The following is a 57,671-nucleotide window of genomic DNA, read 5'->3' as shown; positions in this document are numbered from 1 at the left end:
AAGTAGAGCCATCTCCTGGCGGCTAATTCCCGATTCAGGACGAAAAGCACCGTCTTCATAACCTTTGACCAGCCCAGCTGAATAGGCTGCGCTGAGATATCCGCCGTACCATGAACCCTTGACTACATCCCTAAAGGCTGGAGTCGCCCGTTCTTTAAGCCCAAGTGCATGAACAAGCATAGCGGCAAATTCGGCGCGGGTAACAGGCCTGGATGGCTCGAATATTCCTTTTATCGAACCGACAACAATTCCTTTTGCGGCAAGCAGCTCTATGTCGGCTTTGCCCCAGTACCCAGCTGGTAAATCACCGAAGGTTGGGCTGCTGTTGACAACGGTATATACACCATTGGAATTATGCTTTATTTCAACGGAGGCTCCATCATCCCCAGCCCGAAAAATGCTCGGTACAAAGATAAGTTTCCTTCTGGCTTCGTCGTAGCAAACTGCGGTGGAACGATTTGGGTCCATCGCTGATGAAAGCGGAAGTGTCCGGCTCACATAGGTATCACCGAAATCAAGAGCGGTTGTTGTACTGCCTGTTACTGCTTCAGCCTTGAAGTCTATAGGAGTCGTTTCCACGGTTGCGCCCGCTTTTACAGCCGCTCCTTGAATAGCCGCATTTTGCTGCATTGTTGCCTTGGATAACGTAATTCGCAGCCCTGGCACGCTATTGGAAGGTGAGATATTTCTATTCACCCTGCTGGCTGGAAGGGTGTACGTCCCCAGTTCTGTAATTAACTGAAGATCCAGAGTTCGATGCTCGCTCCAAAGCTTATTGGCCATGCTGGTCAGCTCAACGATAACCACGTCAGCCCCAGCAGCTTTCACATGCAAAGTTAGTGCAGAACCTTTTCTTACCGGCAAAGCTTTAAGCAAAGTAAGATCATCCACGACCACTGCGGCTTCTTTCCTGCCATCAGCCTTTTGTGTAATACCCGGAGCATACTCCAGTATTCCTGAAGTGGCGGAAGCCGGAATAGATGCCTTGACTGGCAGCTTTACCGCCTGGCTGTCGCTACCCTTGTTGTTCTGAGAATTGCCACCGGAATGGCCGGAATTGGAACTTGATATTATTCGAACACTATTAAAGAATGCTGTTGTATCCCTTACATTTAACCCAAAGTATCCTCGTGTGTAACTTTGGTCTTTGGTATCAATCACCAGTTGTCCGTCCAAATAAGCCTTTATGGTATCCCCGACAGCTACAATTTTGAGGTGATAATCCTGATTTGTCCGTAGTTTCAGCTTCGCGTCATTATTGTAGATGGCAAGATCACTACCGGTCCCTTTAACAAATTTCATCAACTTAACTACATTATTCTTTACATCCAGATTAATTGCATACGCATTTTTTGCCGTAGGGTCTGAACGAAAGACCAAGGCACCTGCGCCGATGGGGTTTTCTATGTTATCTTTTTCAGGATCATCGGGATGCGAATCTGTATCCGGCACTTTAATGTCCGCTTCATATATAAAGTTCTCACCGAAATTACTTGCCAGAATAAACGCATCCCCTACGCCCTGCCCCTGTTTTCCATTAATAGTATCCGCCCATTTGCCGCTGATCGTCGTCCAATCTGACAGTACGGAGACACTAGATGGGGGCGTTTTCCAGACACTTTTTAACGGAAATATTTTTAAAGACTTTAATTCCACATCCCCGCCCTTACTGTAGATTTGCATTCCTTTACTCGAAGGATGAGGGAATATTTGGTCAGTTATCACTGTTTCTCCATTATTCCCGAACACCTCCAGCGCTGACCGGTCAACAAAAATATGCATTTTCACCGTACCGTTTAAAGCCTTCAGCGGGCCCTCATGTTTATTTGTGATATCAGGTCCGAAATCATAATTCCCGGAATTCGTACGGTCAACGAACAGCTTTTCATTGTAGACATCATACCCGACCGTTGTATATTCCTCAGTTCCTTTACGAACCTTAAAACCAAACTCAGTTGCTTCGGTGTTGGAAAGATCAAACTCTGCAATCATTTCAAATGTATCGTCAGAAAAGTTGGATAGGAGGTCGCTTTCTCCCTTAATCTTTTCATTTATATATGAAATTCCCTTTGTTTCAGCACGAATGCCGGCCAGAGAAATTGGTGTTTGTTTTAAGCGTAACCCTTCCTCTGTCTGGGTCAGTTCCATCATTCGCGGCAGTGACATGGAACTTCTCCATGTTGAAGTAGGTGTATCTTGAGCATAAGTCCAGTTACTCATCCAGCCAAGCCAGTATTTCTCGCCCTTCTCCCCTTCAATTCCGCTCCACTCCACACCGGCATAATAATCAGCTCCATAATCGGACCATAATATTTGGTCGGAAGAATTCTCATTGGTGAAGGTTTTCCCATCAAAGCTTCCTACAAAATATTGCATTCCGGATCCGCCTGCAGGTCCTCCCGGATTTATACTTACCTGCAGAACCCATTTCTTTTTTGAAGGGTCGCCATCAATAGGCAATTCAATTAATGCAGGACATTCCCATACGCCGCCTATACTTCCGTTTGTAGAAGGTATCCACGAACCTGAGACGGCAGACCAATCCGTTATGAGGCCACTTTGTGGCAAATTGCCTTTTTCCGGCTCTTGTGCAACCTGGTCAACGTCTTCCGGAATTGGTTTGTCATTATAAACATTGATATCATCCAGGTTGATATGCCCCCAACGTCCCGTTGCATTGTCTATAGCTTTGATATATAGCACTTCACCAATATAATTGGAAGCATCCCATACGTATCTGCTATACGTTTCCTTTTCGGATTTCGTATTTGTTTGACGAAGCAATTCCTGATCGTCAGAAGCTCTGACTAACGATAAATAACGGTTGCTGACGTCTTTGCCTCCGCCCATCATCAGGTTAATCTCTCCGGAGCCACCCAGTTTGAAATAGGATGAATGCAGTTCTCCAGTAGCATCATCCCCCTTGTGACTATCGGAAAACCCCCATAGATGATACTTGCCTTGCTGGTCGAAAGTTCCACCCCACCAATCCTTTCGATCTGTTACATGGTCATTAGTAAATGCTTCCCCTTGTACACCGGTCCACCCAGTCAGATCCCCTGTTTCAAAATCATGGTTAAGTATTTCATTCTCCTCTGTGATGATATTTTTGCCCAACTGAACATTCTGGAAGAGCACAGAGGAATTCGCCAAATGCAAGCCGAAAACGCCGGAGGAAAAGGTAGAATCATTTACATCCTGAGTAAGTTTACCATCTAAATATACTTTTATATTCTCTCCATAGGTCCTCACCTCTAAAGGGTAATCCGTATACGTAGCGAGAGATACAGTGGCCTCGGCTAGGACTGATTGCTTCCCGTCCTCAAGCTTCATCAATTTTATTTTATCGTTGTGAGCGTCGAGGCTCGCCATATATCCATTTCTCACCTCGGCATCTGCCCGAAAAACAAGTGAGCCGATTTCATCTCCGCCATCCGATAATTCAATGTTCGCCTGATATCGAAAGTTTTCCCCGGCTTGCCCGCTCATTATATATGAATTCGCCGCGGAAGTCCCGGTCATTCCTTTCACGGTGTCTTCCCAGGAACCGCTTACAACAGTCCATTTTGACAAATTGGTCACAAAGTTTGATGTATTATTGAATTTCACATTTCGAAAAGAGGCTGTTGAATTCCATGCGGTTAACCCATAGTAGCCGTATACAAATTCATCATCCGTTTGTTCGATAACCGATTGGTTGTTTACAAAAACCTGAATGTGATGTCTATCCGTTACAATTTGTAAATGATAGGTAGATGAAGTATCCAAGCGCAAAGAACTGGCCCCAAGTTCAATGCTTTCTCCATTCCTATTTTTGGTTAAAGTTACGCGATCATTTTTGGCATCTAGATTGACTACATAGCCGTTGGCCGCACGCTTATCAGAACGAAAAACCAGTCCTCCTGATCCTTCCCGGCCATTTTTTGCATTAAGGGTAATGTCGCCCTCATAGTTGAATGATCCACCTTCTTGTGAGGAAATCGCGTAAGAAGTGGAATCCAGACTATTGGCCTGTATTCCACCATCTGGACCAAATTCACTGGCATAAGTCCAATTTTTTAAATTGGGAGAAGTATAGAACATCACCTTATTGTTAGCGACTAACGACATCACCCACTGATTGGATTGTTCATGCCAAAATACTTTGGGATCGCGCCAATCGGCGGCGGGAGGTTCAGGCATTACCGGATTCCCTTCATATTTTTTCCATGTTCTCCCTTTATCCAAGCTGTAAGCAATGCTTTGAACCTGACCCTTATCACCTGAATGGGTAAAGATGGCTACCATTGCTTCCTTTCCAAAGCCGGCTGTATTTCCCCAGTCGATTACAGTGCTACCGGAAAAAATCTGTCCGTGGATATCAGGAGAAAGTGCAACAGGTAGATGTTCCCAATGAACAAGGTCTCTACTCACTGCATGCCCCCAATGCATCGGTCCCCATGTCGTCCCATATGGATAATTTTGGTAAAACAAATGATATTCACCCTTGTAATAAACCATTCCATTGGGATCGTTCAACCAGTTGGCCTCGGGAGAAAAATGAAATTGATTGCGGTACGTTTCCTGATAATATCCTGGATCTGATGCAAACGCTTTCGTGAATGAAGTTAAAGATAATAATAAGATGATACTAAGTGCTAAAGAACAAATCCGATTCATATTTTTACTCCTCATCTTGTTCACTCCCTTTATAACTAATTTTATAAATCAGTTCAAAACGCCTCATAATGAAAGCCTATCCCCGGTGATGGATAACTCCTTGACCAAATAGTTTTAAGAATTATTCAAGCCAAGACACCGAGAGCGTATCCAATAATACCAATTGCGAATAGCGCAAAAATGAGAGCCATGGCGTTCACTTTCTTTTTAAGCAGTCTCATGCAAAGGAAGGTCAGTAAGAACGGTAGTAACCTTACTGTACAGCCGCTTAATCGTCGGAATTAAGGAACCAAGAACGTACAAATATTTTGTTTAAGTCGTTTTTGGTCATCTTCTTTTCTTCCATATGTACTCCCCTTCTTTCATAAAATATTTTCTTATAGCTCTTCAATTTCCGCCGTATTTCGAACTGAGCTGGATGTATAGCAGAGCCAGCACAGTTCCTACGATCCCAAAACCAACTAGATTGATGTTCGTGAAAGCGGCAATGACAAATCCCAGGAAGAAGAAGGGATGTTATAGCCCACTGCAAATAAGCAGCATACTTAACTTCCTCTTCACCATCTTTCATATCCTCTTTTAATATTTTGAACTCCAAGTAATGTTCTTGACAAAGCGTTTATATTTAACTCTATAGCTCAATATCTTATATTTACGCTGCTTTGGTCACAAAAATCCGACAAAGTCCGGCCAAGGATGACTCCCTGACCGCACGTTTTAAGCCAAAACACCAAATGCGTACCCAATAATGCCTACTGCGAATAAAGCAAAAATCAGAGCGATTGCGTTCACTTTCTTTTTCAGTAGCCTCATACATAAAAAGGTCAATAATAGTGGTAAAAGTCCAGGCATCAATTGATCCAAAATCATCTGAATGGTCGTAATAACCTCTTTTCCATCCGTTCCCACATATCTTGATACCACCAGCGGCACATTCAGGGTAGTCCATTTAGAAACAAGTGCGCCCATAACGAAAAGCCCCAGTATGGAGGCTGACTCCGTGAGTTTTTGCAACCGGTTTCCCGACATATCGGAGACAATCTCCGTACCTTTGTGATAACCGTATTTCAGACCGTACCATTTCGTTGCCAAGCGTGCAGTGTTAAAGAGAAGGAAGAAAAGAACCGGTCCGACAAGGCTTCCGGATAAGGCGATTGAGGCTCCGAGAGCAGCCAGAACCGGGCGTAAAGTCCCCCAGTAAATGGGGTCACCCACTCCCGCCAGAGGTCCCATTAAACCGACTTTGACTCCACTTATGGTGGCATTGTCAATCGGCTGGCCGCTCGCTTTCTGCTCTTCCATCGCAGCCGTTACACCCATAATAGGCGCCGAGATAAACGGTTGAGTGTTGAAAAATTCCAGATGTCTTTTCAATGCCTCTTTTTGATCTTCTTTCTTGCTGTACAGCCGCTTAATCGCAGGGATCAAGGTGACACAGAAACCGATCGACTGCATTCGCTCAAAATTGAACGAGCCTAACAGGAAGCATGAACGGACAAACATCTTATTTAAATCACTTTTAGTCAGCTTCTTTTCTTTCATAGTGCTCTCCTCTCCCTTCAGGTAGTTACTATAACTCTTCGATTTCTTCCATCTTCTCATTACGCTGGTTGTATTTTGGGCTCAACTGGATGTAAAGCAGAGCCAGAACCGCGCCAATGACCCCAAAACCAACCAGATTAATGCTGGTAAAAGCTGCAATGACAAAGCCCAGAAAGAAGAATGGCATCAGGTATTTGGCTGCCATCATATTAATGACCATCGCATACCCTACGACGACGATAAAGCCGCCCGCAATTTGTAGTCCTCTGGTGATAACCTCCGGAATTGCGTTAAGCATAGCAGTCACCAGGCCCGTTTCTGCGGCAACTGCCACCAAAACAGCGGGCAAAGCAACGCGCAGACCTTGCAAAAGTAAGGCAATAAAGTGACATAGCTCAATTCCTTTGAAATTTGCAGATTCCGCATACTTATCGGCTAAATGCTGGAAGAAGACAGTAATTGTCCTGACAAAAATGGTAAGCACTTGTCCGGCGGCTGCAATTGGAATCGCAACGGCAATTCCGGCGCCGATCGATTGATGGCCGACGATGACCAAAATGGTTGAAACCACGCTGGCTAGAGCAGCGTCTGGTGCCATGGATGCTCCTACATTCATCCATCCCAAAGCCATTAATTCCAGAGTACCGCCAAGTATAATGCCAGTTTTGAGATCGCCAAGGACAAGGCCAATCAACGTACACGCAATCAGAGGACGATGGGTTTGCCCTTCATCTAGAACGCTACCCATGCCACATATGGCCGCTACCAGTGTTACCATCACAATTTGAAAAACAGTCATTTCTATAACTCCTCTCTAGTTGCCGCCTGGTATTTACGATCACATATCCTGCAGTTTGGTAATCAAGTTGATTTTCGGATCACTGGCTACTTTTCTGATTTCCAGCTCAATGCCTTTTTCATGCAGCTTACGAAATGCATCTACATCCTGTTGGTTTACGGATACCGCCCCGGTAATCTGCGTCTTTCCTTCCTTAAAACACATTCCTCCAACATTCACCGAGCGGATGGGTACTCCCCCTTCCACAACCCGCAGTACATCCGTAGGGTTGGTAAAGAGAAACAATGTTTTAAAATCACTGTATTTGGGGTTATTATAAGCCTCTATCGCTTTGTTAATCGTTACGACATACGCCTTAATTCCAGGCGGCGACACCTGAAGCAATAAGGTTTTGCGTAATGTATCCGCTGCGACATCATCGCTAACGGCGATAATCTTATTGCACTTCGCTTCTTTCACCCAAACGGTCGCCACCTGACCGTGAATCAGACGGTCATCAATACGAACTAATGCAATTTCCATTCTATAATTCCTCCTCTAATTGACTGTTTCGAATGGCACGAAAAGACATCATGGAATCGTGCCCTGCATGGATCGCTAAATTTACCAAATTCTCCACTTGTTCAATTCCTCTGTTTGCAAGAAGGTCAACGATCATTGGCAGGTTTACTCCTGTCACAATATCCATTTTTTCATGGTTAACTGCAATTCGGCTGGCAGCATTATAAGGACTGCCGCCGAATAGATCAACAAGGAAGATAACACCGTCCGTCCAATCCAGCGATGCCAACGCAGCCTTATATTTCTCTACAAGTCCGCTGACACTTTCACCTGGTTCAAACGTAACACCTGCCACATTATCCAAATGGCCGAAAACCATTTCTGTTGACCTCAGTATTTCTTCAGAAAATTTCCCGTGTGTCCCAACAATTACACCGATCATCTGTCTCACCCCCTTTTTTTCTCTCCACATATCTATGATGCAAGTTCTGTGCCAAACTTCTGTATAGATCAGAAGAAATTTTGTAAACAACAAAAAAACCCCCGTTGCGTCGGAGGTTTTTTTCCAGTCTGAACAGATCACTATTTATCAATCTCCACTGCTTTCATACACATATGAAAGCGTTTTATACTCTTTGGCCATTACTGTGGAATAAAGTTATATACTTCGCTCAACATTTCGCAAATATAATATTTTTCGTCTTCAGAAAGTATAAGATTCATACCAGAAACAAATATGCTGCATGAACGGTTTACCACCTCGAATATGTGCTGGTCGAGCTGTTTCACTTCCCCCTGATAAACAAGTCCATCGCGAATAACCATACGTTCCAGCGCATAAGCTGTGTGAGTAGAAATTTGGACTTTTGTTGCATAATCAAATTTGACTTCTAATCCAAGTTCCAGCTCTTGCACAAATCTCATCACCATTCCCAGAATTTTGTGGGGATTCAAATACGTCATAAATTCTTTCAGACTTTCCTCGCATAACTCCCTGACGACTACACTTTGATCCACAGCAGGGATCTGCTTGTTATTCAGCAGTAGCTCTCTCAATGTCTGCTCACCGCTCGCTTCAATCAGCTTTTCCAAGGGAATAAACGGGATTTCCGGCTCGCTTGGCCGTTTTACTCCAATCACGGCAAGAATGGTTCGCTTAGACCGCATATCCTGGACCACTTTATCCAACTCTCTTACGTTTGCCGGAACAACCAGTATCTCCTCATCCGTCAAATCGCAGACAACTTTCTCTACAAACTCTTTCAATTTGACCGCTGCACCTTTGCCGGAGGAGCAAACCGTCACAATTGCCTTATGAACTACTTTCACTGCGGCGCTGCTATTGTTATATCCCCTGAAATCCTTTAGCGATTGGTATATCTCCTCTATCCCCATGTCAAAAACACTGGCCTTTCGGACAGCCTCCAGCGTGAGCGGAGTTGAAACCATATCAATGGTCTTTACATTAATTCCAACACGTTCCATAATAGTTTCTTCAAGATTGAGCAAAGAGCCCATATCAACCAGCAGCAACACGCCTCTACCACGGTCAATGCTCTTTACTTTATCGATAATAAGCTCCAAAATTTCCCTAGGACTGACATCGAGGGGCATATCAACAGCGCAAAGATTAGAACTGCCCAGCAAGCTGTCTACGACGCCGACGATGCTGCTCGCTGTACTGGTACCGTGTGCTGCCACAATAATTCCCACACTACCCTGTCGTTCTTCCTCAACAGATTTCAGAAGAATCGCCATATAAGTTATTTCGGCCTCCGGTACATGTACACCAAACTTAGACTCGATCAAACTTTTGATAGTCTGGGCCAGTCTGTACTCTTCATCATGTTCATTCATCGGTTCATAGATTCGTGCACCACCGTATTTTTTCTCTCTGGTGCGCTTGAAAAAGGCGCTTAAATGAAGACTGAAAGCATACACGAATCTCTCACTGTAAATTCGGTTTAGTTCCTTTTTGGCCATTTCCTTAATCTGCTCGGAGAATTCAAGGATGTCTTTGTCCACAATTTTCAGAATTCGTTCCCTGCTCCCCTTGGTGTTATAAAAACGGTTATAAAAGCTTTTAATATGGATATTGACATCCGTAGCAATAAATCTGTGGATGTAGGCGTCGTCGAGCCCTTCTTCCTTCAGCATGCCAATCTTGTCTTCAATTAGTTTGTAAAGGTTAAACGGCAGCTCGGAAACAACCTCTTCATCCAAAGCTTTTCTTCCTTCTGGAGTAATGTATAGGCACGAGGAAATACATCCGATTTCCTTCATCTTATATTGCGTTTTATCAATATTAAACAAACCATCTCGGATATTTCCCGGCAGGTTTTTAAAATCAAGTCCTATTTCTTCTTTGTTTTCATGTATGCTGTTTAAAAAACCTTTAGCGCATACCAGCTGGATGTTCGACTTTAACTGGCCGATATTGCCGTAGGTGACGCTGCCGATCAGTGCTCTTACTACCTCTGGTTCAATCCTAATCGGCTTGTTTACCCTATTGGCCTCGTTAGCAAACAAATGCTTCAAAATCAGCATTTGCTCCTCAATAGCACGTTCCTGAAGGGAAGGGATATTGATTGTGATGGGTATGCGCCTAATGAAGGTTTTCAGCATGGATGATCCGGGATCCTCCGTCGTAGCTCCAATCAATAACACACTCGCGTCTCTTTTTCGATCCGTTTCGCCCAATTTGTTATAGGTGTGAGTATCCATGAAATAGAAAATCATTTCCTGACCTTCCGGGGGTAAACGGTGAATCTCATCCAAAAACAGGATGCCTCCGTCAGCTTTCTCCACCAGCCCTGCTTTTTCATGATCAGCGCCTGTAAACGCCCCTTTAACGTGACCAAAGATGTGGGAAAGTAGCAAGTGGGGGTTATTGAAATAATCAGCGCAGTTAAAAACGATAAATGGCGCATGCTCTGAAAACCGCTTCATATATTTTCCATAATGGTACATCAACCTGGCAAACATAGTTTTTCCAACACCCGTCTGCCCGACTATCAGGGTATGCAGACCTCTAGGAGGATACAGAATCGCTGCCTTCCCCTGCTCAACCTGGTTACGCATGCTGCCCCTGAAACCGATCAAAGCATGGAACGGATCGATCTGTTCGTCAGGCAGCAATACCTCTTTGATGCTTTTGACCTCAATTTGTTTCTCTTTCAGCCGAACCCGAAAGGTGTCCTCGATAATCTGCTTGTGCAGAAATCTGACCGGTCTTCCTTTGATTTTAAGGATTAGATCGTCACGCAGCAGATTATTCAACTCTTTGCTCACATTGTTTCTCAACATCTTTTGATCATCAGCAATTTCCGCAGCCGTAATCCCTTCCCCCGCAAATAAAGCCTCTTTGGAAATTTTCTTGGTGCTTTCGGCAATATACTCTAAAATCTTATCTATTCTTTTCACCTGTATTCCTCCAGCCTGAATCAGTCATTGGAAATTTATTCCAACCCGCTTATTTAGGGAACAGAATATGGTTTTTCAGCGCATGAGCTACTCCATCCTCGTCATTCGAGAGAGTAACGGTGTTGGCAGCAGCTTTGACCTCAAGGGGAGCATTTTCCATGGCAATGCCAAGTCCCGCAAAGGCCAGCATGTCGATATCATTGTAGTTGTCACCCATAGCCAGACAATCGCTTTGTTTCAGTTGGTACTCTTTTAGCAGAATTTGAATGGCTGCCGTTTTGGAAGCCTTTTTTGACATGATTTCCAGATAAGTAGGCTTGGATAAGTAGAGATTTACTTCTTCGCCGTATACGGGTCGCAATACTTGAAGGACGCGTCTGATCTCTTCGGGATCACCCATGCACAAAATTTTACTGGTTCCATCAGTCTCTTCCCTCCAACCATTGGTAAGCTTAGAAAAACTATAAATGCGAGGCTCGATATTGGTGATGTCACGTTCTTGAAGCGCCCATGCATCCAATTGCTCAATATACCACTCATCATCCTTATACAGGCTTACGTGAAGATCATAGGCAGCCAGGCTGTCAAGCAAACGCTGTGTCATTTTCTTATCTATATAACGGGTGTTCAGCTTATTCCCGTGTTTATCTATAACAAGTGCCCCACTGTAGCATATGAGAGGCTCAGAAATACCAAGATGCTTCTGCAAGGGAATAATTGCTTTTGGCATTCGCGCAGAGACAAGAACCACTGGAATCTGCTTATCATTTATAACCTGGAGAATGGTTTCTTTGGTTGCTTCCGTGATTTGATGCGCCGAGTTAAGTAGCGTCCCGTCAATATCAATGCAGACAATTTTATAAGTTTCCATAAATGATTCCTCCAGCTCCAGTGTATTTTGTTATTCAATGAATGAGTATACAAGAAAGATAGCGTATATAACCAAAAATACAACACACATAATAACTGTTACTTATTACGACAAGCTTTGGCTTGTTTATGAATCGTTTCTATCAGATAAAATTACTCGGTAACGTTAACATCTAGGCAGGAGAATTGCATAGGCTTAGAGAAGTAGATCTTTTATAAATGACTGACTGTGAATTTGTACCGGAAATGTATGGAAAAGGAGTTTGAATAAGTCAATGATACGATATGGATTACAACAGGAACAAGGATTCAAGCTGGTTATGACGCCCGAATTGCGACAAGCAATCACGATCTTGCAATATTCTTCGGCTGATTTAATATCCTTTCTGCATGAACAGGCGAACAATAATCCAGTCATTGATTTGCCGGAGTTTAATATGTCCATAGGCAGTATCAAAGAAGAAGCAGAGCGGTTTTCACAGAAAGATCAAGGAGATCTGCTTGAACATTATCGTGGCGGAGAAAAATATCCATCGGTCCAGCGAGCAAACCCCGTTACATTTCTGGATTTTGTCCCCAATCCGAATGATACCCTGTTTGAACATCTGAACAGGCAGCTTGGACTGGTATGTGGGCTTACAAATTCACAGCGTATGGTGGCACGGTACCTCATTGGCAATTTGAACGAAATGGGATATTTAGAACTTGATGTTCCAACGGTCGCCTCACTATTGGACGTTCCCATAGCCGAAATTGAGGATATGCTCTTGGTGATACAGAGTTTTGATCCACCGGGGATCGCCTCTTACAGCTTGGAAGAATGTCTTCTTCTCCAGCTCCAGCTTGCTGGCATGCATGATGAATGCATAGTCAGAATGGTAAGCAACCATCTGGCCGATCTGGCGAACAATCGGATACAAAAAATTGCAAATACTCTTGAAATCGGTAGACAAGAGGTTATACAGATGGCCGATCGAATTCGCAAGCTAAATCCATGCCCGGGCGCAGCATTTGCTCATAAAGAGCAGCAATACATCATAGCAGATATCACGGTCGAAAAAGCCAACGGGGAATATCTTGTCCTGATTAATGACATTAGTGCGCCGCGGGTTGAGATCAACCCTTTTTACCGGCAAATGATGCAGGATCTACCGAATAGTGAAACCAAACGTTTTATCCATGAGAAGATGAATACGGCAAAATGGCTGATCAATAGCCTGAAGCAACGTCGGCTGACCCTTCTACGGGTTGCCAAGGCCATTGTGGAAAAGCAGCAGGATTTTTTTGAGCATGGCGTGTATTTCCTCAAACCAATCACCCAAAAAGAGATTGCCGAAAAGACCGGCTTACACGAATCCACGGTCAGCAGGGCGGTCAGTAATAAATTTATACAGACGCCTCGCGGATTGTTCGAGCTCAAATTTTTCTTTACTTCCTCCTTGACGTCAGCGGACGGAGATGCTGCTTCATCGGAGAGCGCAAAAAAGCGTATCAAAAATTTGATAGATGATGAGGACAAGCAAAAACCGTTATCGGATCAGGCTATTACTACCCTGCTGGGAAAGGAAGGTTTGCATCTATCACGCAGAACCGTGGCGAAATATCGGGAAGAACTGAGATATCTTTCTTCTGCCAAAAGAAAAAAGTTTGAAGTTTGAATGTTTAAGGAATAGTCGCGTTTGATCCGGTTCCATATTTTTCGATTTGGCTTGATCCTGAATGATCCGACTCGCTAGTTCTTGAATTCACCATTACACCTCCTTTCTTGAACTAGGATGTTTTCACTTTTGAAACGCTTCCAATTTGCTGTGAGAAAAACATCAGTTAGTAGATCCATACTATGAATCGACCGAATGAGCTAATATTTTTACAATAAAATCATGTAGTTTCGCCTTGCTTGAAGACAACGGGGAGACGATACACTTGCTGATCTAAAGTTTCACCTTCGATTTTCTTATAAAGCAGTCTGATTGTCATACGTGCCATCTCCTCCACTGGCTGCCTGATTGTAGACAATATCGGATGAAAATAAGGATGGTCCTGAATCCCGTCGTAGCCGATAACCTTTACATCCTCTGGAACGCGAATGCCCTCCCTGCGTGCTCTTTCTATATAGTTGGCGGCTAACATATCGGTAATAGCAAAAATGCCGTCCACATCGCGATGCTCATTTAGGAACTCGTTAAAATAGGCATCGTCGTCCACTATAGGGTCGGGCTTCTCGTAGATTACATAATCGACTCCCAATGTTTGCGCCTCATGAATGAAACCTTTTCTCCGATTCATGGTTTCACTGAAAATGGAAGTGACGCTTCCCATAAAAGCCGGTTTCTGGGCCCCCACTTTAACAAGCTCCCTCAAAGCCAGACGCCCTCCCTCATAATTATCGGAGGTCACACAAGTAATTTTTTTGTTGAAGTGCCTATCAATACTTACAATCGGAATGTCATTGCTTACGCTATTTTCTATATCATTGTAAGTAATGCCGACAATACCAGCCACTTTGTTTTGCCGTAGCATATCCAGATAATACAGTTCTTTTTCGGGCTTGCCGCCGCTATTACACAACATGAGCTTAAAGCCTTCCCGATCCAACTCATCCTCAATGTAATAAGCCAGTTCAGAAAAAAAAGGATGCCAGATACTTGGAAGCAGCAAGGCTACCATCTTGGATTTCCTCATCTTGAAATTTCGAGCGACTTCATTAGGAAAATAATTCAGTTCTTGTATAGCTTCCTCCACTTTTCTGCGTGTATCTGGTTTTACAGAGCCCGAGTTGTTAATAACTCGGGATACAGTTCCTACAGCTACGCCAGCTAAGCTAGCTACATCTTTAATACTTGGCATCGGCATCTCCCTCCCCCTATCTCTCTTTATGAAAATTATAATAACACTAAGATGGAAACGTTTCAATTTTGTTGATGCTCTTTTTTCGCTGAAGCTCTTTATCTTCCTTACCGGGCTGAAACACCAGCGCGGATTCCATTAGGTATACGTCCTTGTCCTCTACATCTGTTCATATTCATCTCTATCCTTCTTGTTTTAGTATGGCCACTTTTTGAAGTCCTTCTTTTACAATCACTTCTGCACGATCCTTGTACTGAAATGTCCTTCCATAATAACATCGGTAGTTTGAATAATTCTTCATAAATCAGATCGTGGATGCTTGTAGTGCATAATAGACTGCAAGTTTCTTTTCACTATAGAGATCATAGGGTCAAGTTCTAAAAAGCAATAAAATAAACATTCTCTGTCGGCTGTAATTAGTTTTGTCATTAATACAGCCTATAAACGCCACTTTCTGTACTATGAAAATGACACTTTCTGTATTATCATTTGTCACTTCTTATATAGACTGTATTGTAAAATGTCATTTATCTGTTGCACCTTAATTGGAAACTTACACGTCTAAAATTGAGGGGAAATGCTTATCTCAATTCTCCGTCTCCATGCCCAATACTAGTTAGCGATCACTACACTAAAAACAAATAATATCATTCGTAGGAGTTCCATTCGAAAATGAACCTACTCATAAGTCTTTACAGATCTTTTGCAATTTAGGATACACGACTCATTATCCTATCCAATATAAAAAAGTGTCAAATTGAAAAACCAATTTGACACTTTTTTTATAGATCATGAATTTCCCTTATTATTTGCTCATTATCAAAGTAATCCTTATGATTTAGTAAACAATATTTCTCATTTGAAAGTTCAATTACATTGTCTACTACGAAATCCGTATAATTTCCTTGGTTAAATCCTAATGTTGATAGTATCAATTGCGAATTTTCAGGTCTATTATTAAATATAAATTCAAATAAAGCCTCTTCTTTGCTGTCGTCAGACTCAACATTGTTAGGACTATCAAGAATGAGGGGAAATCTCAAAACATTTTCATTGAGTTCACTTTTTATTTTCAATAAGTTTAAATACCATATTATTGTTGAGATTGCTTTATTACTCCCACGGGCCTCATAATTCAACCGAATATTCTTTAATTTTTCCTCGTTGATTTCTTCTAGTCCGTATTTCTGTTTAGACTCAGTCATATATTGCTCATATAATAAATTAGCCTTTTTCTTCTTGTCATTATAACAGTACATAGTCCTTCACTAGAGGTTTCATCAGAAAGAATTTCAAACTTAGCTGCCGGATGCTCTTCTTCCCAAACTTTCTCCACCCTGCCCATCCGAAACCTTGGGTTGCCGGATGTCTGCTTTGGCTACGGCACTTTAAAGGGTAAAGTTACCCGGTGGATTTGAACCACCTAATGATGCGACTGTGAGGTGCACCCAAAAAAGAGGCTCCCTATACTGGGGGCCTCTTGATATTATAGTAGCGTTGATGGCTTTAAACGAAACCTAAAAGAGAAATGTATATTCATTTATACCATTTTCCACTCATGAAGTTCCAAGCGAAGCGCTTTTTCCGACACATACGGGTCTTTTTCAACCATCGCCTGTGCCTCTTCCAATGAATCTGCAACGTAAATGACTAGACCGCCGGCCCCATCAACAAAAGGTCCCATGGCATAAATTTTCCCCTGTTCCTTCATTTTGTTCAAAAATTCCAGGTGCTTAGGATGTAACTCTTGTCTTTTTCCCGGGTCAACTATGTGCAAGATTGCTGCGTAATGTGCCATTGTACCACTCCTTAAGTGAATGAAAAATAGATTACCAAGTCTATGAAGCCTTTATATTCTTAATAGCACGAATCTTTTGAATTAGTACACAATTTCGTGATCTTCACGTTTTTCATACAGTGAGGCCACTGGCTCGATAGTCCGTGATGCGCTCCGTCCATTACTGCTGGTGTCGTTCTGCTTTGGTCATCTGGCAAATCTCCTTGAGTTAAGATATGCCTATGATCTCATAACTGGTGTTGGGTTTACAGGTGTACTGGGTTTGACGCTTACGTTTTAACTGTGGAGTGTATACTTCGAAGTCACTTTAACGTTTCTTTCAATGGTGTTTCTCACAGGTGATATTTCTATGGCTTTTGCAATCAACTTTTCAACCTGCGCTTCATCTGCGTCACTGTCCACATTGAAACGAACGTTTATTTCATCAAAGCCAGAATTCCCCTCTTTTAAGCCAAAGAAAACGTTCAGATCTATTTCGCCAGTAACATCAACGTCCAACGAATTTACTTTAATCCCCATACCACTAGCTGTTGCAATGAATCCAACACCTACACAAGCGCCAAGTGCACTTAACAAAAGCTCAACGGGATTAGGCCCTTTTCCAGTTCCGGATAGCCACTCTGGTTCATCAATGGGTACCGGCTTATAGTCCCCAACCTCGGCCTCCGAGTAAAACCCATCATTCCATTTTACTGTAGAAGCAAAACTTGTAATCGCATCCTCGGGATTTTCCTTATAATTTTCTGCCAAGCTTCCGAGCATATTCACATCTACACCGTTCATTTTACTCATATTTAGGACTCCTCTATTTTATATTTTTCATAGACCAATTTAATTGGATCCTGGCTTGTCCTTTATGACTTTTTAGGCGGGATCGCACACCCTTCATCAGTACATAGTCCTTCACTAGAGGTTTCATCAGAAAGAATTTCAAACTTAGCTACCGGATGCTCTTCTTCCCAAACTTTCTCCAACACTTGAGAAAAAGATTCTGTCGGCTGTGCCCCTGAAACTGCATATTTTTGGTTGAATATAAAGAACGGTACCCCGCTAATCCCAACTCTACGAGCTTCATCTTGATCTTTTCGTACTTGATCTTTATAAAGATCCTTATTTTTTAATACTCCGAGGGCTTCTTTTCTGTTTAATCCAACTGCTTCTGCAATATCGGCCAGTGTATCATAATCTCCTACATCCCTTGATTCAGTGAAATGTGCAATAAGTAATTTTTCATTCAACATTGTTTCTTTGCCATTCGTTTTTGCCCATTTTAATAAACGATGAGCATCCAGTGTATTGGTGGGTTTAAGACTATCTAATTGAAAGGATAATCCTACGTTCTTGGCTTGTTGAGTTAAGTGGCTAAGAAATTCTTTTGCTTGTTCTCTTCCTCCAAATTTAGGGGTTAATTTTTCTACAAAACTTGTTCCATCATACGAAGAAGCTCCCGGATCAAGCTCAAAGCTTTTGTATTCAATACTTATTTCATCTTTATGCGGTAATCCATCTAAGGCTCGCTCCAGATTTTGTTTACCAATATAGCAGAATGGACATGCAATGTCAGACCAGATTTCAATTTTCATGTTTCTACCCCTTCTCAGTTTTAGTTATTCGTCAAATGCAACCAGTGCATTTACTCCATGAGCAAGAGCGGAACCAGCTTTTAAAGCAGTAGCTACCATAATCGACTCAGCCAGTTCTTCTTTGGTTGCTCCGGCTTTTTTGGCTGCTTTCGTATGAATATCAATGCAATATGGACACCCAGTGGTATGGGCAACCGCAACCGCAATCAATTCTTTTTCCTTGGTACTGAGTATGCTGGCTTTCAACGCTTGCTGATCAAAAGAAGCAAAGGATTTGAACGAATCACTTAATTGGGTAAACTCCCGTAGTCTATTAATATAAGATGCACGGTATAACTCGTCGTCATCGGTACCATCATACGCATTTAAAGCATTAACGCCATGAGCCATCGCCGAACCTGCCTTGAGCGCGGTGGCAACCATTATAGCTTCTGCCATTTCCTCTTTTGAAACACCATGTTTCTTAGCTTGTTTTACATGAACCTCAATGCAATAAGGGCATCCCGTGGTGTGGGCTATAGCAATTGCAATTAGTTCCTTGTATTTTGCTGTAAGTTTACCCTCAGCCAATGCTAACTTTTCAAAGGCTACAAACGCCTTGAAAATCTCTGGAGAAACCGAGTTAAATTCTCCAATACGTTTAAAATTCGATTTTTTAAATAAACTGTCTTGATGACTCATAGAAAACCCCTCTATTCATTAGAAATTTTAGTGTACTCTGAGCTTTAATTCATCACGCTCAGAATTTTTTCCTTACTTACGTTTTTCATAGATCCTACGATTGAATCAAAAAGTTTCTCTCTTTAAATGCCTCCTTTTAGTCGTAGCAAGAAAACATTATTCAATTGATTAATTGAATTATAGAATGTGTAGGCATTTAAGTCAAGTACTTTTTATGTGAAGAGTGGAACACCTTGGAAACCATGAATAACCAGATATTTATGAATCTTTTATATAAATTCAGCCTTCTAAAATAGGGATGAAAATAGCCCATAAAAAAATGAACCCTTAGAATACATTGGTTAAACCCAGGGTTTATCTAATGTATTCTAGTGGGTGCATTTCAAATCGATATAGGTTCTTCGTTATTTTTCAAACTCCGTTTAATATAATGTGTTTAGTGCCTCACGCGTAAACGGAAGTAATTCTTCTGTTCGTCCATCGCGGATTTTGTTTACCCAGTCAGGGTCAGCCAATAATGCGCGCCCGACTGCGATCAAATCGAATTCTCCACGTTCTAATCTCTCGATTAGCCCCTCTATTTGGGTTGTTTTTCCATTCGCATTTTCTCCGTTATCAAAGAAATCCAAAAAATCAGCGTCAAGACCGACAGATCCAACTGTAATTGTTGGTTTCCCTGTCAGTTTTTTTATCCATCCTGAAAGATTCAAGTCAGATCCTTCAAAAGCCGGTTCCCAAAAACGACGAATAGAAGCATGAAAGATGTCAACGCCTGCATCAACTAATGGTGTTAAGAAGTGTTCTAGTTGTTCTGGAGTTTCTACTAATTTTGCTGTATACGCATCATATTTCCACTGTGAGATTCGCAACACAATTGGAAATTCTGGTCCAACAGCAACTCGGCAAGCTGCGATAACCTCACTAGCAAAGCGCGTACGATTGACAATATCACCACCGTATTCATCGTTACGCGAGTTTGTTTTTTCCCAAAAGAATTGATCAATTAAAAATCCATGTGCCGCCATAATCTCGATGCCATCAAACCCAACTTTTTTAGCATTGACTGCTGCCTGCACGAAGGCTTCAACTAATTCCGAAATTTCTTGTTTAGAGTAATCATTGACGTTACCACGTGCACCCATGTGCCATATTTGCGAGAAAATTTTGCCACCGACTTCGTGGATACCATTAACTACTTCTGACCATCCATTTAGCGCCTCTTCTCCGTATAAGTGTGGTACGTCCTCCTGCCATGCTGGCACCTCGGATGCAACATCAGGATGGTTGATAAATGTACCCTCTGTTAGAATAAGTCCAACACCATTTTCAGCTCTACGACGATAATACGCAGCGACATCCCTCCCTGGCACTCCATTTGGAGAAAAATTTCGAGTCATAGGTGCCATTATAATACGATTAGATAGTTTGAGATTTCCCATTTCGAATGGTTTAAAAAGAGCATCAACAGATTGAAAATTATTCACAAAAAAACCTCCAAGTTTTATTATTGTCATTTTATAACGTAGACGTTCGTATATTAGCAACAATTAAATCAACTTATCTAATCCCTAACAATGCATATAAAAAGACTCTCATTCTAACGTTTATAAAATGAACTGAGAACCAAGTTATGGCTGCACCACCACAGAAGCCTGTTAAATAGGGCAGCTTTCCTCCATTAAAGCAGATATCCAAATTGGCTCCATCTTCGGCTTAGGGCTTGTTTTACCTAAGACATTGATTTTCATGTAATTTGGGAAAACACTCTTCCATCAATGAAATTACTTGAAACCAAATCCTTGCTGCTCCAACATTCTTCTCACTTCAAGATAATAAATGTGGTTATAGAAGGAGGATATTTCTTGACTCCAACCTCTTGTTTCTTTTCCATTTGTACGTTTATCCATGTAGTTAGAGATCGTTTGATCATATTCTTTAATGAGGCCTTCTAAGTTGGTGTCGTACCGTTCTTTATGCCAAATTGCTTTTTGAGGTAAACGTGGCTTCTTCGAGTAGTTTCTATATTGATACGAAATAGCGAAAAATCCCTTATAAACGTTTGTTATATACCTCAACAGCACTTTGCAGAAAATCCTCTATCTCTTCGCGTGATTTACGAAGCTTGTTGACATATCGAGTAAGCTCTTTACCGTCGACATAGGCAACAAAGCTTGGAATACCCATAATATTTTGTTCTTCACTTACAGTACCTACATGATCTACATCCACCTCGATGAGATCCAGATCATTCGCAAATTTTTCTTCAACTTCAGGCATGAATGGATCAATAAATTTGCAGTCCGGGCACCAGTCTGCTTTAAAAACAGCAACTGTAATTTTGGGGGAACGGATAGCTGTATCAAATTCTGATTTAAAGGTAATTTTTTTCATTTTAAGATCTCCTTTTTTAATGGAGTTACCATTCCAATTGATGTTGTTCAATATAGTTACTTGTCAGATCATCTCCAGCATCAATCGATACCTTACCTTCGGTACCTACCGGCACACCTGCTTTGACAAGCAGCTGACCAATGTGGCATTTTTCTTCTGCTTGTAAGAATAATGCTTCGACCACAGTGATATCTTCCTTTGATGCACTCGAGGATAAAACAACATGCGGACGATGTGTAATGCTCAGTTGGTCCCCTCTAGCTATGTCCCCTTCTGTGTCCATAAAGAACCCGACAACGGGTACTTTCTTGCGATCGAGCATGTACGCTAGTGTCAGAGCATAACAAGCAATGGCAGAGGACATCAGGAGTTGTTGTGGATTAGCACCTTCTCCACTTCCGCCTTTCATAACAGGGATAGCAATTTGGGTTTGTAAATTGTCGCCTTTCATACGACCAAAACCTTTCGCGTCTTTGAACCAAACCGTATTCATATTCACTTTTTGATTCGGCATTTTAAAATGCTCCTTTCCATATTTTCAATACTTGTACTTGTCACTAAAATCCTTAGATTCCGAGAAGCTTCAAAACGTTCTATTCGGTTACGACGTTTTAATTATTTTCCAAAGAATCGATAAACTTTTCGCTATCCATGGCCGCCATGGCTCCAGTCCCTGCTGCAGTAATAGCTTGACGATAGCGAGTATCCTGTACATCTCCACAAGCAAACACACCTGAAATATTTGTCATTGATGTGCCGGGTACTGTAACGATATAGCCGTTCTGATCCGTTTCAATTTGACCATTTAAAAAGTCCGTATTCGGATGATGGCCGATGGCTACAAATACACCATGTGCATGTAGGATTTCCTCTTCGCCTGAGATATGGTTCCGGACTTTCAATCCTGTCACTCCACGCTCTTCCGCAACAACTTCAAGTGGGGTCCTGCTTAAAGCCCACTCAATTTTTGGGTTTGAACGAGCGCGATCTTGCATAATTTTTGAGGCTCTCAGTTCTTCTCGACGATGCACCACAGTAACTTTGGAAGCGAATCGTGTTAGAAAGTTTGCTTCTTCCAATGCAGTATCGCCTCCACCCACTACAATGAGTTCCTTATTTCGAAAGAAAAAACCATCACAAGTGGCACAAGTACTAACTCCCCGGCCTACATTTTCTGTTTCGCCTGGTATTCCTAAATATTTCGCACTGGCACCGGTTGAAATGATCAGAGTCTCAGTAATGATTTCACCTTTGCCCTCCACTTCCAGTTTAAACGGCCGTTTTTCCAAATCTACCGTCTTTACCCAACCATTAAGAAATGTAGCCCCGAAGCGTTCCGCTTGTTTACGCATATTATCCATTAATTTGGGGCCCATGATGCCTTCTGGAAATCCAGGATAATTCTCAATTTCAGTTGTTGTTGTAAGCTGTCCTCCTGGTTCAAGTCCTTCAATGACGAGCGGATTCATATTAGCACGAGCCAGGTAGATCGCTGCGGTCAGTCCTGCTGGACCAGTTCCGACAATTACAGATTTATACATATTCATCCCTCCAAATTCGATATTTTTTACAGTTGTTTATAACCATATTTTTAATATTCAATTGATTAATTGAATTATAGCATTAGGAAATCTGCTCGTCAATACAAGGATGGAAAATGACTACGAATGAGACACACATTGTAGAAATATATTTAGGGGCGGATGTTTGACTAATCTTTGCATAATGAAAAAAGCTGACAGAGCGCAATGGCAGTGTCAACTTTTTTTGTGAGAGTTTATGTTTCATATGCGTTGTATGTTGGAGTAAACCAGAATTTAAGGCTTTCTTTTTAACTTTCTAAATAGGGTATTCTTATAAATTTTATCAAGTTATATCCTTTTGACTTGACTCCACTCGGGTTGTTCATGTTAAAATTTTAATATTCAATTGAATGAACAAGAGCCGATTTCATGAGTAAAGTCAATTTTTGAGTATATAATTTCCTCATTATGATTCTTCAGTTATGGATTATAGTTTAAGGTGTATTCTAAGGCTTCTCCTATGCATGATTGGAATTGGGGATTCCCGTTTTATAATACGACAAGAATAGAGGTTGAGAATAATGGAAGATATGCTGAACTCTGCGAAAATCTTTAAGGAAGATCTCTATAAACAATTGGCTAGAATCGGAAAATGTTTATCCAGTGATAAGCGTCTTGAGATCTTAAATGTGCTATCCAATGGTTCTAGAACCGTAGAAAAAATAGCTACCTGCACAGACATGAATATTGCGAATGTATCTCGCCACCTTCAAGTTCTGCTCGATGCAAAACTGGTTAAATTCACAAAAAAAGGAGTATATGTGATCTATTCTTTGGCTGATCCAGAAATCATCGAATTTCTTTCCTCTTTATGGCGAATCAGTGAAAAACAACTTCCTGACATTAGTAGAATGAAAGACGATTTCCTAAACAATCTTGATGACGTTCAAACGCTTACGATGGATGAGGTTAGGGAGAAGATTAATAATGATTCAATAATTTTGGTGGATTTACGTCCTAAAGAAGAGTATGACATGGATCATATTGCGGGAGCAATTTCAGTGCCGATGGAAGAATTAGATGCACTAATAAGAGAGATACCGAAAAACACAGAAATCATCGCATATTGTAGAGGTCCACTGTGTGTCTACTCAGCTCTGGCGACGCAGAAATTACAATCTGAAGGCTTTACGGCTTTTCGCATGGAAGAGGGCTTGAATGAGTGGCAAGAACATTTTCAGTTACATTAAGCTGACTTCTAAGAACAGACGAATAACAATTAATTTCTCCAATTCTTAACTAAAAGACTTCAAGGCCAATATTATTAGGCTCTGAAGTCCTTTTTAGTTAAGACAAACTTAGGAAACATGATATGATTTCTCTTAAGAGGTGGTTAGAAGTGGCGAATATTCAAGAAATTGCTCGCTTAGCGGGAGTATCCACAGCAACTGTATCACGAGTAATTAATAAACACGGCTACGTAAGTGATTTAACCAGACAAAAAGTTTTAGAAATTATCGAGGAGCTTGATTATGTCCCCAATGCTAATGCGATCTCTCTAAAAAAAGGTAAAACTCGTCAGATTGGAATAATGACGGTCTCCTTTAGTCCCATTATTATTAATTTTGTTCGTGCATTCACTCTTTATGCTGAGAAAAACGGATTTATCGTCACTCTTTTTATCACGAATGGAGAACCTGAAAAGGAGCTTATTGCCCTGGAAATGCTAAAACGGAAGCAATTAGATGCTATCGTGTGTTTGATACGGTCCAATGAATGGGATGTCATTGAATCCTATGCCCGGTATGGCCCCATTGTTATATGGCAACGTCTTCAAAACGAGAATCTTCCTTCTGTCTTTATGGATCAATTTCATGCCTATTCGACAGGTCTTGAATATCTTCATTCCAAAGGTTACCGAAAAATACTTAGCATATATCCGATGTCCAAAGGACTGAATACAAAGGAACGCATTCGTGCCCATACAGAATTCGTTAAGAAACACAATCTCATGGCGTATCCATTTCCTCATTTCGAAGATAAAACTTTAGTTCGTGATGGGGAGGAGCTTGCTAAATGGTGGGTATCGCAGGAAGACCGACCTGGTGCTATTTTTTGTGCCAATGATGAAGTGGCAGCTGGTCTTATGACAGCCCTGCGTCGATTGGGATTTTCCATTCCGGGAGATTTGGGGATTATGGGCTTCGATAATACAGAGGTGGCTCACTTGCTCGATTTGACAACGATTGACTATCCTATCGACCAGCAAGCTGAGAATGCATTTCTTATTTTGCAAAATAAGTTGAATAACACCAAAAACAGGCTAAACACTTTAACATACAAGTTAGTTGAGCGAAGTTCGACATAACGCAGTATCTTTAGTATTACTGGCATATGGTAAATCCTACAGTACATTAAAAAAACCACTTGTCCAAATTGAACAAGTGGTTCTTTTAACCCGTGAGTCGTAGGCTACCCACCCATGTAATTATATAATCACTCAGAAATATTCAGGACAGCACGGAATCGAGTCGATGCTGACATCATTTTATCGTATGCTTCGCTAGCACGATCTAATGGATATGACTCAATCATGGGGCGAATATCCGTCAGCACACTGAAATTAATCGTCGCTTGGATTTCTTCCGCTCCGCCTGTTAACGTACCTTTGACCGTGTTAGATCCTTTCAAAAAGTCCATCGCTGACAATTCTAGTGGATCAGTGGAAGTTGCCACAATGATGAGCTCGCTGTCTTGACCCAACCCGTTGATCAGAGAGGAAACGGCCTTCGCGTTAGGTGCAGTTGCCAGGATGACTTTAGCACCGCCTAATGCTTGTAATGCCTCAGCCGGATCTTCTTTGGTCGAATCAATGTAGTGATGGGCTCCAAGTTCACGTACGAGAGCTTCTTTATCATTTCCTCGTGAAATAGCCACGGTGCGATATCCGGCTTTGCTTGCAAACTGCACGGCAAGATGTCCCAGTCCACCAATCCCCTGAATCGCTACTAGATCACCAGGGCGAGCTTTACTATTTTTGATGGCACTAAAGGTCGTTTCTCCAGCACACATTAGTGGAGCAGCTTCCATTGCCGAAATTTCATTTGGAATACTGGACAAACTATCCTCATAAGCAACCATGTATTCAGCATATCCTCCGTCCATTGTTAATCCGGTCACATGGCTATGTCCCCCATGCCATCCAATGCCGACACGTTCTCCAATTTTCCATTTTGACGAGCCTGATCCAAGCTCATCAACGATTCCTATCACTTCATGTCCAGGAATGCGGGGATATGCTGACGCCGCACCGCCCATGGCCATTGAATCTCCATTACATACGCCGCAAGCTTCAACGCGGAGCAATACTTGCCCTTCTGCCGGCTGCGGAACCGGTACCTCAACTAACTGCATTTTTTCTCCTGCAGCTGGAATTTGCATGGCTTTCATTTTCTTCATGAATAAACCTCCTTAGTTTTAAAATAGTGGTACTCCATTAGTATAGTTTAAACTGATCAAATATTCAATTAATTAATTGAATATTTGAATCGATTATTTTCATTACGGATGAATAGATTCGTTGCAACTTCTTGTAAGTTTTGTATTTTTGTTATCTGATTGATGATTTTTGAGACTACTAGTTCAGCTGACTGAAGTGCACCTTCAAGATGTCACCAAATTCTGCACTTGCTTCTGTTCCAGCAAAGGCAATTTATTTTTCCATTCCCCAGATGCAGGTATAGGTCCGTAATGCGGAAAATTTTGAAGTGGAATACGATCTTCGGATATAGCAGTGCTCGCAGGTCACTTAAGCCAGCACCAATAATAATCACGGGGTTCTTCATTCTTTTCTCCATCGTATTAAATAGTTTTATTTTCATGTTGATATTACCTTAGAATTTATACCGCATTGTACAACTGTTCTAATCGTGCTTCTAATTGTTCAAACTGAACAAACCGTCCTTCACGAAGATATTCCTTTTGATCAAAAAATAAGATGATCGTGGGAACTGTAAAAATCAATAATTTGCCTGCAACCGCCTCTACCTGACTAGCATCTATATGCGCAAGTTTTATTTCTGGATAGTTGTTGAGTAATTCTTTTAGTTTGGGATAAATTGCATGACATACATTACAATCCTCTTGAGATACATATAGCATACTTAATCGGTTATTTGGGATAAACGTATCTATTTCATTCACTGAAGTTATTTCTTGGACATTTATCATTAATCTCCCGCCTTACTGTATGTTATTCGGAACTGAATGGCTCCAGATCCAATATTATTCAATGCAGCTTTGTTCTAATTTACTTTTCTGACTCCATTCAATTAATTGAGAAACTGGATCTACTAATAACTAATAAATACAAATCATGAAATCCCTGTTTTGGTAAAATACGTGCCGCTTTTTTTCCTTTAAAATATTAATCGGCCAATATAATTACGCTATCTTTTGGAGACAAATCTTTTCCCCAAACAAACGGCAATCGCCCTAGGAAGACATTGTGGATTCCTGAAATGCTATTTTTCAAAATCGGAACTATCTCTTAATGTCAATCCATTTAATATAAACAGGCACCTGATTTTGTTTGATTATAAAGATAACATCTTACACCGCAAGGAAGCGAAAATGTTGAGTTAGCCAGTAAATTATCCTATATCTATTCCGTTCTGTCATATTAAGTCGAATCATTAAAATCAATAGAACAGTTGAATTTAATGATTAAATTTCAGTTTTATCAACTCTCTAAATCCAACTTTAAATGTTAAAAGCACTATATTTTTCACTTGCATCTTTTATTTAAATTTCATTCCTCATTCTCCATCGTAAGCATTCCACTCTCGGGCTCCTTCTTCTATTCGATACGCTGTGAAGCCCTGTTTTTGAATAAAATCAACAGCTTGAGATGCAAGAGAACAATAAGGGCCCCGACAGTATGCAGCAAGTTCTACATCAGCTTTATTTAATGTTTTTAGGTATTCTTCCAACTGCTCTAAAGGTACAGATATAGCACCTGGGATATGAGATGTTTTATACTCCTCAACTGGTCGGAGATCTATGAGAACCATGTTATCCTGCTTCATTTTTGCCAATAGTTCTTTTTTTGTGATACTTTGAACACCTACATATTGCCTTTTCAACTCATCTTTAATCTGTTTTATGTCAGAGAGTCTGTCCTCACACAAATTCCATAAAGAGGACAAAAAATGAGTTACAGATAAATCACTAATATTATATATAACGAAAGTACCTTTTTTTTGAAATCTAACCAATTTTGCTTCCAGCAAAATTTGTAAGTGACGGGATACATTCGCAACACTCATACCAGTTTGTGTAGCCAAACTTTCAACAGATTTTGGTCCATTTGATAAGAGATCCATAATCTCAAGTCTTTTGTCACTGGATAAACATTTCCCAATTCGAGCAAATTGCTGATATAAACGTTCTTTAATATCCGATTCAGGACATCTACTTTCCATTGGAACCTCCTCTTTGTTGCAATACCTTAGATTTTCGGGTATGCCTTCCTGCATGCGAATCACTCACTAGTATGTCCAAATATAAAATAGCAATCCAACATTTACTTCCCGTTCATTTTGGTTCTAGCTTTAAGAATTCACTTAATAAATTGAAAAAAACGACGGTTCAGAAAAATCCAAATCCGTCGTTCTCTTCACATGTATTTCAATGATTATTACAAAAATGGATTTGTTGAATACTCTGTTAATTAAGCATTCCTAGAATTTTTTCTCTAAGAGCCTGCTTTTGCTCAATCCCCACCATTGTCTCAGCCAATTTACCCTCTTTAAATAAGAGTAGCGTAGGAATACTTCTAACTCCAAATTGTTGAGCCAATTCGATTTCTTCATCAACGTTGACTTTGGCTACTGTTGCTTGTCCAGCCAGATCATCAGCTAGCTCATTTACGATCGGAAGTTGCACTTGACAAGGTGGACACCATGGTGCCCAAAAATCAACTAGTGTCACTCCGCTGTTAATGTTCGATTCAAAATTCTGTTTTGTTAAAGATACTGCTCCCATAAATAGAATCCCCCTTAATTAATTTATCAATTATTCAATCGATTAATTGAATTATACTTTTGAAATCGAATTAAGTCAACTTTTTAATATCTATGAAGTTAAGTTCATTTATACGGCACCAGTATTTTTCTTGTATTATTTGCCCCGTTTGAACTACGTCTAATTTGCTTTTAAACAAAAAAGCCGAAGATCTTTTGAATTAGATCACCGGCTAAAGATTCAACTTATTTAAGATTTTGATTAACTAGGGAGTGCGCCTTTAAACTCAAGTAATCCACTCCGTATAACTGCCAAGATTAAATAAAATCCTTCTTCTCATTCAAACATTATTTTGCTCGTGAAATAAGAAAAAAATCACAGAGTCGAATCCCAAACTTGGAACTCATCTGTGTTTTGCTTTTCTCGAATATTTTAGCTTTGGCTTGTCTGTTTATTTAATGCAGATCTATGTTTCAATTACGATGAACTGAAACCACTTCGCTGGTCTTTTCATCTCTCAATTTGTTTTTTTAATATCTCCATGTTGTTTTGAATAATAAGTCTCTGAGCACCAATTAATTTGAGGCTCTCTATTCTTCTCATAAATCTTTATTAGTTGGTTTAAAACGAAAATCTTTTGTACGATATTTTCACAAAAAAAGTTAAGCTGTCGTTTATAAAAATTAATATCCTTTTGATAAGGATGGCGAAACGTTTGATTCCTCTCATATACATCAAGAAGCTGAATATGTAAATTATATATATCTTTATAATTAATCTTAATCTCCTCCGTTCTATTTTAGAATCAGTATTCCCATTTAGACAAGGAAATAGACATATGATTTCAATCTAATATTTCTTAGAAATTAATCAACAAAATAAAAAAACTGATGAGATCGTTTCGTCCCAACTTAAAAATTACAATGTATAAACAGGTCTGCTAATTATCTAAATACCTCGGGTAAATTAAAGCCTAAGTACCAAAGATGCATTCTCCAAATAGCAATGATGAGATTTGAATGAGTGCAACCTTTTTCTTGAAACGGTCATTTCACCTGCTATACATAAAGTAAAAAAGCCCCTTTTTAACGGGACTATTTAGGTTAGATATTTGATTGTCCTGTAGCTAAAAATGTTATAACAAAATTTTAGCCGAGCAAAGGTGATTTTTCCTTCAAATAATGTTTGTCTCACTTCTTGTTATAAAAAATAGGCTATCCTTTTTCACCATAAACTAAGAAACTTAGATTAATCATTAACAGATAATTTTGTGTTTACTTAGCCTTAATTCCCGATTTCACTGGGTTTTCGGGGATATTGCCTGTCTCATTTAGATGATATAAATAGTCTTGTGAGTTATAACTTCAATTGAGACAAAAACAGCCTAAAATAGGCTGTTTTTATATCATGAATTTTGAGAAAATTATAACATGAGCTAGGATAAACCCACTGTTTCTATACAACAAATTGAGATTTTATCAAAACAAAGAAACAAAGTAATGCTTTCTAAAAGGGACAATGAAATAAACAACGTCATTATCAGCTGCGACTATAAAATATCAAATGCTTTAATTAAGTGGCCATTTGTCTCGTCTATATCTTTTACTGCAATCATGCTTTTGTTCAAATCTTAGAAAAACGACAAGGGTAGTTATTCAGTATATAATAAGTTACTGTCTTGTACTTGCTTAAAAATCACACAATATTCTATGCCAGTTAACATCCTCAATAATAAAAGACATTACAATAAGTGAATTAGGAGAAGCCATGCTTCTTAATCAAACTACGGTTACTCGGAATGTGAACATCTTAAAAAAGCAGTTTCGTTGACGTCGTACAAAGTACAATTGATTCAAGAACTAGGATTATTACAGTGACAGAATTAGGATTGGCCAAGTTACAAGAAGCTATCCTATTTGGCAGGTAAGCCACTCCAATAGCGGTAAACATAATACTAACGTTAACGTTGGTGGTAACGTTAATATCTGTATTTCTTGGAAGTGTAATCTATGATTTTATTGCAAATAAATGAAAATTCCAAAGAGGAACGCTCTAACGATCTTTTTATCACTTCTGATCAGAATCCAGAGTCCCCAATTCGAACCACCTGCTCCAACGATTTCTCCTAACGAAACATAAACAGTTGGCTCTTAGAAGTTAATTGACATTGGGATGCTATACAGAAGTAGTGGTGCTAAGATAACTGTATATTTAGAAAGTACTAAACTTAAATTTCATTTTCTAATATCGACTCGGTTCCGAAAAAGACAAAAAGAGCACTGCCAGTAAGGCTGTGCTCTTTTATTGCGCTTGGCAACGTCCTACTCTCCCAGGACCCTGCGGTCCAAGTACCATCGGCGCTGGAGGGCTTAACGGTCGTGTTCGGGATGGGTACGTGTGGAACCCCTCCGCTATCGCCACCAAACATGAATTTACACCGTAAATTCTACATTCAAGGTTACACCCTGAAAACTGGATCCGAAACTTATTTGCGTTTTATTTTTTAGGATAAGCCCTCGACCGATTAGTATTGGTCAGCTCCATGCATTACTGCACTTCCACCCCCAACCTATCTACCTCGTCGTCTTCAAGGGGTCTTACTAATTGGGAAATCTCATCTTGAGGGGGGCTTCACGCTTAGATGCTTTCAGCGCTTATCCCTTCCGTACATAGCTACCCAGCGGTGCTCCTGGCGGAACAACTGGTACACCAGCGGTACGTCCATCCCGGTCCTCTCGTACTAAGGACAGCTCCTCTCAAATTTCCTACGCCCACGACAGATAGGGACCGAACTGTCTCACGACGTTCTGAACCCAGCTCGCGTACCGCTTTAATGGGCGAACAGCCCAACCCTTGGGACCTACTTCAGCCCCAGGATGCGATGAGCCGACATCGAGGTGCCAAACCTCCCCGTCGATGTGGACTCTTGGGGGAGATAAGCCTGTTATCCCCAGGGTAGCTTTTATCCGTTGAGCGATGGCCCTTCCATGCGGTACCACCGGATCACTAAGCCCGACTTTCGTCCCTGCTCGACTTGTAGGTCTCGCAGTCAAGCTCCCTTCTGCCTTTGCACTCTTCGAATGATTTCCAACCATTCTGAGGGAACCTTGGGGCGCCTCCGTTACTCTTTAGGAGGCGACCGCCCCAGTCAAACTGCCCACCTGACACTGTCCTCGCACCGGATCACGGTACCAAGTTAGAACCTAGATACGATCAGGGTGGTATCCCAAGGATGCCTCCTCTCAAGCTGGCGCTCAAGATTCTACGGCTCCCACCTATCCTGTACAGATCGTACCCAAATTCAATATCAAGCTGCAGTAAAGCTCCATGGGGTCTTTCCGTCTTGTCGCGGGTAACCTGCATCTTCACAGGTATTAAAATTTCACCGGATCTCTCGTTGAGACAGCGCCCAAGTCGTTACGCCATTCGTGCGGGTCAGAATTTACCTGACAAGGAATTTCGCTACCTTAGGACCGTTATAGTTACGGCCGCCGTTTACTGGGGCTTCGGTTCATAGCTTCGCCCGAAGGCTTACCACTCCCCTTAACCTTCCAGCACCGGGCAGGCGTCAGCCCGTATACTTCGCCTTGCGGCTTCGCACAGACCTGTGTTTTTGCTAAACAGTCGCTTGGGCCTTTTCACTGCGGCCCCCTCGGGCTATTCACCCTACCGAGGCACCCCTTCTCCCGAAGTTACGGGGTCATTTTGCCGAGTTCCTTAACGAGAGTTCTTCCGCGCGCCTTAGAATTCTCTTCTCGCCTACCTGTGTCGGTTTGCGGTACGGGCACCTTCTCCTGGCTAGAGGCTTTTCTTGGCAGTCTGAGATCATGACCTTCGCTACTCCAATTTTCGCTCCCCATCACAGCCCAGCCTTACGATGTGCGGATTTGCCTACACACCAGCCTCACTGCTTAGACGGACATCCATCAGTCCGCGTCACTACCCTACTGCGTCACCCCATTGCTCATAACGGATTACGGTGGTACAGGAATTTCGACCTGTTGTCCTTCGACTACGCCTATCGGCCTCGCCTTAGGTCCCGACTTACCCTGAGCGGACGAACCTTCCTCAGGAACCCTTAGGCTTTCGGCGGATCTGATTCTCACAGATCTTTTCGTTACTCATACCGGCATTCTCACTTGAATGCAGTCCAGCGCTCCTTACGGTACACCTTCAACCCGCATTCAACGCTCCCCTACCCCTGATGCATTGCATCAAGCCATAGCTTCGGTGGTGTGTTTAGCCCCGTTACATTTTCGGCGCAGAGTCACTCGACCAGTGAGCTATTACGCACTCTTTCAATGGTGGCTGCTTCTAAGCCAACATCCTGGTTGTCTGTGCAACTCCACATCCTTTCCCACTTAACACACACTTGGGGACCTTAGCTGATGGTCTGGGCTGTTTCCCTTTCGACAATGGATCTTAGCACTCACTGTCTGACTCCCGGAACTAAATCGATGGCATTCGGAGTTTGACTGAGCTTGGTAACCCTTGCGGGCCCCGCACCCAATCAGTGCTCTACCTCCACGATTCTTCTTTCCGAGGCTAGCCCTAAAGCTATTTCGGGGAGAACCAGCTATCTCCGGGTTCGATTGGAATTTCTCCGCTACCCCCACCTCATCCCCGCATTTTTCAACATGCGTGGGTTCGGGCCTCCAGTGCGTGTTACCGCACCTTCACCCTGGACAGGGGTAGATCACCCGGTTTCGGGTCTACGTCCACGTACTCATTCGCCCTATTCAGACTCGCTTTCGCTGCGGCTTCAGCTCTTCACCTTAACCTTGCACGGGAACGTAACTCGCCGGTTCATTCTACAAAAGGCACGCCATCACCCATAGATCGGGCTCTGACTTCTTGTAAGCACACGGTTTCAGGATCTATTTCACTCCCCTTCCGGGGTGCTTTTCACCTTTCCCTCACGGTACTGCTTCACTATCGGTCGCCAGGGAGTATTTAGCCTTGGCAGATGGCCCTGCCGGATTCATACGGGGTTTCACGTGCCCCGCACTACTCGGGATCCGTCTCGGAGAGAACAAGTTTTGAACTACAGGGCTTTTACCTTCTCTGGCGGGCCTTTCCAGACCTCTTCATCTAACCGGTTCCTTTGTAACTCCATGTGAGACGTCCCACAACCCCAAGGAGCAAGCTCCTTGGTTTGGGCTAATCCGCGTTCGCTCGCCGCTACTGACGGAATCACTATTGTTTTCTCTTCCTCAGGGTACTTAGATGTTTCAGTTCCCCTGGTCTGCCTCTATTCTGCCTATGTATTCAGCAGAAAGTGACTGTCGATGAAGACAGCCGGGTTTCCCCATTCGGACATCCCCGGATCAAAGCTTGCTTACAGCTCCCCGAGGCTTTATCGTTGTTCGCCACGTCCTTCGTCGGCTCCTGGCGCCTAGGCATCCTCCGTGTGCTCTTTGTAGCTTAACCTAGTATTTACATCGTAAATACGATTTGCTTTGAATTTCGGTTCAACACGAATGTGTGAATGAAATTCAAGGCAGCTACCTTTAGTTCACTTGTTTACACAAGATCAGCTTAAAGGAATATTCTAAAACGCAATTTCGTTTCGGTATCCAGTTTTCAAGGTGCAATACAGTTTCATCGAAACTGTAGCCTGTGTGAATATCGGTCTAACTCAACCGAGTAGATGATATTCATGCAGTATGTTGAGAGTTTGAGCTCTCAAAACTGAGCAACGAGTGAGTAGTTTATGAAGCTTACGCTTCATATTTGAATGTTTCCATTGCAGGAAACGATTCTCCATAGAAAGGAGGTGATCCAGCCGCACCTTCCGATACGGCTACCTTGTTACGACTTCACCCCAATCATCTACCCCACCTTCGGCGGCTGGCTCCCTTGCGGGTTACCCCACCGACTTCGGGTGTTGTAAACTCTCGTGGTGTGACGGGCGGTGTGTACAAGACCCGGGAACGTATTCACCGCGGCATGCTGATCCGCGATTACTAGCAATTCCGACTTCATGTAGGCGAGTTGCAGCCTACAATCCGAACTGAGACCGGCTTTTCTAGGATTGGCTCCACCTCGCGATTTCGCTTCCCGTTGTACCGGCCATTGTAGTACGTGTGTAGCCCAGGTCATAAGGGGCATGATGATTTGACGTCATCCCCACCTTCCTCCGGTTTGTCACCGGCAGTCTGCTTAGAGTGCCCAGCTTGACCTGCTGGCAACTAAGCATAAGGGTTGCGCTCGTTGCGGGACTTAACCCAACATCTCACGACACGAGCTGACGACAACCATGCACCACCTGTCTCCTCTGTCCCGAAGGAAAGGTCTATTTCTAGACCGGTCAGAGGGATGTCAAGACCTGGTAAGGTTCTTCGCGTTGCTTCGAATTAAACCACATACTCCACTGCTTGTGCGGGTCCCCGTCAATTCCTTTGAGTTTCAGTCTTGCGACCGTACTCCCCAGGCGGAATGCTTAATGTGTTAACTTCGGCACCAAGGGTATCGAAACCCCTAACACCTAGCATTCATCGTTTACGGCGTGGACTACCAGGGTATCTAATCCTGTTTGCTCCCCACGCTTTCGCGCCTCAGCGTCAGTTACAGCCCAGAGAGTCGCCTTCGCCACTGGTGTTCCTCCACATCTCTACGCATTTCACCGCTACACGTGGAATTCCACTCTCCTCTTCTGCACTCAAGCTCCCCAGTTTCCAGTGCGACCCGAAGTTGAGCCTCGGGATTAAACACCAGACTTAAAGAGCCGCCTGCGCGCGCTTTACGCCCAATAATTCCGGACAACGCTTGCCCCCTACGTATTACCGCGGCTGCTGGCACGTAGTTAGCCGGGGCTTTCTTCTCAGGTACCGTCACTCTTGTAGCAGTTACTCTACAAGACGTTCTTCCCTGGCAACAGAGCTTTACGATCCGAAAACCTTCATCACTCACGCGGCGTTGCTCCGTCAGGCTTTCGCCCATTGCGGAAGATTCCCTACTGCTGCCTCCCGTAGGAGTCTGGGCCGTGTCTCAGTCCCAGTGTGGCCGATCACCCTCTCAGGTCGGCTACGCATCGTCGCCTTGGTAGGCCTTTACCCCACCAACTAGCTAATGCGCCGCAGGCCCATCCACAAGTGACAGATTACTCCGTCTTTCCTCCCTCTCCCATGCAGGAAAAGGATGTATCGGGTATTAGCTACCGTTTCCGGTAGTTATCCCTGTCTTGTGGGCAGGTTGCCTACGTGTTACTCACCCGTCCGCCGCTAGGTTATATAGAAGCAAGCTTCTATATAACCCCGCTCGACTTGCATGTATTAGGCACGCCGCCAGCGTTCGTCCTGAGCCAGGATCAAACTCTCCATTAAAGACCAACCGAAGCTGGTTTATAGAAAGAGCGATAAGCTCATGTTGAAACTGACGAGATAAAAATATCTCTTGTTTGATTTTGCGAACAAAATCGTTTTACTCACTCGTTGTTCAGTTTTCAAAGATCAAACATTCTTTTGGCTTTTCTTGGGCCGGGCAAATAATATATCATACTTTTCCGATCCATACTACTGGTAAATAATACCTGTAGGTGATCCCTTGAATTTTTGAAGTCCATCTAACCATTGCATCACAGCCTATCTTACGGCCGGATAAATAATATATCATTTAGGTTTCCTGATTACTACATGTAAATTATACAAATTAGTAAGTGACTTATCAAAATCAATTCTATTACTGTACTCCTCATATACTTTTGAATTTTTTTCTTCATTATATACTGTATATGTACCATGAATCTTTGAGGCTTCACAGCGCGGCGTTTCGACGGGGAGAAACATTCATAACCTTCAGTCAAAGCGTATTTACGAACGTGCTGAGCTAAAAGACGCTGGAACCAGACTTCGTAAGAATAGCCCAACTCTCCATCGGAAGCGTTAGACAAGGCTAGTTTATTTACATGGTAACCAAGTTCTGTAGTCTTTTCGTTGATATGTTTGATGCTTGCTTCAAAATCATCGAGCATCTTGTTCATAGTGCCCCCTATTGCTTTTCTTTTCACGAGAGAATAATCAATGTTAGCGGTAATATCCCCCCTTTGCATAACGTCGATTGGCGTACTCGATATCAGCTTTTGATCCGCTATTCCATTCCCCGCCATGAATAAAAATAATTAATCCAATAATGATTGATAAAAAATAACCGCTGCTCTTTCTGAGGACAGCGGTTATTTTTTATCGAATACTTTAGGTAGAAGCACATGAAACTTTTTAAGTCAGAAACTTTCATGGAAAATAAGAACAGCTTTTTGACCAAGTTCTTGAGATAATTTAATTTTTTTGAAATAACGAATCTTTGGCCGACTATGTTTAGTAATTGTATCAATCATAAGTACTTTTTTGGGATATATCTATAATCAAAAAGGAAATTATTATTTATATAAACATATCAAATTTTTATATAGTAGGTATTATTTATTTGGAATATGTTTATACTGAGCGAGAAGAGAAGTGAGCTGAATGAATGGTCTTATGGTTTTTAAAAAAACATTCATAAAGATAGGAAGAAAAAAGATGTGCAATATAATCAATCATCTACCTTTACGACCTACCATAGAAAGGATGAAAGTATATCAGGATATTTTTTTAGGCTGGTATATAAAAATTGTTTTAATTCTGCAAACACATTGATAAAGGAATTAGGTTTATCCTATACTCAGGCTGTAAACAGTGACTTTCCTCTTTCAGCAATTGAAAACCTATCAATTAGAACAAATACACAGAATTATCCTTATTACAAGCACACTTATGCTTGGAGACTCAGATTAATTACCAGTGATTGGTTTAATAAAGTATTACTGAAAAATAAAATTAAATACTGTCCGGTCTGTATTAGTTTAAAGCACTATCATCGTTTGCATTGGGGAATTCACCCTTTACATTTATGTTTAATACATAAAACTAGATTGCAAGATTGTTGCGCGACTTGCTCTTACCTATTACTCATAGCAATTTTATAAGAAATGAATGTGAAGCTTGTAATTCCAAATTAGAGAATGCAAATTTTGAGATATGCCAAAATGCGTTGCTTCTTGAATCTCAGAAAAGAATGTATGAAGCATTGCTAAACCAAAATTTAATTCTGCCGAATATTGATAGTTTCTCTGAATATCTTAAATTGGCGTATGGAAGTTTTCACTTGTTAATTGGTGCTAAGCATTTTATAGGAATGAAGGAAGGTGTTATTATAGCTTTTTATAATCAAAGTAATCATCGCAAAAATGGTTATGATGAGGCACTTGCTTATGCAAATGTTTATTGGATGTACAAAAACTTCCCATACAACTTTTATTTTGTTTTAAATGATTTTATTTCAAGAAACAAAGGCAGCAGAAATTTTTACCCTAGATTAAAAAAATTTGAGTTTTTTGTTCAATCCTCGGAATTTATTTGGTTAGAAAGAGCTTATCGGTCGTTTTTACTACAAAAATGTGAGGAAGGTACGATCAAAAAAGATTTATCGATTTTCAATTGATGTTTCATGCTTATGTTTAAAGAAAAGTAATAATATATATGACGAGAAATCAAGAAATGAGTTTGATCTATATATTTCAGCTACTGCATCAAAGGAAGATGAATTACTGGTTACTTCCACGCATACAGTTTGAAAAAGTACAATATCTTTCAATTAATTCATAATTTAAAAAAAGCCACTTAAGAAAATAATTGCTCATAGTTTTTTAAAAATTGATAATAAAAGTTAATGCTTAAAGAAAACATTATTATAGTTTATAAGTAAATCTTAAACGATATCGAAACATTGACAAAGTTGCTTTAGCTCAATTAGATATTAGGCTAAATGCTTAATAAAAATTGATTTCCAATCCTCAACACTTTTATTCTGTTGCAAAAGCACTTCGAGCTCATACACTGTTATTTTTGAATTATAAAGATCATAAATTATTGAATTCATAATAGTTGTACGAGAATGTACTCTATAATATTTTCTTTCTATACCGGTTTCTTCAGTAATTCTTTGATGCGATATTGAAACCCCTTCTTTATATAATTTACATATGGCTGTTATTGCATTCTCAAGTCTTATACGTTCTGTTTCAATTTTTATTTATTTGGGTTACTTCTTCTTTCCTTTGGATATACCAATTTATTAATTCTGGCATTTGACTCTTGAATAAAGTTCATCCTCATGTAACCATGATCTTTTACCGACCCAGTTCACTGCTATCACCTCTAAAATGACATTTTATTATCAAGTTTTAATTGCATTCTTATAAGCCATTGTTGCCGAAAAAAGTTAGCGTTAATCAAGAAAATAAATAACTGAAAGTAAAAAATGCCTGAACCATCAAGGTCGCAGGCACTGACATCTAATTCAAGTTTAATGACAAAACATATTCTATATAATGACAAAACTAATTACAACGGACATTCTCCCTGTGTGTTCGCTATAGACATTATTCAATATAACGTACAAACGTATAATATATTGATACTTTACAACTTACGTTATATACTATTATAAATTTATACACTGGGGGTAAGGTTAAAATGTCCATAGCTTCGGAGTTGAGCGGAACGAAGCCCGATTCACTCAGCTTTTTACATGGGGTTAAAGATTGTATTCCTACATTGCTTGGTTATGTATGTATTGGGTTCGCGGCAGGCATTGTGGGTGCCTCATCAGGGGTTAGCACCATGGAAATTGCTTTCATGTCGGCGCTTGTATACGCCGGAGCCTCTCAGTTTATTATGTGCTCGATGCTGGCTGCATCCAGTCCTCCATCCGTCATTATTTTAACGACATTCATTGTGAATGCTCGTCATCTGCTGTTAAGTGCGTCGCTGGCTCCTTACTTTTCTAAATATTCATTGTGGAAAAACATAGGCATCGGCGCTCTTTTGACGGACGAATCCTTTGGAGTAGCGTCGGATAAATTGGCTAAAGGTGGGCAGGTCAGTGACCGCTGGATGAACGGGCTTAATATTACAGCTTATCTCGCTTGGATTGCATCCTGTGTGGCGGGAGGGGTTCTCGGGAACTGGATTTCCCGGCCGGAGGCTTTTGGTCTGGACTTTGCCTTGCCTGCGATGTTCCTTGCCCTGCTTATTTCCCAGCTCCAAAGTGTCCAGACCTCCAAACTCAAGCATCGTCTGCTGCTTGTGCTATGTATGGCTGTTCTGATGTACCTTTTGTCCTGGTGGGTGCCATCACATATCGCCGTCATTGTAGCAACCATGATCACCGCAACGATTGGAGTGTTAACCGACAAATGAGCATTAATCCCAATGTCCTGTATATCATTATCGGTGCCATGATTGTCACAGCCATCCCAAGGATTATTCCCTTTGTCGTGCTGCAAAGGCTGGCGCTTCCCAAACCAGTGCTACAATGGCTTTCCTATATCCCCATCTGCATATTCACGGCCCTCGTGATGGAGAATTTGCTCGTCCGAACCGAATCCTCAGTCACTCTTAATGGGCAAGTACTTATGGCTGTCTTTCCTACGCTAGTGACCGCCTTGTGGAGCAAAAACCTGCTGGCTACCGTCGTTGTCGGTATTGTGAGTATGGCTGTAGTTCGACTATTGTGGTGAAGATAAAAATGCCCTCCTACAATAGGAGGGCATCTGCCATTTCTTATGATCCACCTGTCGTCCTTACTAACGAGGGCGACAGATCTTCTTCCTCAAAACCACGTTCTCGAAGAATGTGGCAATCCGTAAATTGACGCATCTGACGCATACCTCTACTATCAGTAAGCATATCTTCAAGCACAATCAATCAATATTAACCCAAGGTTCTCCATTCTTTTTTTACATTTTTTACTTTCATTATAAAAGCAAACGGGCAGAATTTAAATCGAGTTCCATCACATATCGTTCATCCCCGTGAATATACTTAATAACCAACAAGGCCAAACTGTGCCGTGTATCCACTTGGGGGGTGCCTAATAATGCCGGAACCACGCCAGCCATATTCATTCGTCGTATCCCGCGAAGATTGGTCGCTGCATCGCAAAGGGTACCAGGACCAGCAACGTCATCAGCAGAAGGTCAAAGATGTCATTAAGCAAAATCTACCCGATCTGATAACGGAAGAAAATATTATTATGTCGGACGGTCAACAGATTATTAAAGTGCCGATTCGCAGTCTGGATGAATATCGCTTCATTTATAACTATCAAAAGCAAAAGCATGTAGGCCAAGGGGATGGAGATAGTCAGGTGGGGGATGTCATCGGACGTGATCCTGCCTCCCAGAAGCCTGGTAAAGGTGAGAAAGCCGGCGACCAGCCGGGACACGATATTATGGAAACGGAAGTCAGCATAGAAGAACTGGAAGATATGCTGTTCGAGGAAATGGAATTACCGAATTTACAGCAAAAAGATAAGGATCAAATTGAGGTTGAATCTATCCTGTTCAATGATATACGTAAAAAAGGCATGCAAGCGAACATTGACAAGAAACGAACCATTCTCGAAAATCTGCGCCGCAACGCCCGTGAGGGGAAACCGGGCATTCATCATATTAGTCCGGACGATCTTCGCTACAAAACATGGGAAGAGAAGACTATTCCCCAATCCAACGCGGTGATTATAGCCATGATGGACACATCAGGCTCGATGGGCTCATTTGAAAAATATTGCGCTCGTAGCTTCTTTTTCTGGATGACCCGCTTTTTGCGCCGTCAGTATGAAAAGGTGGAAATTGTCTTTCTCGCGCATCATACCGAGGCTAAAGAGGTTACGGAGGAAGAATTTTTTACCCGCGGAGAAAGTGGCGGCACGATCTGCTCTTCGGCTTATCTGAAAGCACTAGAGATTATCGACAAACGATATCCTCCTTCCAGCTACAATATATATCCCTTCCATTTCTCGGATGGCGATAACCTGACCTCGGACAATGAGCGGTGTGTGAAGCTAATCGAGGAACTTATAAAGCGAAGCAATATGTTCGGCTATGGAGAAGTGAATCAATATAATCGTAGCAGCACGCTGATGTCAGCCTACAAGAATATTAAAAAGGATCAGTTTATGTACTATGTCATCAAGGAAAAAGGTGAGGTATACCAAGCCTTACGTACCTTTTTTCGCAAACGGGAAGGGGGAACGGTGGGATGAGCACCGACCAGAAGGAGCTAGAATATGCGATATCAGAAATTATGGAGATTGCAGATGGATTCGGGCTCGACTACTACCCGATGCGGTATGAGATTTGTCCGGCGGATATTGTATACACGTTCGGAGCCTATGGTATGCCCACGCGATTCAGCCACTGGAGTTTTGGAAAAACGTTTCACAAGATGAAAATGCAGTACGATTTTGGATTGAGCAAAATCTATGAGCTGGTCATTAACTCCAATCCCTGCTATGCCTTCCTGCTGGAAGGAAATTCTTTGGTGCAGAATAAACTAATTGTCGCCCATGTACTGGCACACTGTGATTTTTTCAAACACAACGCCCGCTTTTCAGCTTCTAATCGCAATATGGTGGAGAGTATGTCGGCCACAGCAGATCGAATCAACAGCTATGAAATGGAATACGGTTCAAAGGCTGTGGAATCCTTCATTGACTCTGTACTGGCGATACAAGAGCATGTGGATCCACAGATCATCAAACCAAGGCATCTGGATAAGCAGCGCTACATGGAGCTCAAAATTCGGGAGCAGAAAGAACCTGGAAAACGCCACCGTCCCCCTGGGCCTTACGATGATCTGTGGTCACTGGACACAGTGAAGCAGCATGATCCCGCCGAGACCGAGGGCATCAAGGTACGCAAGTTCCCACCGGAACCTGAAAAAGATATCGTCTGGTTTATTCAGGAATTCTCGGAGGTGCTGGAGGACTGGCAGCGGGATATTATGACGATGCTACGGGACGAAATGCTGTATTTCTGGCCCCAAATGGAGACCAAAATCATGAATGAAGGCTGGGCCTCCTATTGGCACCAGCGGATTGTAAGGGAACTGGATTTGACCGGGGAGGAAACCGTTGAATTTGCGATGCTGAACGCTTCTGTCGTACAGCCTTCCAAGCAAAGCCTAAACCCGTACTATTTGGGGCTGAAAATATTTGAGGATATTGAAAAACGATGGGATAACCCAACCCGTGAGGAACAAGAGCGACAAGGACGCAAACCAGGCGAGGGTCGAGCTAAAATGTTCGAGGTGCGAGAATTCGACTCGGACACCTCTTTTATACGCAATTACATGACCAAGAAACTGACAGAGGATTTGGATCTGTACGTGTTTGAGAAACGGGGACCCGATTGGAAAATTACTGATAAATCTTGGGAAAACATACGGGATCAGCTTGTGTTTTCACGTGTGAATGGAGGCTCCCCTTATATCGTCGTCGAGGATGGAGATTACCTGCATACGGGCGAGTTGAAGCTCAAGCACCAGTACGAAGGCATTGAGCTGGATTTAAAATATATGGAGCGCACACTTCCGTATGTATATCAGCTGTGGGGGCGCACCGTTCATTTGGAAACATTGATTGAGGGTAAGCTCGCCTTATTCTCATATGACGGTAAAAAACATCATCGCAAGTTTGTATAGATATATAAAATCAATAGCCATCCTAATTTAAAAAGGTGCATTCCGAAAAAACGGATATGCGCCTTTTTTTAAGTATTTCATACAACCTTAAGCAACCTTCATTTCTTGCCAATTTCAGGACGCCTGTTTCGTTTTAGATCAGGGGTGTATTATACTATTATAATAAATGACCCACGGGTCATACATGAGAAGCAGAACGAGGAGCGTTGATATAGATGAACACCCATCCCAGCTTTCGTGAAGTACGTGAAAGTGACCAGCAGGTATTCCCAATCGCCTGGTACGCCGTTGGCTGGTCCAAGGAACTAAAAAATAAACCGCTTAAAAAGCGACTGCTTGGCAAAGATATTGTCCTGTACCGTGACGATCATCGTCAGGTGCATGCCATCCATGCTTATTGCCCGCACCGTGGAGCTGATTTGTCGCTCGGCTATTGTCAAAACGGGCACATCACATGCCCTTATCATGCATGGTCTTTCGATGAGAGTGGGCAGTGTGTGGATATTCCGGCACATCCGGGAAGGGCTATTCCTGAATTTGCTCATACCTATGCCTATCCCGCGATTGAAAAAGCCGGTCTGCTGTGGGTATATCCTCAGGCCGTGGGCTCAAAGTCTGAGATAAACTCAGGGTTGGGGACATCTACATCCTCACCTCCTCTGGAGATTTTTTCCGAGCTGGAGGACCCTTCTCTCATTTTGTCTCCTTACGATTCCGTGTGGAAGGCACATCTGACGAGAGTTGTGGAAAGCGTGTTGGATGTCGCTCATTTGCCAATTGTCCATAACAAAACGATCGGTAAAAAATCCTCCACCGACATTCATATCGAGTTTGAAGCGGATGACAATCATATTCGAGTGAAAAACGGGAAAGGTCTATTGCAATATGCCTTTCCACAGCAATGGATTTTGACTCCCGCCAAGGAAGGACGCAGCAAGTTTATTAATTTCGTCACCTTCACTCCGATTGAGCAAGAGTTAACGGCCATCTACGGACTGGCTGGTCGTAATTTTGCCAGATTTGTACCGGGCATAAGCCATATTTTCTCCAGATACAGTGGCAAGGTACTGGAAGAGGATCGGGCCGTGGTGGAAAGTCAGCATCCGCGTCCAATCCCAGAAGCGCTGCGAATGGAGGCACACGTCCCTGCTGATGGACCTCAGGTTCGGTTTCGCAACCGCTGGTATGATTTCCTTGTCAACGATGAGCCTCGTGTACGACTGAATCCAGAAACTATTTCCTCCTAAATTCGACGATGTAGCTTTGATTGAGCTGTTTTCCACCTTCCGAAATGTTCTGGTACATGGATAAAAACCGGGCGGATGGGCTCCATACCGTTGGGCTGTCATAGGATTGGATATCGGTCGTAACCGGAGTGGTTTTACCCGTGGACTGGTCAAACACATACAGCCCTCTCATGCCTTGCTGATCCTCATCATAAATGGAAAAAGCAAGCTTGGACCCGTCACTGGACCAGCTTCCACGACTCATTAAAGTACCTTGACCGACGATTCCTTTCTCTTTGCCCTGTTCATCCAAAATGATCATACGGGCTGGTTCGGATGTATTCCATTTCCGCTTTTCAATGGCAATAGACTTACCGTCAGGCGACACGGCAAAGGACATGGCACCCTCTGCAATGGTCACAGCCTGAGGATGATTGAGGGTGAACCGATTCAGCACCGGATACCCTTGTTTATCACTGCCTGTATAAAATATGGCGTTACCCACTTTTTCGACATGAGACATCAATTCAGAGCGATTCGGATCTTGAAAACTCAATTCTTCAGCTTTGCCGTCCAGACCAATCAGCTGGATTTTACCATCCGGTGTGCCTGTAATGAGATCATTCTCATCGCTCCAGCTCACTTCGTTAGTCATATCCAGCTTGCCAATCGATGTAATCCTACCACTGCTTAGTTCCAAAATGTAACCCTGGATATCATATTTGCTGCTGGTGCTACCTTCAGTAAAAAAGACATGGCGCTGATCCGGTGATACCACAGCAAGTAACTGTGGAGCCTTACGACCTGGTGTTAAAATCCGCTCCTTATTTGTCTCTACATTATGAATCCACAGCTGGGTTTTACGCTCGACAATCAGCTCTTCGTCGCTCAGCCAAGACCTCGCGTAGACATCACCCAGCCTGTCGATAGACGATACCACCAGCTCGTCCGTTACTTGCTGCTGGGCTGCATCCGTGTCAATCACAGTAAGCTGTTGGCCCGGTTTCATACCGAATGCTGGATTTGTCTCTTCTGCGCTCTTCATGCCGCAACCACTGAGCAATCCCCCGGCGATTAAGCCGGTCATGAGCACCCGTGTGGCTTTCTGTCTGAAAACTCTTGTACGGGAATCTTCGCGATGAAAGAAGCCGTTCTTATGCCTATAGCTGTCTATGTTTTTCTTTATCATGTACAACGGCCTCCTTGTTAACGATACCCCTAGTTTAATGCCAGAACATCTCATGAATACATCGAATTGTTTCCAAGTTGTAAACAAGACATCATTCTATCTAGCCCTGTGCTAACAATCGGCCGTTTACAGGAAGCTATCGTGAACCAAGAGGGGGAGTCTAAGCGAAAATTCATTCCCACTTTCATTCGTATGGCCGTTGCCATTTTCCAACCCACCATGATCTGAAGCTGTAAGCTGCAACTCTCCCCCCATGCGCTCCGCCAGTCTGCGCGCCAGAGGAAGACCGAGTCCCGTACCGCTGTCCTGACGAGATCGATCACGACTTAAGGTAGCGAACGGCTCAAAAATCATGTTCCATTGCTCCCTAGGAATCGATGGACCGGAATTGCGTATACACACAATCACGGTGTCCTGTTCTACCCGATTCGATAACGTAATCCATCCACCGTCCCGATTGTACTTCACTGCATTATCTAGCAAATTCAATACAATATGCATCAGATGCTTAGGGTCTCCCCACACCTGGGCAGGAACAGTATCTATCGAAAAATTCAGTCTACGCGCCGCCGCTTTTCCTCGAATACGGCTCCCTGCATCTTCCAGTAACGAATGCAGTTCCACAGCCTCCGTATGCAATTCAAAATCATATTTATCCAGCACAGATAGCCGCAGCGAGTCCTCGACAAGCTCGTACAACCGTTTTGTTTCCTTACTGATGCTTTCTCTCGCTTCACGCACCAGTTCAGGATCATCCCCATACATATCCAGTAAATCAGCATAAGCTTGAATAGAGGTTAATGGGGTCTTTAGTTCATGGCTGATATTTCCAATAAAAGATTTTTGCTGCTGCTCCAGCTCTCTCAAACGCTGAACCGCTTCTTCCAGCCGGAGCTTTTCGTTTTCCAGCGCGGTAATGCTCTCCCGGATCACATGACTCATCTGGAACATTCCTTCATCCAGTCTTCCCAGCTCATCCTGCCGCCGCAGCAGTCTGGCTTCCGGATAATGCCCTGCCGATATCTGTTCGGAAGCACGAGTCAGTCGTCCGATGTCCCTCGTCTGGCGGCTGACATAGCCTAAACCCAAAATAAAGCTCAATACCAGCACCGCCCCCCCCGTCCATAAAAACAAGTGGGCAATGGCCCCGTAGAACTGCTGCTGTGCTTCTGTTGAGCTGTGAAGCTGTACCACTCCCAGTAAGCCGTCTGGACCTTGAAGCGGAGCCAAATAAGTGATTGCGCTTCCTTCCGTAATATACGCAATTTTGCCTTGGATCGCATAGGAGAGCGCCTGGCTGACATCTGTTCTAAAAGCCAGCGGTAGAGAATTGCCAACCTCATGCCCCTGACCATCATATAAAATAACACGCATATTACTGGATACGCCCAGTTCCACTGCGAGCCCAGGTGCCTGCTTCTTCATAAAGTCTTCCGGTGATTGGCGCACTCCCAACAGGTAAGACTGTTTTACACGCATTTCTACAATTTCGGCCTGACGCTTTAAGCTGCGTTCCATTTGATCTGTCTGGTTAGCGCGAATACCAGTAAGCACGAGCCAGCTCAGCACACCGACAGTAAACAGCAGCAAAGCCGCCAGTACCAGCGGAAATTTCCAACGCAGGCTCAAGCCTGTAGGTTTGCGTTTGCGCTTCTGTTGGTCGGTGGACCGCAAGCTTCCTTGCTGATGGAGTGAATGATGTTCGTTCACGTTATTTTCTCTGCCTTATAGCCGATACCATACACGGTCTGCAATATCGCCTGGTGTGGCTCAAGCTTCTTGCGCAAACGCTGGATATGAATATCCACCGTACGCGTTCCGCCCACATAATCGAAGCTCCATACCTGCTCCAGCAGCTCGTCCCGTGTATATACCCTCCCGGCATGAGACACCAACAGCGCCAGCACATCAAACTCCTTGGGGGTCAGATCCAGCGCTATGGCTCCAAGTTCAGCTGTTCGGCTGGACGGACGTACCCGTAATGGGCCGAGGACCACTTCTGTTCCTTCCGGGGCAGGCGCTCCTTCTCGCTCCAGCCTCCGTACCAATGCTTTAATACGAGCGAGCAGCTCCCTCAGGTCAAACGGTTTGCTCATAAAATCGTCCGCACCGAGCTCCAGCCCGAGTACCTTATCAACGATATCGTTTTTGGCCGTCAGCAGTAAAATACCGATGCCCTTCCGACTTTCTAAACGGCGGCACACCTCATATCCACCCAGTTTGGGCATCATCACATCCAGTATGAGCACATCTGGATGGAACAAACGCACTTTTTCCAAGGCGTCCTCCCCGTCAACGGCGGTTTCCACCAAAAAACCCTCTCGCTTTAATGCATAAGCCAGCGCATTTCGAATGCTCGCCTCATCGTCCGCTATCAGTATTTTTTTATCCATGTCCTGCCCTCCCTGCATAAAAAAACCACTCCAGCTACCTATGTTCCCGCAAATAATAATGAATCAGACAGGTATGACATATAAACTGCTCACGTGGATCGTTAAGATCAAAATCTGTCATGTCGCGTATCCGTTCTAATCTGTATTTTACTGAGTTACGATGTATAAAAAGATAATTGGCTGTATCTACCAGACTGCCCCTGTTTTCTAAATAATAAAATAACGTTTTGAGTAAGTCACTGCCATGTGAGCGATCATATTGCTGAAGTCTCCCCAGCTTGCGTTCAAACACATTTGAAAATTCCTCTTTGTCCATCGCTTCTCCAAGCATATAGTGCATCTCTATATCGCTGTATTTGCATACACGTTGATCAGGATACAGTCGCTGAGCTACAGTAATGGCACGACGTGCTTCATTGTAGCTTTGCAGCAACTCCCATAACTTTTTGGCACTTCCGATGCCTAAATAATAATCGGCGGTACCCCAGGCCTTTTCAGTTGACCAGTTTTTCAGCGTATCACTCCAGGACATTTCCTGATCAGAGCCAGGTACATTCTGGTGATCATTCGGCTGAAGAGTTGGCAGAAATAATATCGCACGATTTGAACGAAACTCAATATGAGATACCACACGCCGCCGGGCCGATTCCATACTCAGTAGCCCAGAAAGAATCTCTTCTGGCGGAGCCGCAGCACTTTCCAGTACAGCCACCTCCCAGTCATATTCCGGGTTGAATCCCAATTGACGACCTCTCCGCTCAACCTCATGCCGCAGCGGCAACGGAGGTGTCATTAGCTCATCTATAAAGTTCCCCCGTAGTCGGCTTTCCGTATCTTCTACCGCCTTTTCACGCATGAGTTCCAACGCCATCACCAGCCGTGCCTGCTCAATACCAACCTGCTCCATATCATCCAGCTCATTGCGGGCAATGACCAACTTGGCAACTGTACGTTTATCTACGCTAATGGGAAAATGACGAGCACCTTGTACCATCGTCCAATCCCATTCTTGTGGTGAAGTGACAATGGCTTGACCTCCATTATCAATCAAAGCAACCGGAGCTTTAAAAAGCTCTGCTATATTATCGCTTACAGCCTGTATGCCACTGTTCTCCAGCACCATCGTCGTTAACGTTCGATAGATTTCTTCCGAACGTCGCAGCAGCTCTGCCTGTCGGTTCAACACCATATCCATGACACGCTGCGTAATATCCGTGTAGGGAATATCGGCTGGAATCTCAATCACAGGAAGGCCGCAAGCATTGCTTTCTTCCAGCGCACTGTGGGGAATTCCCGTGAGAAAGCGGGTAGGCTTGATCACAAGCGCTGCCGCTCCGCCCTGATGCAGTAATTGAATAATTTGGCACAATACCTCAGGCTCATGACGGATCGAATAAGCCGTTGTCATCAACAATACACCTTCCCGGACCCAGCCTTTCAGGTCAGGGACTTCCATAATGTCAATAAACCGGACAACCCGGCTTAGCCCCTGTTCTCCGCTTAATACCTTCGCCTCCTTCAACACGGGTATTGCCATGAGCTCTTGAACTGTTACACCCGGTATTTTCATAAAGACAGACCACCCTGCTATTTATTTTGCAAAATCCTTACTTCATCTAATTTTCAGGATAGTGTACCAAAAAAGTGTACAAAACAAAACCTTTTACCGCTTGGTCAAGTCTACCCACACCAGCCCATTCCTATCTTTAGGAGCTCAATGGAACCTAAATAAACCGCCCTTTTCTGGAAAAGGCGGTTTATTTTAATATTCAACTATTTATAATGAGGTTTAAGAACTATCCTGCTTGTTCTCCACACGAAGCAACTGCTAGCGTACCGACACGGCTGCACCCAACGCCACAATCGGATCAATAGCCCGAATACCCAGTGTACGCTCCAGCTCTGGCGCAAAGTTCATCGTTACAAAACCTGTGCAGGCAAGTACGATTACCTCAGCTCCCTTCTCCTGAAGCCGCAACGCTGCTGCTATAGCCGCCTCTTTACCTTGTGGAGTGTTCAAGTCCAGTGTCGTCTGCACACCTATGGGACGCTCTGTACCGATATAGGAATTGCCCAAAATGTGGCGAATCAGCGGCGGAGCCTCCTCCAAAATGGTCAACACGCCTACACGGCTGGCCGATGTCAGAGCCAAGAGTGCTGCACAAGACCCCGCCCCGTATACAGGTACAGATACAGCTTGACGAGTTTCCTCTAGCGCCGGATCAGCCGCGCAGCTAATACCGATAGACGTACAGCCTTGTTCAACGAGTTGTTGCGCCGCAAGCACAATTTTAGGCACCGCTTCCCGGTCTGTGATATCATCGTAAATTCCTTTCGGCTGATCAGGGATACATACACTGGTGACAGGCAGCCCGTAGCGCTGCTCAATGACCCGGCCGTGAAGGTCGATAGCTGCTTTGTCCTGCATGGTAAGCACTCTGATCATTCCAAGCATGATAACTTCCTCCCTTTTATCTCTCTAGCAACTGACCAGCCTTCATCATCAGACGATCATCCAGATATACATCCGGTTTTTGTACGACTCCGTCAATATGTACACCCGCAGCGACAGTTCCCCCGAAGGTATTATTGCTGCCAAAAGCGACATGAATCGTGCCATACACTTTCTCGTCTTCTAACACAACACCTGTAATGCGGGCTTTATCATTCGTTCCAATACCAAATTCGGCCAGCATTCTACCATCGCCTTCGCCGAGCATATCCAACAGGGACTGTCCGGTTTCCCCTTCTGCGGCGATTAATCTGCCATTTTGCACCGTCAGCAGCAGTGGCTCTTGTAAGGCACCGATTCCTGCTACAGAACCGTCCACCACAATCTGACCCTGTGCCGTTCCTTCCAGTGGAGCAATATACGCTTCACCGGAAGGCAGATTGCCCGATTCGCCAGGATTCAAATACATACCTGTGCTGGGAACGCCGTTGCGCCCTTCTATGGTAAAGTTCAGGCTATATCCATCCTTTTCAATCCGTACCTGCTTGGCAGCAGTCAGCAATGCGGTTACCTCTTCGGTCAGCGCCTTGACCTTCGGATAATCAGCAGCGATTGCTCCATTCATGAACATATCGTCTGTCATGCCAGGCATGGTCGCCAGGCGTGCTCCAGCAGCTGCGGCCTGCTTACGGGCACTTGTATGTGTCAGCGAATACCGGGTGACACACACAACAACGTTGGAGCGAAGCATGGCTTCGGCAACAGGGACTGGAGGCTCCTCGCCCGATTTGGAGCGAACCTTCATCGTCAAAATAGCTGCTTCTGCCCCCAGTGCCTTGCCAGCCTCATATATGGACTCGCCCAATTCTTTTTTATCATCGTCGGTTACGACCAGAAGCGTCTCCCCAGCGGTAAGTCCCAAACATTTTTGCAATACATTTTTACTGATTTCAATACGTTGTTGACTCATAGTTCTTACCTCCAATTTTTAGCTCCTTACACCATTTCCGATACCAGTTTGCCAATCAAGGCATTGGACAATACAACGGGAATCCCCGAGTAATGCGCCGCTAGCTCTCGATGCGTTTCCGTATAGCCCATGCAATCCAGCACGATCAGATCGGCTTGATTCTTGAACTGTCCGGCTGCTCGGCAAAATTCTTCCTCACTGCCACTGTAAGGCGAGACCGCCGCAAACTCTGGATTCAATCCATAAGGACTGAATTTAAGCTTGAGGTTATTCTTCTGTTCTTCGAGCGGTCCAATGAGACCCAGTCTTCTTCCGCTGGACATGGCCTTTAGTACAGGAGGAAGCACTTGATCTGGCTCAATTAGAAAAGCGCTTCGAGTATGCAATCCAGGAAACACACCGGTACAGAGTAGCAAAATCGTACGTATGCCTTGCTGCTCCAAATGTGTGATTTTTTCCTGGAGCAGCGGCTGGATTTTTTCGCGTGAAATGACCACCGACTCCCCGGTCGTCAAGCGCGAGGTTAATACATATTCTCCCGGTGACGGTGATAGATGCTGTTGTATATAGTCCAATGAGAGCCCATCCAGCGCACCAGCCTGTACCAGCTCTGCCCGTCCTTCCAATGCCCTTTCTACGATAGGGGCCACATCTGACCGAGGGGCTTGCCCAATCGTAATCATCCCAAGCTTATGCATTTGAACCCCTGCTTTCGCTTCATTTTATTTTACGCTCCTGGCGACAAAGGGCAAGCCCGCGGTCTGCCCTTATTTCGGTTCTGGTGAATAGTTTTAACTTATGTTACTGCAACTTTCCTAACATAAACAATGTTCGTTCTGACCAAAACAAAGGCTTATTTGTTGTGCATAAAGGATAAAAAAACAAAATCATAGCGCTATTATTACATTTTATCCCTCTTTTAATGTCAAGAAATATAACGCTGTATAAATATCTCTTCCCTCACTGCCCTGCGCTTTGAAGTGTCTTACCTGTCCGTATATGCTAAAATACTTCCGTATCGGCTATTCGCCTACAGGAGGGCATGATCATGAAACAATCTATTTTGATCGTAGAAGACGAAGAAAAGATTGCCCGGCTTCTAGAGATTGAACTTCAATTTGAAGGCTATCAAGTATGTAAAGAAAAAAACGGAATTGATGGGCTGGAGACGTATTGCAAAGGCAATTGGGACCTAGTGTTGTTGGATATTATGATTCCCGGTCTCAATGGCATCGAGCTACTTCGGAGGATTCGTAAGCATGATGCGAACGTTCCTGTCATTTTGCTGACGGCTAAAAGTTCCATTGCAGATAAGGTCGAGGGACTCGATTTGGGAGCCAATGATTATGTTACCAAACCGTTTGTGATCGAAGAGCTGCTTGCACGTGTACGGGCCGCACTCAGAGTGGGTGCAACAAAAGACATGGCTCCACAAGTGGTAGATAAATGGCTTAGTGCCGGGGATTTACGTCTCCATGAAGGTACTCGTGAAGTTCTTCGGGGAGAGCACAACATTGAGCTTACACCGCGAGAGTTTGACTTGCTCGTACATTTACTCAGACATCAGCGGCAGGTACTTAGCCGTGAACAATTACTGGAGAATGTATGGGGCATAGATTATATGGGCGATACCAATGTGGTCGATGTGTATATTCGCTACGTGCGCAATAAAATCGACCCTACGCGCCAGCTCCCTGAGCTGATCCATACTGTACGCGGAATTGGTTATGTTCTGAAGGAATCCTTATGAAGCTACAAAACAAAATCCATACGTATACCTCGTTATTATTCGGGATTTTACTTGTGGCCATTAACTTCTCAGTCTATTTCCTATTCAGCCAACTTTCGATAGACAGTCGAAAAGACCAGGTAGAGGCCGCAGCAGAAAACATGATTCGTGGGATTCAACGTGCTCCGGTATCCGTAGCCGCTGAGGATCTTCTCCGAGCCTATGTACCGCTGGATGGCATGCTTCGGCTAATGAAACCAGAAGGCGACTTTCTTCCCCCTATCACCTCTTCTTCCGAGCAATCTCTTAGCTTGATGAAGGGCGTTTTTGATGAAACACGGCAGGTTCGCATCATTACCTATGAAAGCAACCGTTACATTCTTGTATCGCTCCCCATGATTTGGACCAATGGCGAGGTTGTCAATCTCCAGGTGACCGAAAGTCTGCAACCGACGATGCAGACGCTACAGGTACTCAGAATCGTACTTGTTGCTGTCACTGGAATTGCGCTCATTCCTGTCGTGGTATCGGGAAGACTGCTCGGCAGACTGATTACACGTCCAATTACATCTATGATTAGCACGATGAAAGAAATTCAGCGCAGCGGGAAATTTAAACGTCTTCCGCTCCATTCATCATCACGCGACGAACTGGTCGAAATGGGTGAAACATTTAATGACATGATTGAACTGCTAGAGCGAAATTTCGTCAGGCAAGAACAATTTGTATCTAATGCGTCCCATGAATTGAAGACACCGCTCACCATTATTGAAAGTTATGCCAGCCTGCTCAAACGGCGGGGGTTGCAGCATCCCAAGATTTTTGCCGAATCCGTTGAAGCGATCCATTCCGAGGCGATTCGAATGAAGGACATGGCAGAGCAGCTTCTTCTGTTGGCCAGAAACGAAGAACAGTGGAATATCGTGCTGGAGCCTGTACGCCTGACCAGAATAGCGACAGAATTAAAGGCTACATTTGAAAATGCGTTCGCCCGACAAATTCAACTGGATGTACAGGCAGACTGCATTGGCTATACAGATGAAAATAAGCTGAAGCAGCTCCTATTTATCTTTTTGGATAATGCACGCAAATACAGTGACGAGCCGATACAACTGATGATTGATACGATAGGCGATACAGCTCAACCCTGCATAAGAATCACAGATCAAGGAATTGGAATCCCGGAAGAAAAGTTATCTAAAGTATTCGACCGCTTCTATCGTGTGGATGAAGCCAGAAGCCGCGAGGAAGGTGGGACTGGACTGGGCTTATCATTGGCTACAGGAATTGCACAAGCTATACATGCTCAAATTGCGCTAGAAAGTGTAGAGGGGAGCGGAACAACTGCAACGATCATCCTCCCTACCGTTCCAAAATAATAAGCCAAAGGAGGGAATAACGATGAAAGCCATCTATGTGTGGATGATTGGGGGTACGCTGGCGGCTGTATTGATTACAATTTGTCTTTTACAGTGGCCTTGGGCACGGTCGTTAGCAGCTTCTCCATTGGAAGAAAAGGCCGTCATCCAATCCGTTTTGCATCAGTATCCCGGCGAGGTGCTCGAATCCCAACGCTTGGGTGATTTTTATCTGATCAGGCTGGAACGCGCCAAAGGGAAGTACGATATAAAAGCCAATGCCTATGACGGTGTCATCGACTCCATTAAGCGGACACAAGCTTATACAGATGTGAAGCAGGAGCCCCAAGACCACAACGGGAACTCACCAACCAGAGACACATCGAATCCAGCTAATAAACCTGACCCGGTTTCTCTCGTTATTACAGAGAAAGAAGCAGCCAAGCTTGCTGCCAAAGCAGTTAACGGAACATCCGATGATATTGAGCTTCACCGCAACGACAAAGGTCTCTATTATCTGGTTGAGGTTGAGGTGAAAAATGGGCGTGAAGCAGTGGTACAGGTCAATGCAGTATCGGGCTCTATCGACTCTATAACGTGGGAAAAAGCAAAACAGGAGCACGACGAATCATGACGACTTCATGATCATCATCTCAGCTCATGTTTTCTCATGGTTTTCTCATGATTCTATTATGTTCCTCTCATGTTTAAGAGATAAGCTGTATTCATGCTTATAGCACAAGGAGGAACAATGTAATGAAAAAAAACTATACATTAGGAATTATGGCAGCTACGGTTCTGCTTGGAGTTACGGTTACGGGTGTCTCAGCGAATGCCGTATGGGCCGCTAAACCTACGGGCCTTATTGGAGCGACCGCCGCTGCCAACATTGCCAAGAAGGCTGTGGGGAATAATGCACAAGTTGAAGATGTCGAACTGGAGCGCAAGAACGGAAAAGTCTACTATGAGGTGGATCTCCAACAAGGGGATAAAGATTGGGATATAGATATTGATGCTTATACTGGGAAAACCATCCGTTCCCATTCTAAGCTTGATCATGACTCTAATAACGAGTCCTCCCTTAACAAGCCAAATCACATCACCCTGACTGAAAAGCAGGCTGGACAAATCGCGCTTAAGCACGTGCCCGGGAGTACCCTTTTGTCTTCTAAATTGGATAAGGAAGATGGACAATTCATCTACGAGGTAAAGGTACTCACCAACGAAGAAACCGTTGAGCTTGATATCCATGCATCATCTGGCGCAATCGTGGATACAGACGATGATAATGATGACAACGAATATTAATTACCCAGGTCATAATTAGGGTAACTAAGTACAGAGCTAATTAAAACGGAGCAGCGAACTTTCGCTGCTCCGTTTTTTTGACCAATGTGACACAGGAAAAGAACGAAGATGGCTCCATAAAACTGCACCTATTATTTCTTCATGAATAGACTGATAACTAACAGAGGATTACCTTTTTTCTTCAATCCAAAGTCAAGTGAGGTTCTTATGGCGAAATCCTATACTAAAGCACAGATTCGCAAAATCACCCGTCGTTTCGGCCTGATCCCGTTAAAATCAAGCTTAGTCTCATCATTATACCGAAAAAATGCAGTGATCCAGGTGAAAACGAAAAAGGGAACTTATGCATTAAAACCCTTTAGTCGTACAAAGATGGTCCGTTCAAATACGATTCAACAGATGGAACGAGCTGCGAGCCATATCAGGCTTTTGAAAAAGAGAAAGTATACCTACATGCCCGCATGGCTCCCCACTCATTCCGGCAAGTTATGGACTCTATATCAGGGAACGCCATTTTATGTAAGTCAGTGGATCAAAGGACGGGGACTGGAGACCGCTGAAGATTTCGAAAAACTGGGGCGGGCACTTGCTACACTTCACGCCACCTCCACCGGCTTGCATCAGATAGATAAAGGAAAGTCCCCTCCGACCATTCAACAATTGCGGATATGGAAAAACCAGGATCGTCTTTTTCAAAAAAAAATGACAAAAACCAGTCGCCATGATAAAACGTACCGCAACTGGTACAATGCTCACGGCGAAGACTGCAAACGTTTATCCAGGCGAGCATGGAAGGATTTGCAGGATGCATCCATTATAAGGCTGCTTCGGATGGAACATCGGCATCCCTCCTTGATACACAGTGATATCACTACCCCAAATGTCATTATTTCGGATGACGGTCATCTCAAAATCATTGATTGGGATCGGGTTAAGATCGGCTCAGCCTATGCTGATTTGGCAAAGGCCCTTATGAATACGACTCAATTCAACCCTGAATTTGTGCAATCCTTGCTGAAGGGATACCAAAAACGCAAACCGCTAAGCCGTACTGAACGGAAGATTGTTACAGCTTTATATAAACTACCACGAGAAGCCTGGCATGCTTCCCGACACCCGAATCGTTCAAGAGATCGCGAAATCCTGGACAATTGGGATCAGTCGTGGCCTCTTCGATTACAAATCATCCATATTTTGCAGGAGTGGGCTCATGTATAAAAGAAAGTGAGGAGCAAAATGTCGATTTTATCGAACGTTGAGCAGATGTACGGAATCAAAATTCAGCGTAGCCGTCAAATGAAGGACATTCACAAGATTGAGACCGCTAATACGACTTATTGCTTAAAACCCTACAAATTCCCGGAAGAAGAGATCCGTTTTATTACACGTGTCTTGTCCTACTTGGATGAGCGCGGGTTTACACGCAGCCAAAAGGTCTATCCAACAGTACAACAAACGGCTTACATGACCTATGAAGGTGTTTCGTATACATTAACCAATTGGGTTCATGGACTCAGACCAGAATTCACAAAAAGAATAGACTTCAAAAAGGGAATTGCTACTTTAGCCAAATTCCATTCCAGTGCCGTGGGCTTTCCTGTCACTGAAGCTCCGCCATCCAGAATCCGTTATGAAGACTTGAGCGATGAAATAGCTGGATACAAAAAACGCCTCATCCCATACAGAGGCACAGCACATCTCGTAGCTCTTTGTGAGGAAGTGTCCCATCGCCTACAGCAGCCCAAAGTTAGAGAAGCCATTGCTCAGGAGCAAAAAGCCGCCGCATTTATACACGGCGACTATAATTATCCCAATCTGATTAAAGACAAACAGCTCAAAATCCATATGATCGACTTTGAAAATTGCTCCCTACATGTAAG

At 43.2% G+C, this 57,671-nt stretch carries 45 protein-coding genes, 3 rRNA genes and 3 pseudogenes (2 of these 51 only partly in view); 16 read left to right on the top strand and 35 right to left on the bottom strand.

Going from position 1 to position 57,671, the window contains the following annotated elements:
• The 10 genes and pseudogenes from ACWGXJ_RS08075 to ACWGXJ_RS08030 form a co-directional block, all read right to left on the bottom strand.
• On the bottom strand, positions 1-2,850 hold the 5' portion of the coding sequence (locus ACWGXJ_RS08075; RefSeq protein ID WP_452567882.1) for a GH32 C-terminal domain-containing protein. 249 nt of this gene lie to the left of the window's left edge; the window shows 2,850 of its 3,099 coding nt (coding positions 1-2,850); it begins with the start codon at positions 2,848-2,850; its stop codon lies off the left edge, out of view.
• Between the two features lie 762 nt (positions 2,851-3,612).
• Positions 3,613-4,659 (bottom strand): annotated as a pseudogene (locus ACWGXJ_RS08070) (glycoside hydrolase family 32 protein); the annotation flags it as partial.
• A 125-nt stretch (positions 4,660-4,784) separates the two neighbouring features.
• Positions 4,785-4,907 (bottom strand): annotated as a pseudogene (locus tag ACWGXJ_RS08065) (PTS system mannose/fructose/sorbose family transporter subunit IID); the annotation flags it as partial.
• 139 nt (positions 4,908-5,046) lie between these two features.
• Positions 5,047-5,172: pseudogene (locus tag ACWGXJ_RS08060) on the bottom strand (PTS mannose/fructose/sorbose transporter subunit IIC); the annotation flags it as partial.
• Between the two features lie 204 nt (positions 5,173-5,376).
• Positions 5,377-6,201 (bottom strand): PTS mannose transporter subunit IID, encoded by an 825-nt coding sequence (gene manZ, locus ACWGXJ_RS08055; protein WP_069291547.1) that lies wholly within the window; start codon positions 6,199-6,201, stop codon positions 5,377-5,379.
• Between the two features lie 28 nt (positions 6,202-6,229).
• The gene (locus ACWGXJ_RS08050) at positions 6,230-7,000 is read right to left on the bottom strand and encodes a PTS mannose/fructose/sorbose transporter subunit IIC (protein WP_023988666.1); all 771 of its coding nucleotides are present in this window, start codon (positions 6,998-7,000) and stop codon (positions 6,230-6,232) included.
• Between the two features lie 39 nt (positions 7,001-7,039).
• Positions 7,040-7,522, bottom strand: a complete 483-nt coding sequence (locus ACWGXJ_RS08045) for a mannose/fructose/sorbose PTS transporter subunit IIB (protein WP_039269822.1) — start codon at positions 7,520-7,522, stop codon at positions 7,040-7,042.
• A gap of 1 nt (position 7,523) precedes the next feature.
• Positions 7,524-7,943 carry a PTS sugar transporter subunit IIA gene (locus ACWGXJ_RS08040; protein WP_039269820.1) on the bottom strand — a complete coding sequence of 140 codons (420 nt, stop codon included), beginning with the start codon at positions 7,941-7,943 and terminating at the stop codon, positions 7,524-7,526.
• Between the two features lie 200 nt (positions 7,944-8,143).
• Positions 8,144-10,924, bottom strand: a complete 2,781-nt coding sequence (locus ACWGXJ_RS08035; RefSeq protein ID WP_452566527.1) for a sigma-54-dependent transcriptional regulator — start codon at positions 10,922-10,924, stop codon at positions 8,144-8,146.
• A 49-nt stretch (positions 10,925-10,973) separates the two neighbouring features.
• Positions 10,974-11,795, bottom strand: coding sequence for a Cof-type HAD-IIB family hydrolase (locus tag ACWGXJ_RS08030; protein WP_190298927.1), 822 nt, complete (start codon positions 11,793-11,795; stop codon positions 10,974-10,976).
• A 274-nt stretch (positions 11,796-12,069) separates the two neighbouring features.
• Here ACWGXJ_RS08030 and rpoN point away from each other — a divergent pair, with 274 nt between their 5' ends.
• A complete protein-coding gene (rpoN, locus tag ACWGXJ_RS08025) occupies positions 12,070-13,452 on the top strand; it encodes an RNA polymerase factor sigma-54 (RefSeq protein ID WP_322176214.1) in 1,383 nt (460 codons plus the stop codon).
• Between the two features lie 220 nt (positions 13,453-13,672).
• On the opposite strand, the gene ACWGXJ_RS08020 is transcribed toward rpoN, so the two are convergent.
• From ACWGXJ_RS08020 to trxB, 10 genes are all read right to left on the bottom strand, one after another.
• Positions 13,673-14,641, bottom strand: a complete 969-nt coding sequence (locus ACWGXJ_RS08020) for a LacI family DNA-binding transcriptional regulator (protein WP_322176217.1) — start codon at positions 14,639-14,641, stop codon at positions 13,673-13,675.
• 782 nt (positions 14,642-15,423) lie between these two features.
• Entirely contained in the window at positions 15,424-15,846 is a 423-nt protein-coding gene (locus ACWGXJ_RS08015; protein WP_452566526.1) for a hypothetical protein, read from the bottom strand.
• A 335-nt stretch (positions 15,847-16,181) separates the two neighbouring features.
• The gene (locus ACWGXJ_RS08010; RefSeq protein ID WP_134910491.1) at positions 16,182-16,439 is read right to left on the bottom strand and encodes a YciI family protein; all 258 of its coding nucleotides are present in this window, start codon (positions 16,437-16,439) and stop codon (positions 16,182-16,184) included.
• Between the two features lie 276 nt (positions 16,440-16,715).
• Positions 16,716-17,231, bottom strand: coding sequence for an OsmC family protein (locus ACWGXJ_RS08005; protein WP_452566525.1), 516 nt, complete (start codon positions 17,229-17,231; stop codon positions 16,716-16,718).
• Positions 17,232-17,293: 62 nt separating this feature from the next.
• Positions 17,294-18,022: a DsbA family oxidoreductase gene (locus tag ACWGXJ_RS08000; RefSeq protein WP_452566524.1), complete on the bottom strand. Its 729-nt coding sequence runs from the start codon at positions 18,020-18,022 to the stop codon at positions 17,294-17,296.
• A gap of 24 nt (positions 18,023-18,046) precedes the next feature.
• On the bottom strand, positions 18,047-18,703 hold the full coding sequence (locus tag ACWGXJ_RS07995; RefSeq protein WP_254349315.1) for a carboxymuconolactone decarboxylase family protein: 657 nt from the start codon (positions 18,701-18,703) through the stop codon (positions 18,047-18,049).
• A 422-nt stretch (positions 18,704-19,125) separates the two neighbouring features.
• Complete coding sequence (locus ACWGXJ_RS07990) at positions 19,126-20,187, bottom strand: NADH:flavin oxidoreductase (RefSeq protein ID WP_452566523.1); 1,062 nt, start codon at positions 20,185-20,187, stop codon at positions 19,126-19,128.
• A gap of 565 nt (positions 20,188-20,752) precedes the next feature.
• On the bottom strand, positions 20,753-21,094 hold the full coding sequence (locus ACWGXJ_RS07985) for a thioredoxin family protein (RefSeq protein ID WP_250261921.1): 342 nt from the start codon (positions 21,092-21,094) through the stop codon (positions 20,753-20,755).
• Between the two features lie 25 nt (positions 21,095-21,119).
• Entirely contained in the window at positions 21,120-21,608 is a 489-nt protein-coding gene (locus ACWGXJ_RS07980; RefSeq protein WP_250267903.1) for an OsmC family protein, read from the bottom strand.
• 97 nt (positions 21,609-21,705) lie between these two features.
• Positions 21,706-22,635: a thioredoxin-disulfide reductase gene (gene trxB / locus ACWGXJ_RS07975; protein ID WP_250261923.1), complete on the bottom strand. Its 930-nt coding sequence runs from the start codon at positions 22,633-22,635 to the stop codon at positions 21,706-21,708.
• Between the two features lie 563 nt (positions 22,636-23,198).
• On the opposite strand from trxB, the gene ACWGXJ_RS07970 reads away from it, so the two are divergent.
• A complete protein-coding gene (locus ACWGXJ_RS07970; RefSeq protein WP_023988726.1) occupies positions 23,199-23,867 on the top strand; it encodes an ArsR/SmtB family transcription factor in 669 nt (222 codons plus the stop codon).
• Positions 23,868-24,016: 149 nt separating this feature from the next.
• A complete protein-coding gene (locus ACWGXJ_RS07965) occupies positions 24,017-24,985 on the top strand; it encodes a LacI family DNA-binding transcriptional regulator (RefSeq protein WP_452566522.1) in 969 nt (322 codons plus the stop codon).
• Positions 24,986-25,113: 128 nt separating this feature from the next.
• Here the strand turns inward: ACWGXJ_RS07965 and ACWGXJ_RS07960 are convergent, their stop codons facing one another.
• The 8 genes from ACWGXJ_RS07960 to ACWGXJ_RS07925 all read right to left on the bottom strand — a co-directional run bounded on the left by ACWGXJ_RS07960 (position 25,114) and on the right by ACWGXJ_RS07925 (position 36,622).
• The gene (locus tag ACWGXJ_RS07960; protein ID WP_348621977.1) at positions 25,114-26,076 is read right to left on the bottom strand and encodes a zinc-binding dehydrogenase; all 963 of its coding nucleotides are present in this window, start codon (positions 26,074-26,076) and stop codon (positions 25,114-25,116) included.
• Between the two features lie 441 nt (positions 26,077-26,517).
• Complete coding sequence (locus ACWGXJ_RS07955) at positions 26,518-26,847, bottom strand: thioredoxin family protein (protein WP_452566521.1); 330 nt, start codon at positions 26,845-26,847, stop codon at positions 26,518-26,520.
• 587 nt (positions 26,848-27,434) lie between these two features.
• Positions 27,435-28,100 carry an ArsR/SmtB family transcription factor gene (locus ACWGXJ_RS07950; protein ID WP_254326039.1) on the bottom strand — a complete coding sequence of 222 codons (666 nt, stop codon included), beginning with the start codon at positions 28,098-28,100 and terminating at the stop codon, positions 27,435-27,437.
• 244 nt (positions 28,101-28,344) lie between these two features.
• On the bottom strand, positions 28,345-28,662 hold the full coding sequence (gene trxA, locus ACWGXJ_RS07945) for a thioredoxin (RefSeq protein ID WP_452566520.1): 318 nt from the start codon (positions 28,660-28,662) through the stop codon (positions 28,345-28,347).
• Between the two features lie 2,287 nt (positions 28,663-30,949).
• Positions 30,950-31,066, bottom strand: a 5S ribosomal RNA gene (gene rrf, locus ACWGXJ_RS07940).
• Between the two features lie 79 nt (positions 31,067-31,145).
• A 23S ribosomal RNA gene (locus ACWGXJ_RS07935) occupies positions 31,146-34,071 on the bottom strand.
• A 339-nt stretch (positions 34,072-34,410) separates the two neighbouring features.
• A 16S ribosomal RNA gene (locus tag ACWGXJ_RS07930) occupies positions 34,411-35,966 on the bottom strand.
• The 16S, 23S and 5S rRNA genes sit together here, the layout of an rRNA operon.
• Before the next feature lie 305 nt (positions 35,967-36,271).
• Entirely contained in the window at positions 36,272-36,622 is a 351-nt protein-coding gene (locus ACWGXJ_RS07925; protein ID WP_250261928.1) for a hypothetical protein, read from the bottom strand.
• A 540-nt stretch (positions 36,623-37,162) separates the two neighbouring features.
• Between ACWGXJ_RS07925 and ACWGXJ_RS07920 the strand changes: the two genes are divergently transcribed.
• From ACWGXJ_RS07920 to ACWGXJ_RS07890, 7 genes are all read left to right on the top strand, one after another.
• The gene (locus tag ACWGXJ_RS07920) at positions 37,163-37,606 is read left to right on the top strand and encodes a TniQ family protein (protein ID WP_367988836.1); all 444 of its coding nucleotides are present in this window, start codon (positions 37,163-37,165) and stop codon (positions 37,604-37,606) included.
• Entirely contained in the window at positions 37,564-38,121 is a 558-nt protein-coding gene (locus ACWGXJ_RS07915; protein ID WP_452566519.1) for a hypothetical protein, read from the top strand. Before ACWGXJ_RS07920 ends, ACWGXJ_RS07915 begins: the two co-directional genes overlap by 43 nt.
• Positions 38,122-39,155: 1,034 nt before the next feature.
• Positions 39,156-39,881: an AzlC family ABC transporter permease gene (locus ACWGXJ_RS07910; protein WP_039269812.1), complete on the top strand. Its 726-nt coding sequence runs from the start codon at positions 39,156-39,158 to the stop codon at positions 39,879-39,881.
• Entirely contained in the window at positions 39,878-40,201 is a 324-nt protein-coding gene (locus tag ACWGXJ_RS07905; RefSeq protein WP_039269810.1) for an AzlD domain-containing protein, read from the top strand. The genes ACWGXJ_RS07910 and ACWGXJ_RS07905 overlap by 4 nt, the downstream gene beginning before the upstream one ends.
• Before the next feature lie 359 nt (positions 40,202-40,560).
• Positions 40,561-41,727, top strand: coding sequence for a sporulation protein YhbH (gene yhbH, locus ACWGXJ_RS07900; protein ID WP_446674356.1), 1,167 nt, complete (start codon positions 40,561-40,563; stop codon positions 41,725-41,727).
• Positions 41,724-43,166, top strand: a complete 1,443-nt coding sequence (locus ACWGXJ_RS07895; protein ID WP_452566518.1) for a SpoVR family protein — start codon at positions 41,724-41,726, stop codon at positions 43,164-43,166. The genes yhbH and ACWGXJ_RS07895 overlap by 4 nt, the downstream gene beginning before the upstream one ends.
• A 215-nt stretch (positions 43,167-43,381) precedes the next feature.
• Positions 43,382-44,413: a Rieske 2Fe-2S domain-containing protein gene (locus ACWGXJ_RS07890; RefSeq protein WP_452566517.1), complete on the top strand. Its 1,032-nt coding sequence runs from the start codon at positions 43,382-43,384 to the stop codon at positions 44,411-44,413.
• Here the strand turns inward: ACWGXJ_RS07890 and ACWGXJ_RS07885 are convergent.
• The 7 genes from ACWGXJ_RS07885 to ACWGXJ_RS07855 all read right to left on the bottom strand — a co-directional run bounded on the left by ACWGXJ_RS07885 (position 44,400) and on the right by ACWGXJ_RS07855 (position 52,094).
• Positions 44,400-45,581, bottom strand: a complete 1,182-nt coding sequence (locus ACWGXJ_RS07885; protein ID WP_452566516.1) for a WD40 repeat domain-containing protein — start codon at positions 45,579-45,581, stop codon at positions 44,400-44,402. The genes ACWGXJ_RS07890 and ACWGXJ_RS07885 overlap by 14 nt on opposite strands.
• A 126-nt stretch (positions 45,582-45,707) precedes the next feature.
• Positions 45,708-47,291: a sensor histidine kinase gene (locus ACWGXJ_RS07880; RefSeq protein WP_452566515.1), complete on the bottom strand. Its 1,584-nt coding sequence runs from the start codon at positions 47,289-47,291 to the stop codon at positions 45,708-45,710.
• Entirely contained in the window at positions 47,288-47,974 is a 687-nt protein-coding gene (locus ACWGXJ_RS07875; protein WP_452566514.1) for a response regulator transcription factor, read from the bottom strand. Before ACWGXJ_RS07875 ends, ACWGXJ_RS07880 begins: the two co-directional genes overlap by 4 nt.
• Positions 47,975-48,008: 34 nt before the next feature.
• On the bottom strand, positions 48,009-49,544 hold the full coding sequence (locus ACWGXJ_RS07870) for a PucR family transcriptional regulator (RefSeq protein WP_452566513.1): 1,536 nt from the start codon (positions 49,542-49,544) through the stop codon (positions 48,009-48,011).
• A gap of 258 nt (positions 49,545-49,802) precedes the next feature.
• Complete coding sequence (locus ACWGXJ_RS07865) at positions 49,803-50,429, bottom strand: aspartate/glutamate racemase family protein (RefSeq protein WP_452566512.1); 627 nt, start codon at positions 50,427-50,429, stop codon at positions 49,803-49,805.
• A 16-nt stretch (positions 50,430-50,445) separates the two neighbouring features.
• Positions 50,446-51,396: an aminopeptidase gene (locus ACWGXJ_RS07860; RefSeq protein ID WP_452566511.1), complete on the bottom strand. Its 951-nt coding sequence runs from the start codon at positions 51,394-51,396 to the stop codon at positions 50,446-50,448.
• Positions 51,397-51,422: 26 nt separating this feature from the next.
• The gene (locus ACWGXJ_RS07855; protein WP_452566510.1) at positions 51,423-52,094 is read right to left on the bottom strand and encodes an AroM family protein; all 672 of its coding nucleotides are present in this window, start codon (positions 52,092-52,094) and stop codon (positions 51,423-51,425) included.
• 350 nt (positions 52,095-52,444) lie between these two features.
• On the opposite strand from ACWGXJ_RS07855, the gene ACWGXJ_RS07850 reads away from it, so the two are divergent.
• From ACWGXJ_RS07850 to ACWGXJ_RS07825, 6 genes are all read left to right on the top strand, one after another.
• On the top strand, positions 52,445-53,146 hold the full coding sequence (locus tag ACWGXJ_RS07850; protein WP_076294949.1) for a response regulator transcription factor: 702 nt from the start codon (positions 52,445-52,447) through the stop codon (positions 53,144-53,146).
• Positions 53,143-54,504, top strand: a complete 1,362-nt coding sequence (locus tag ACWGXJ_RS07845) for a sensor histidine kinase (RefSeq protein WP_452566509.1) — start codon at positions 53,143-53,145, stop codon at positions 54,502-54,504. Before ACWGXJ_RS07850 ends, ACWGXJ_RS07845 begins: the two co-directional genes overlap by 4 nt.
• Positions 54,505-54,526: 22 nt before the next feature.
• Positions 54,527-55,117, top strand: a complete 591-nt coding sequence (locus ACWGXJ_RS07840) for a PepSY domain-containing protein (protein WP_452566508.1) — start codon at positions 54,527-54,529, stop codon at positions 55,115-55,117.
• A gap of 122 nt (positions 55,118-55,239) precedes the next feature.
• Complete coding sequence (locus ACWGXJ_RS07835) at positions 55,240-55,791, top strand: PepSY domain-containing protein (protein WP_452566507.1); 552 nt, start codon at positions 55,240-55,242, stop codon at positions 55,789-55,791.
• A 207-nt stretch (positions 55,792-55,998) separates the two neighbouring features.
• Positions 55,999-57,009 carry a phosphotransferase gene (locus ACWGXJ_RS07830; RefSeq protein WP_452566506.1) on the top strand — a complete coding sequence of 337 codons (1,011 nt, stop codon included), beginning with the start codon at positions 55,999-56,001 and terminating at the stop codon, positions 57,007-57,009.
• Positions 57,010-57,027: 18 nt separating this feature from the next.
• Positions 57,028-57,671 carry the 5' portion of an aminoglycoside phosphotransferase family protein gene (locus ACWGXJ_RS07825; RefSeq protein WP_254351369.1) on the top strand. It continues 253 nt past the right edge of the window, so only the first 644 of its 897 coding nucleotides appear in the window; its start codon is at positions 57,028-57,030; the stop codon falls past the right edge of the window.

Source organism: Paenibacillus sp. S33 (genome assembly GCF_053615415.1).
This window is presented reverse-complemented; position numbering and strand designations above follow the sequence as displayed.

Bases quoted from the DNA above. Each gene is read 5' to 3' on its own strand.
- ACWGXJ_RS07910 (WP_039269812.1), top strand. From the start codon at position 39,156: ATGTCCATAGCTTCGGAGTTGAGCGGAACGAAGCCCGATTCACTCAGC.
- ACWGXJ_RS08015 (WP_452566526.1), bottom strand. From the start codon at position 15,846: ATGACTGAGTCTAAACAGAAATACGGACTAGAAGAAATCAACGAGGAA.
- ACWGXJ_RS07845 (WP_452566509.1), top strand. From the start codon at position 53,143: ATGAAGCTACAAAACAAAATCCATACGTATACCTCGTTATTATTCGGG.
- ACWGXJ_RS07905 (WP_039269810.1), top strand. From the start codon at position 39,878: ATGAGCATTAATCCCAATGTCCTGTATATCATTATCGGTGCCATGATT.
- ACWGXJ_RS07830 (WP_452566506.1), top strand. From the start codon at position 55,999: ATGGCGAAATCCTATACTAAAGCACAGATTCGCAAAATCACCCGTCGT.
- ACWGXJ_RS07840 (WP_452566508.1), top strand. From the start codon at position 54,527: ATGAAAGCCATCTATGTGTGGATGATTGGGGGTACGCTGGCGGCTGTA.
- trxA (WP_452566520.1), bottom strand. From the start codon at position 28,662: ATGGGAGCAGTATCTTTAACAAAACAGAATTTTGAATCGAACATTAAC.
- trxB (WP_250261923.1), bottom strand. From the start codon at position 22,635: ATGTATAAATCTGTAATTGTCGGAACTGGTCCAGCAGGACTGACCGCA.
- ACWGXJ_RS08000 (WP_452566524.1), bottom strand. From the start codon at position 18,022: ATGAAAATTGAAATCTGGTCTGACATTGCATGTCCATTCTGCTATATT.
- ACWGXJ_RS07865 (WP_452566512.1), bottom strand. From the start codon at position 50,429: ATGCTTGGAATGATCAGAGTGCTTACCATGCAGGACAAAGCAGCTATC.
- ACWGXJ_RS08050 (WP_023988666.1), bottom strand. From the start codon at position 7,000: ATGACTGTTTTTCAAATTGTGATGGTAACACTGGTAGCGGCCATATGT.
- ACWGXJ_RS08020 (WP_322176217.1), bottom strand. From the start codon at position 14,641: ATGCCAAGTATTAAAGATGTAGCTAGCTTAGCTGGCGTAGCTGTAGGA.
- ACWGXJ_RS07925 (WP_250261928.1), bottom strand. From the start codon at position 36,622: ATGAACAAGATGCTCGATGATTTTGAAGCAAGCATCAAACATATCAAC.
- ACWGXJ_RS07850 (WP_076294949.1), top strand. From the start codon at position 52,445: ATGAAACAATCTATTTTGATCGTAGAAGACGAAGAAAAGATTGCCCGG.
- ACWGXJ_RS07970 (WP_023988726.1), top strand. From the start codon at position 23,199: ATGGAAGATATGCTGAACTCTGCGAAAATCTTTAAGGAAGATCTCTAT.
- ACWGXJ_RS08010 (WP_134910491.1), bottom strand. From the start codon at position 16,439: ATGGCACATTACGCAGCAATCTTGCACATAGTTGACCCGGGAAAAAGA.
- ACWGXJ_RS07860 (WP_452566511.1), bottom strand. From the start codon at position 51,396: ATGAGTCAACAACGTATTGAAATCAGTAAAAATGTATTGCAAAAATGT.
- manZ (WP_069291547.1), bottom strand. From the start codon at position 6,201: ATGAAAGAAAAGAAGCTGACTAAAAGTGATTTAAATAAGATGTTTGTC.
- ACWGXJ_RS07995 (WP_254349315.1), bottom strand. From the start codon at position 18,703: ATGAGTCATCAAGACAGTTTATTTAAAAAATCGAATTTTAAACGTATT.
- ACWGXJ_RS07855 (WP_452566510.1), bottom strand. From the start codon at position 52,094: ATGCATAAGCTTGGGATGATTACGATTGGGCAAGCCCCTCGGTCAGAT.
- yhbH (WP_446674356.1), top strand. From the start codon at position 40,561: ATGCCGGAACCACGCCAGCCATATTCATTCGTCGTATCCCGCGAAGAT.
- ACWGXJ_RS07960 (WP_348621977.1), bottom strand. From the start codon at position 26,076: ATGAAGAAAATGAAAGCCATGCAAATTCCAGCTGCAGGAGAAAAAATG.
- ACWGXJ_RS07875 (WP_452566514.1), bottom strand. From the start codon at position 47,974: ATGGATAAAAAAATACTGATAGCGGACGATGAGGCGAGCATTCGAAAT.
- ACWGXJ_RS08045 (WP_039269822.1), bottom strand. From the start codon at position 7,522: ATGGAAATTGCATTAGTTCGTATTGATGACCGTCTGATTCACGGTCAG.
- ACWGXJ_RS07950 (WP_254326039.1), bottom strand. From the start codon at position 28,100: ATGGAAAGTAGATGTCCTGAATCGGATATTAAAGAACGTTTATATCAG.
- ACWGXJ_RS07985 (WP_250261921.1), bottom strand. From the start codon at position 21,094: ATGAAAAAAATTACCTTTAAATCAGAATTTGATACAGCTATCCGTTCC.
- ACWGXJ_RS07980 (WP_250267903.1), bottom strand. From the start codon at position 21,608: ATGCCGAATCAAAAAGTGAATATGAATACGGTTTGGTTCAAAGACGCG.
- ACWGXJ_RS07890 (WP_452566517.1), top strand. From the start codon at position 43,382: ATGAACACCCATCCCAGCTTTCGTGAAGTACGTGAAAGTGACCAGCAG.
- ACWGXJ_RS08030 (WP_190298927.1), bottom strand. From the start codon at position 11,795: ATGGAAACTTATAAAATTGTCTGCATTGATATTGACGGGACGCTACTT.
- ACWGXJ_RS08040 (WP_039269820.1), bottom strand. From the start codon at position 7,943: ATGATCGGTGTAATTGTTGGGACACACGGGAAATTTTCTGAAGAAATA.
- ACWGXJ_RS07870 (WP_452566513.1), bottom strand. From the start codon at position 49,544: ATGAAAATACCGGGTGTAACAGTTCAAGAGCTCATGGCAATACCCGTG.
- ACWGXJ_RS07955 (WP_452566521.1), bottom strand. From the start codon at position 26,847: ATGATAAATGTCCAAGAAATAACTTCAGTGAATGAAATAGATACGTTT.
- rpoN (WP_322176214.1), top strand. From the start codon at position 12,070: ATGATACGATATGGATTACAACAGGAACAAGGATTCAAGCTGGTTATG.
- ACWGXJ_RS07885 (WP_452566516.1), bottom strand. From the start codon at position 45,581: ATGATAAAGAAAAACATAGACAGCTATAGGCATAAGAACGGCTTCTTT.
- ACWGXJ_RS07835 (WP_452566507.1), top strand. From the start codon at position 55,240: ATGAAAAAAAACTATACATTAGGAATTATGGCAGCTACGGTTCTGCTT.
- ACWGXJ_RS07895 (WP_452566518.1), top strand. From the start codon at position 41,724: ATGAGCACCGACCAGAAGGAGCTAGAATATGCGATATCAGAAATTATG.
- ACWGXJ_RS08005 (WP_452566525.1), bottom strand. From the start codon at position 17,231: ATGAGTAAAATGAACGGTGTAGATGTGAATATGCTCGGAAGCTTGGCA.